Source organism: Cupriavidus sp. HMR-1 (assembly GCF_000319775.1).
GTDB classification, from domain to species: Bacteria; Pseudomonadota; Gammaproteobacteria; order Burkholderiales; family Burkholderiaceae; genus Cupriavidus; species Cupriavidus metallidurans.
The window spans coordinates 114,895-157,699 of sequence record NZ_ANKP01000021.1 but is presented as its reverse complement, the minus strand read 5'-3'; the positions used below and the strand labels follow the sequence as shown (position 1 = coordinate 157,699).

At 64.6% G+C, this 42,805-nt stretch carries 39 protein-coding genes (1 of these 39 cut by a window edge); 13 read left to right on the top strand and 26 right to left on the bottom strand.

The annotated features are described in order from the left end of the window. Window positions 1-798 (top strand): HlyD family secretion protein (locus D769_RS01425; protein WP_008641347.1); only part of this gene is annotated, 798 nt, incomplete at its 5' end. A 62-nt stretch (window positions 799-860) separates the two neighbouring features. On the opposite strand, the gene D769_RS01420 is transcribed toward D769_RS01425, so the two are convergent. Further along, on the bottom strand, window positions 861-1,499 hold the full coding sequence (locus D769_RS01420) for a TetR/AcrR family transcriptional regulator (protein ID WP_008641344.1): 639 nt from the start codon (window positions 1,497-1,499) through the stop codon (window positions 861-863). A gap of 159 nt (window positions 1,500-1,658) precedes the next feature. On the opposite strand from D769_RS01420, the gene D769_RS01415 reads away from it, so the two are divergent. From D769_RS01415 to D769_RS01385, 7 genes are all read left to right on the top strand, one after another. Beyond that, a complete protein-coding gene (locus D769_RS01415) occupies window positions 1,659-3,137 on the top strand; it encodes a coniferyl aldehyde dehydrogenase (protein ID WP_008641341.1) in 1,479 nt (492 codons plus the stop codon). 25 nt (window positions 3,138-3,162) lie between these two features. Next, window positions 3,163-4,767 (top strand): GMC family oxidoreductase N-terminal domain-containing protein, encoded by a 1,605-nt coding sequence (locus tag D769_RS01410; protein WP_008641333.1) that lies wholly within the window; start codon window positions 3,163-3,165, stop codon window positions 4,765-4,767. Between the two features lie 72 nt (window positions 4,768-4,839). Beyond that, window positions 4,840-6,828: an alkyl sulfatase dimerization domain-containing protein gene (locus D769_RS01405; protein ID WP_008641332.1), complete on the top strand. Its 1,989-nt coding sequence runs from the start codon at window positions 4,840-4,842 to the stop codon at window positions 6,826-6,828. A 464-nt stretch (window positions 6,829-7,292) separates the two neighbouring features. Beyond that, entirely contained in the window at window positions 7,293-9,017 is a 1,725-nt protein-coding gene (locus D769_RS01400; RefSeq protein WP_234706911.1) for an arylsulfatase, read from the top strand. 155 nt (window positions 9,018-9,172) lie between these two features. Next, complete coding sequence (locus tag D769_RS01395; RefSeq protein ID WP_008641330.1) at window positions 9,173-10,081, top strand: LysR substrate-binding domain-containing protein; 909 nt, start codon at window positions 9,173-9,175, stop codon at window positions 10,079-10,081. Window positions 10,082-10,234: 153 nt separating this feature from the next. Next, entirely contained in the window at window positions 10,235-11,539 is a 1,305-nt protein-coding gene (locus D769_RS01390; RefSeq protein ID WP_008641329.1) for an MFS transporter, read from the top strand. A 53-nt stretch (window positions 11,540-11,592) separates the two neighbouring features. Further along, window positions 11,593-12,771: a M20 aminoacylase family protein gene (locus tag D769_RS01385; protein WP_051705282.1), complete on the top strand. Its 1,179-nt coding sequence runs from the start codon at window positions 11,593-11,595 to the stop codon at window positions 12,769-12,771. Here the strand turns inward: D769_RS01385 and D769_RS01380 are convergent. The 4 genes from D769_RS01380 to D769_RS01365 are packed head-to-tail and all read right to left on the bottom strand — an operon-like array spanning window position 12,764 to window position 17,501. After that, window positions 12,764-13,639 (bottom strand): YkgJ family cysteine cluster protein, encoded by an 876-nt coding sequence (locus D769_RS01380; protein WP_008641327.1) that lies wholly within the window; start codon window positions 13,637-13,639, stop codon window positions 12,764-12,766. The two genes, D769_RS01385 and D769_RS01380, sit on opposite strands and share 8 nt — an antisense overlap. Then, a complete protein-coding gene (locus tag D769_RS01375) occupies window positions 13,633-14,448 on the bottom strand; it encodes a MetQ/NlpA family ABC transporter substrate-binding protein (RefSeq protein ID WP_008641326.1) in 816 nt (271 codons plus the stop codon). The genes D769_RS01380 and D769_RS01375 overlap by 7 nt, the downstream gene beginning before the upstream one ends. Then, window positions 14,441-15,499 (bottom strand): formylglycine-generating enzyme family protein, encoded by a 1,059-nt coding sequence (locus tag D769_RS01370; protein WP_008641325.1) that lies wholly within the window; start codon window positions 15,497-15,499, stop codon window positions 14,441-14,443. The genes D769_RS01375 and D769_RS01370 overlap by 8 nt, the downstream gene beginning before the upstream one ends. 19 nt (window positions 15,500-15,518) lie before the next feature. Continuing rightward, on the bottom strand, window positions 15,519-17,501 hold the full coding sequence (locus D769_RS01365; protein WP_008641324.1) for an arylsulfatase: 1,983 nt from the start codon (window positions 17,499-17,501) through the stop codon (window positions 15,519-15,521). Window positions 17,502-17,876: 375 nt separating this feature from the next. Between D769_RS01365 and D769_RS01360 the strand changes: the two genes are divergently transcribed. Next, the gene (locus D769_RS01360; RefSeq protein ID WP_008641323.1) at window positions 17,877-18,788 is read left to right on the top strand and encodes a LysR substrate-binding domain-containing protein; all 912 of its coding nucleotides are present in this window, start codon (window positions 17,877-17,879) and stop codon (window positions 18,786-18,788) included. Between the two features lie 46 nt (window positions 18,789-18,834). On the opposite strand, the gene D769_RS01355 is transcribed toward D769_RS01360, so the two are convergent. From D769_RS01355 to D769_RS01300, 12 genes are all read right to left on the bottom strand, one after another. Next, complete coding sequence (locus D769_RS01355; protein ID WP_040010814.1) at window positions 18,835-19,725, bottom strand: NAD(P)-dependent oxidoreductase; 891 nt, start codon at window positions 19,723-19,725, stop codon at window positions 18,835-18,837. Further along, window positions 19,722-21,152 (bottom strand): NAD-dependent succinate-semialdehyde dehydrogenase, encoded by a 1,431-nt coding sequence (locus tag D769_RS01350; protein ID WP_008641321.1) that lies wholly within the window; start codon window positions 21,150-21,152, stop codon window positions 19,722-19,724. The genes D769_RS01355 and D769_RS01350 overlap by 4 nt, the downstream gene beginning before the upstream one ends. Window position 21,153: 1 nt before the next feature. Beyond that, window positions 21,154-22,143, bottom strand: coding sequence for a tripartite tricarboxylate transporter substrate binding protein (locus D769_RS01345; RefSeq protein ID WP_008641320.1), 990 nt, complete (start codon window positions 22,141-22,143; stop codon window positions 21,154-21,156). A 30-nt stretch (window positions 22,144-22,173) separates the two neighbouring features. Next, window positions 22,174-22,965, bottom strand: coding sequence for an N-acyl homoserine lactonase family protein (locus D769_RS01340; RefSeq protein ID WP_008641319.1), 792 nt, complete (start codon window positions 22,963-22,965; stop codon window positions 22,174-22,176). Continuing rightward, on the bottom strand, window positions 22,962-23,906 hold the full coding sequence (locus D769_RS01335) for a branched-chain amino acid ABC transporter permease (RefSeq protein WP_234706910.1): 945 nt from the start codon (window positions 23,904-23,906) through the stop codon (window positions 22,962-22,964). Before D769_RS01335 ends, D769_RS01340 begins: the two co-directional genes overlap by 4 nt. 3 nt (window positions 23,907-23,909) lie before the next feature. Beyond that, entirely contained in the window at window positions 23,910-24,791 is an 882-nt protein-coding gene (locus tag D769_RS01330) for a branched-chain amino acid ABC transporter permease (RefSeq protein ID WP_008641317.1), read from the bottom strand. A gap of 2 nt (window positions 24,792-24,793) precedes the next feature. Further along, a complete protein-coding gene (locus D769_RS01325) occupies window positions 24,794-25,501 on the bottom strand; it encodes an ABC transporter ATP-binding protein (RefSeq protein WP_035881066.1) in 708 nt (235 codons plus the stop codon). Between the two features lie 49 nt (window positions 25,502-25,550). After that, window positions 25,551-26,309 (bottom strand): ABC transporter ATP-binding protein, encoded by a 759-nt coding sequence (locus D769_RS01320; protein WP_008641315.1) that lies wholly within the window; start codon window positions 26,307-26,309, stop codon window positions 25,551-25,553. A gap of 38 nt (window positions 26,310-26,347) precedes the next feature. After that, on the bottom strand, window positions 26,348-27,577 hold the full coding sequence (locus D769_RS01315) for an ABC transporter substrate-binding protein (protein WP_008641314.1): 1,230 nt from the start codon (window positions 27,575-27,577) through the stop codon (window positions 26,348-26,350). Window positions 27,578-27,743: 166 nt separating this feature from the next. Further along, window positions 27,744-28,634 (bottom strand): NAD(P)-dependent oxidoreductase, encoded by an 891-nt coding sequence (locus D769_RS01310; protein ID WP_008641313.1) that lies wholly within the window; start codon window positions 28,632-28,634, stop codon window positions 27,744-27,746. 10 nt (window positions 28,635-28,644) lie between these two features. Continuing rightward, the gene (locus D769_RS01305) at window positions 28,645-29,493 is read right to left on the bottom strand and encodes an alpha/beta hydrolase (RefSeq protein ID WP_008641312.1); all 849 of its coding nucleotides are present in this window, start codon (window positions 29,491-29,493) and stop codon (window positions 28,645-28,647) included. After that, window positions 29,483-29,851: a hypothetical protein gene (locus tag D769_RS01300; protein WP_008641311.1), complete on the bottom strand. Its 369-nt coding sequence runs from the start codon at window positions 29,849-29,851 to the stop codon at window positions 29,483-29,485. The genes D769_RS01305 and D769_RS01300 overlap by 11 nt, the downstream gene beginning before the upstream one ends. Before the next feature lie 349 nt (window positions 29,852-30,200). Here D769_RS01300 and D769_RS01295 point away from each other — a divergent pair, with 349 nt between their 5' ends. The 3 genes from D769_RS01295 (at window position 30,201) to D769_RS01285 (ending at window position 32,460) form a co-directional block, all read left to right on the top strand. Beyond that, window positions 30,201-31,355: an acyl-CoA dehydrogenase gene (locus D769_RS01295; RefSeq protein WP_008641310.1), complete on the top strand. Its 1,155-nt coding sequence runs from the start codon at window positions 30,201-30,203 to the stop codon at window positions 31,353-31,355. A gap of 495 nt (window positions 31,356-31,850) precedes the next feature. Next, window positions 31,851-32,102 (top strand): hypothetical protein, encoded by a 252-nt coding sequence (locus D769_RS01290; protein ID WP_035880870.1) that lies wholly within the window; start codon window positions 31,851-31,853, stop codon window positions 32,100-32,102. Window positions 32,103-32,205: 103 nt separating this feature from the next. Then, window positions 32,206-32,460 (top strand): hypothetical protein, encoded by a 255-nt coding sequence (locus D769_RS01285; RefSeq protein WP_008641308.1) that lies wholly within the window; start codon window positions 32,206-32,208, stop codon window positions 32,458-32,460. A 63-nt stretch (window positions 32,461-32,523) separates the two neighbouring features. Here the strand turns inward: D769_RS01285 and D769_RS01280 are convergent, their stop codons facing one another. Then, on the bottom strand, window positions 32,524-32,898 hold the full coding sequence (locus D769_RS01280) for a hypothetical protein (RefSeq protein WP_008641307.1): 375 nt from the start codon (window positions 32,896-32,898) through the stop codon (window positions 32,524-32,526). Between the two features lie 101 nt (window positions 32,899-32,999). Beyond that, window positions 33,000-33,287 (bottom strand): hypothetical protein, encoded by a 288-nt coding sequence (locus D769_RS01275; protein ID WP_008641306.1) that lies wholly within the window; start codon window positions 33,285-33,287, stop codon window positions 33,000-33,002. A gap of 295 nt (window positions 33,288-33,582) precedes the next feature. Here D769_RS01275 and D769_RS01270 point away from each other — a divergent pair, with 295 nt between their 5' ends. Beyond that, window positions 33,583-34,482 (top strand): lysophospholipid acyltransferase family protein, encoded by a 900-nt coding sequence (locus D769_RS01270; RefSeq protein WP_008641305.1) that lies wholly within the window; start codon window positions 33,583-33,585, stop codon window positions 34,480-34,482. Between the two features lie 75 nt (window positions 34,483-34,557). Here the strand turns inward: D769_RS01270 and D769_RS01265 are convergent, their stop codons facing one another. The 7 genes from D769_RS01265 to D769_RS01235 form a co-directional block, all read right to left on the bottom strand. Beyond that, window positions 34,558-35,373, bottom strand: a complete 816-nt coding sequence (locus D769_RS01265; RefSeq protein WP_008641304.1) for a crotonase/enoyl-CoA hydratase family protein — start codon at window positions 35,371-35,373, stop codon at window positions 34,558-34,560. 165 nt (window positions 35,374-35,538) lie between these two features. Then, window positions 35,539-36,717: an acetyl-CoA C-acetyltransferase gene (locus D769_RS01260; protein WP_008641303.1), complete on the bottom strand. Its 1,179-nt coding sequence runs from the start codon at window positions 36,715-36,717 to the stop codon at window positions 35,539-35,541. Between the two features lie 76 nt (window positions 36,718-36,793). After that, on the bottom strand, window positions 36,794-37,576 hold the full coding sequence (locus D769_RS01255; protein ID WP_008641302.1) for an SDR family NAD(P)-dependent oxidoreductase: 783 nt from the start codon (window positions 37,574-37,576) through the stop codon (window positions 36,794-36,796). Between the two features lie 82 nt (window positions 37,577-37,658). Then, window positions 37,659-38,630: a nitronate monooxygenase family protein gene (locus D769_RS01250; protein ID WP_008641294.1), complete on the bottom strand. Its 972-nt coding sequence runs from the start codon at window positions 38,628-38,630 to the stop codon at window positions 37,659-37,661. A 77-nt stretch (window positions 38,631-38,707) separates the two neighbouring features. Beyond that, on the bottom strand, window positions 38,708-39,820 hold the full coding sequence (locus D769_RS01245; RefSeq protein WP_008641292.1) for a CaiB/BaiF CoA-transferase family protein: 1,113 nt from the start codon (window positions 39,818-39,820) through the stop codon (window positions 38,708-38,710). A 147-nt stretch (window positions 39,821-39,967) separates the two neighbouring features. Continuing rightward, complete coding sequence (locus tag D769_RS01240; protein ID WP_241227828.1) at window positions 39,968-42,643, bottom strand: LuxR C-terminal-related transcriptional regulator; 2,676 nt, start codon at window positions 42,641-42,643, stop codon at window positions 39,968-39,970. Between the two features lie 133 nt (window positions 42,644-42,776). Next, window positions 42,777-42,805 carry the final stretch of an acyl-CoA dehydrogenase family protein gene (locus D769_RS01235; protein WP_008641289.1) on the bottom strand. It continues 1,135 nt past the right edge of the window, so 29 of the gene's 1,164 nt are visible here — the last part of the coding sequence; its start codon lies off the right edge, out of view; its stop codon occupies window positions 42,777-42,779.

Below are 42,805 nucleotides of genomic sequence, written 5' to 3'. Positions count from 1 at the left end.
TGGCCGACCGGCGTGCGGGCGCCGGCGCTCGCCCACAGCACGCGCCAATGGACCGCATACGCGCCGGCGCCAGCGCAACTGGTATCCACGACGCCCCCGGGCCACGTGCGCGCCGGCAGTGCCCTGATCCAATTGCGTCAGCCGGAACTCGTGAGCGAGGCAATGGCGGCGCAGGCCAGCATCAATGGCAACGATGCGCGGCTGACGGGCCTGCTCGAATTGCGCCGCGGTATCGAGCAACAAGCCGCCACGCTCGAAGAACTGCAGCAGAGTCTGGCGCGCGCACGCGCTGTCCACGCGGAAGAACGCCGACTGCTGCTTGCGGCGCCGTTCGATGGCGCATGGGTGGACGTACCGGATGACATTCGCGCCGATACCTGGGTGGGCTCCAAACAGGTACTTGGCCGGCTGATCGACCCGGCGCACTGGATGGTGGATGCCTTCGTCGACGAAAGCGATGTGCAGTATCTGCGCACCGGAGCCCGCGCCTGCTTTTTCCCCGATGCGCGCCCGGCTCGCCATTGCGGCGTGATACGGGCCATCGCGCCGTCACGCAGCGCGCAGATCCCGGCGGCGCAACTCACCACGCCCCACGGCGGGCCAATCGCCGCCGTCGACAAGCAAGGCGCGCTGATTCCGGACGCCGCACTCTATCTCGTCCAGATCGACCTGGCCGCGCCGCCGCCATCACTGGTCGAGCTGCGCGGCAACGTCCATCTGGCCGGCGAGCCTCGCAGCCGACTGGCGGACTGGATGCGCAACATCTACAGCGTCGTGATTCGGGAGAGTGGGTTCTAGGCGCCGGGGACCGGGCCGATGTCGAGGGTCGCGAAGGTGGCGAGCACGGCGCGACGTCCCGTTCAACGCCGCGACGGTTTCTCCGCCGAGATCCAGTTCAGGAACAGGTCGCGTGCCGGGTGCAGGTAGTCGCCAATCGGCTGCGTGCGACCGTTGGCGTACCAGTGACAGTACGCGCCGTGGAAGATGGCCACCAGCAGGCGGGCGATGTCGGGAGAAAGCGGGCGCTCCGGCGTGCCCAACGCCTCCACCAGCACGCGGACATGGCCGTTCCACCCTTCGCGGATATGTTCGCGCACGGACTGCGGGGTGTTGGCGGAGAACAGCAGCGCCATCACCACCCCCTTGGTTTCCGGGTTGCGCGTGAAATAGTCGGCCACCCGGTCAAAGATCTCGTCCACGCGCTCGGCCAGCGGCCTTCCCTCCAGATCGTCGGGACGCAGCGCAAGCTCGATTTCCTGGAACAGACTGATCGCCGCCTCGGCAAGCAGCATTTCCTTGCTGCCGAAATGCCAAAGCAGGCTGCTCTTGGCCACGCCGACCTGGGCGGATATCTGGTCGAGCGTCACTTCGCTATAGCCATGCTCGGAAATCAATGACTTCGTGAGCGCAATGACGCGATTGCGGGTCTCGAGGCCCCGGCGGTACTTCGTTGTCCCATTCGGAATGGCGACAACGTCGCCCGTCTCGTTTGCACTCATCGACTTCACCCATTCAGCTTGCCGCAAATTGTAGCAGCGGCGTCATATCGGTCCTCCGGACTTGCCCTAGGTTTCCCCTTCCTGGCTTGACACCGATCTGCCCCAACTCCGACACTTAAAATTGTACTGACTGTTCAGTTTAATTTTAATGGATTTCTAGTGCCCGATACTACACAAACAGCAAGAGAATCCACGCGTGACGGGATCGAGCGTCTGTTCCAGGCCCAGCGGTCGGCCTTTGCCGCCGCGCCCTACCCGGCGCTGGCCGACAGAAAGCAGGGCCTGCGGCGCTTGCGCGATGCGGTTCGCAAGCACGCCGGCAGCCTGGCGCACGCGGCGGACCGGGACTTCGGCGGACGCGCCCATGCCGAGACGATGATGGTCGACGTGCTGCCGTCCGTGCTGCACATCAACCACCTGCTTGGCGGGCTAGGCCGGTGGATGCGACCGTCGCGCAGAAGTGTCGAACTGCTGTTCCTCGGGAACAGCGCCAAGGTGGTGTATCAGCCCAAGGGCGTGGTTGGCATCGTGGTGCCCTGGAACTTCCCCGTCTATCTGGCGCTCGGGCCGCTGGCCACCGCGCTGGCGGCAGGCAACCGATGCCTGATCAAGACCTCGGAGTTCGCGCCCCGGACCTCTGCCGCGCTACGCGCCTTGCTTGCCGAGGCATTCACCGAGGACGAAGTCGCCATCGTCGAGGGCGACGCCGACGTGGCACGCCAGTTCACCGGCCTGCCGTTCGATCATCTGGTGTTCACGGGCTCGCCCGAGGTCGGCCGCCACGTGATGCGTGCCGCCGCCGAACACCTGACGCCTGTCACGCTCGAACTCGGTGGCAAGTCGCCTGCCATCGTGTCATCCAGCGCGAACCTGGCAACCGCGGCACGGCGCATCGCCCACGGCAAGACAGTCAACGCCGGTCAGATCTGTGTGGCGCCGGACTACGCCCTGGTGCCAGAGGCACTCGCCGGCCGTTTTGCCACGGAAGTGCTGAACGCATCCGCGGCGCTGTTCCCCACGGATCGCGACGACTACGCAAGCATCATTCATGACCGCGCCCGCCAGCGCATGAACGATCTGCTCGACGACGCGCGTGCCCACGGCGCGCAGGTCATGCGCGCGGCCATGCCCGAGGATGGACGCCGCCTGCCGCTTCACGTGGTACTCGCCGTAACGCCCCGGATGCGCATCGCACGCGAGGAAATCTTCGGCCCGATTCTGCCGGTCTTCACCTATCGCGATTTCGAGGACGTCGTGACGCATGTACGCGCCGGCACGCGACCGCTCGCCATGTACTACTTCGGCGACGACAAGGCCGAATCCACCACGCTGCTGCAACGCACGCACGCGGGCGGCGTCACGCTGAACGACTGGGGCTGGCACGTGCTGAATCACGATCTGCCGTTCGGTGGCACCGGCACGTCCGGCATGGGCAACTATCACGGCGCCGAGGGCTTCCGCGAGCTATCGCACGCCAAGGCCGTGTTCTCCGAGCGGAAGTGGTTCCCGATCGAATTGTTTCATCCGCCCTACGGCACGTTCATCCAGCGCCTGACGCTGCGGATGTTCCTGGGCCGGCCCTCTGCAGCGCCTCCCGTGCAAACCGAAGCCTCGCCAGTGACGGCATCCCAAGACTAATTCCCAAGCTCCCAAGAACAACATCATGGATTTCGACTACGTCATCATTGGCGCGGGTTCGGCTGGCTGCGTGCTGGCCAACCGTCTGAGCGCCGACCCTTCCGTGCGCGTCTGCCTGGTCGAAGCCGGCCCCGTCGATCGCTCTCCGCTGATCCATACGCCGGCTGGCATCATCGGCATCCTGCCGACCCGACACGTCAACTGGGCATTCGAGACAGTTCCGCAGCCAGGACTGAAGGGCCGTCTCGGCTACCAGCCGCGCGGCAAGACGCTTGGCGGCAGCAGCGCCATCAACGCGATGATCTACATCCGCGGCCACCGCACCGATTACGACGACTGGGCGGCGCTGGGCAATCCCGGCTGGTCCTACGACGATGTGCTGCCCTGGTTCCGGCGCTCCGAGGATTACTTCGGCGGCGCCGACACCTATCACGGCGCCGGCGGCGAGCTGACCGTGAGCGCGCTCGACGCCCATCCGGCCACGCACGCGTTCATCGAAGCCGGCCGCAAGAGTGGGCACGCCGTCAATGCGGATTTCAACGGCGCGGAGCAGGAAGGCGTTGGCCACTATCACGTGACCATTCGCAATGGCCGGCGCTGCAGCGCATCGGTGGCGTTTCTGCATCCCCTGCGCGACAAGCGCACGAATCTCACCGTGCTGACGGGCGGCCATGCCACCCGGCTGATCCTGCGCGGCAACACGGCGGAAGGCGTCACGGTCCGCGTGAAAGGCCGTGATGTGGAACTGCGCGCGCGCCGCGAGACCATCGTGGCGGCCGGCGCGTTCGGCACGCCCCAACTGCTCCAGCTTTCAGGCATCGGCGACGAAGCAGACCTGCGTCCCCACGGCATCGCCGTCCAGCACGCGCTGCCCGGCGTCGGCAAGGGGCTGATCGACCATCCTGACTACATCCTGCCCTTCAAGAGCCCCGACAAGTCGCTGATGGGCATGTCGCTGCACGGCGTGGCGGCCATGACGAAAGCGTTCTTCGAGTACCGCAAGTCGCACACGGGTCTGCTGGCCAGCAACTTCGGCGAGGCCGGCGCGTTCCTGCGCACCGATCCGACGCTGTCGCGGCCCGACGTGCAATTGCACTGGGTCACCGGCATCGTGGACAACCACAACCGCACACGCCACGCGGGCCACGGCATGAGCTGCCACGTCTGCGTGCTGCGTCCGAAGAGCCGCGGCACGGTCGGCCTGAACTCGGCCAATCCGCTGGAGCCGCCGCGTATTGACCCGAACTTCCTCAGCAACGACGACGACGTGACGACGCTGCTCAAGGGCTACAAGCTCTCGCGCGAGATCATGCATGCGCAGCCGCTGGCCCGCTACGCCGGGCGCGAGCTGTACGTGAAGGGTGTGAGCAGCGACGACCAGCTCGTCGACCTGCTGCGCCGCCGCACCGACACCATCTACCACCCGGTGGGCACCTGCCGCATGGGTAGCGACGACATGGCCGTGGTCGACCAGCGCCTGCGCGTACGCGGCATGGAACGACTGCGCGTGGTCGACGCGTCGATCATGCCGACGCTGATCGGCGGCAACACGAATGCCCCCTCGATCATGATCGGCGAGAAGGGTGCCGCGATGATCGCGGAAGACTGGCAGGGCCGCGCGGCCGCCTGACTGCGCTTCGCAACGCCGCATCACAAAGCCAAATAGCAAACCCGCAAAACAAGAGCCCGAGAAGGAGACTCCATGCAACGCAAGACCGCCGTGATTCATGCGGCCATTTCCCTGCTGGTGGGCAGCCTGTTCCCGATGACCGCCATGGCCGCGCCCATCGAGACCACGGCAACCAACGACGCAACGGCCGCCACGCGCGATGCCAATGCGGACGTACTGAAGCGCCTGCCTTTCGCCAACCGGCAGGACTTCGAGGATGCCCAACGCGGCTGGGTCGGATCGCTCGACAGTGGCGAGATCCGCAGTGCCGATGGTCGCGTGGTCTGGAACCTCGACGCCTATGCCTTCCTGCGTGACGACGCCTCGCCCGCCTCGGTCAATCCGAGCCTCTGGCGCCAGGCGCAGCTCAACCTGAAGCACGGCCTGTTCAAGGTCACCGACCGCATCTATCAGGTGCGTGGCTTCGACCTCTCGAACATGACCATCGTCGAGGGCGACAGCGGCCTTATCGTGATCGATCCGCTTCTGACCGCCGAAACCGCCCGCGCGGCAATCGACGTCTACTACAAGTACCGCCCGAAGAAGCCCATCGTCGCGGTGATCTACTCGCACAGCCACGTGGACCACTTCGGCGGCGTGAAGGGCGTGGTCAGCCAAGACGACGTCAAGGCGGGCAAGGTGAAGATCTACGCGCCCGAAGGCTTCATGGAAGAAGCCATCAGCGAGAACATCTTCGCCGGCAATGCCATGAGCCGCCGCGCGCAGTACATGTACGGCGCCCTGCTGCCGAAGGGCCCGCAGGGGCAGGTGGACGCTGGCCTCGGCAAGACCGTTTCGCTCGGCACGATCACGCTGATCCCGCCCACCGACCTGATCGGCAAGACCGGCGAAACCCGGACGATCGACGGCGTGCGGATCGAATTCCAAATGGCTCCCGGCTCCGAGGCGCCAGCCGAGATGCTGATGTACTTCCCGCAGTGGCGGGCACTGTGCGCAGCGGAGGACGCCACGCATAACCTGCACAACCTCTACACCATCCGCGGCGCGCAGGTGCGCGACGCCAACCAGTGGTGGCGCGCGCTTGACGAAACCATCGACCGCTACGGCAACCGCACCGACGTCATCTTCGCGCAGCACCACTGGCCAAAGTGGGGCCAGCAGAACATTACCGGCTTCCTCTCGCGGCAGCGCGACGCCTACAAGTTCATCCACGACCAGACACTGCGCCTGGCCAACCAGGGCTACACGATGACCGAGGTAGGCGAGCGCGTGAAGCTGCCGCCGTCTCTGGCCAGCCAGTGGGACCTGCGCGACTACTACGGCACGGTGAATCACAACGCCAAGGCCGTCTACCAGCGGTACCTCGGCTGGTACAGCGGTGACCCGGCCGACCTGCACCCGCTGCCACCGGAGGAATCCGCGCAACGCTACGTGCAGTACATGGGCGGCGCCGACAAGATCCTCGCGCAGGCCAGCAAGTCGTACGCCCAGGGCGATTACCGCTGGGTGGCGCAGGTGGTCAAGCATGTGGTCTACGCCGATCCGTCAAACCAGGCGGCCCGCAAGCTCGAGGCCGATGCGCTTGAACAGCTCGGCTACCAGACCGAGGCCGCGAGCTGGCGCAGTGCCTATCTGGTGGGCGCCTACGAGTTGCGCAATGGGGTGCCCAAGCTGCAGGGCACCCAGACTGCCAGCCCGGACATGATCGGGGCCATGACCGACACGATGTTCCTGGACTTCCTGGCCGTGCGTCTCAATGGCGAGCGTGCCGCCGGCCACGACCTGAAATTCAACTGGGTGCAACCAGATACTGGCAAGCGCTATGCGCTGTCGGTGGAAAACGGTGTCTTCCTTTACAAGCCGGAACGCCAGTTCGACGACGCCGGTGCCACGTTGACGATGCCGCGCAGCGCGCTGATCGGCTCGCTGCTCGGCCAGACCACGCTGCCCGCGGAACTCTCGGCCGGGCGCGCCAAGGTGGACGGCGATCCGGCCGTGCTGAAGTCATGGATGGGGATGCTGGACAAGTTCGACCCGCAGTTCAATATCGTGACGCCTTGATGCCGTCTGGCACCGTCATCCGCTGAACCGCCAAACCGGCACCCGGCCCTCTTCCAGGAGCCGGGTGGTGGTCCCCGCGTCCGGCACCCGCGCAGGTCGATTAGCCCCTGCCGCCATCACGGCGCGTGCAGAACCACCATCCAGTCAATTTGGCAAATTGCGCTATTTATCTTTGACTGAATCAAATACTGCATTGAAGGGGACTGGCGCGCGGACTGTTTGCGCTCTCGCGTTTTCCCGCAGGCAGAACCCGTGCGACGGCTATCCCCGGGGGGAAATCGACCTGCCATACCGCCCGCTTCGGACATCCCTGTCTGCGAAATCAGTATCCGAGCGTTTCATAAACAATTCACTTCACACCTTCAATAAACTGAATTCCGTTGATCTCACTCAGCAGCGATACTTCACGAGACTTATGCGCCATTGCAATTTGCACCGGAGGCACTTTCATGAGGCGATCTGAAATGAGAAAGACAAGAATCGGGGGACTGGCAACGCTTGCCATTGCCGCTGCCGTACTAACATTGGCGGGTTGCGGCAAGCAGGAAGAGCCCAAGACACCGGCAGCGCAAGCACCGGCCGCGCAATCTTCCGCCGAAGCGCCCGCTGCGCCGCCGGCCGCCCGCGAGAATCCCCCTGTCGCCGCGAATGCGCCGGAGTCGGCAGCTTCCGCGCCGGCACTGCCGCCGGTGGCCAATTCCGGCAAGAAGCCGAACATCCTGGTGATCTTCGGTGACGACATTGGCCAGACCAACATCAGCGCCTACAGCCATGGCGTGGTTGGCTACCGCACCCCGAACATCGATCGCATCGCCCGCGAGGGCATGATGATGACCGACTACTACGGCGAGAACAGCTGTACCGCTGGCCGTTCTACCTTCATCACTGGTGAAGTCGGCTTGCGTACCGGCCTGCTGAAGGTTGGCATCCCCGGCGCGACCGTGGGCCTGCAGGCGCAGAACGCGACCATTGCCGAAGCGCTGAAGCCGCTTGGCTATGCCACCGGCCAGTTCGGCAAGAACCACCTCGGCGATCGCAACGAATACCTGCCGACCGCGCACGGCTTCGACGAGTTCTACGGCAACCTGTATCACCTGAACGCCGAAGAGGAACCGGAGCGTCCGTACTATCCGAAGAACGATGCGGCCTTCGTGAAGGCGAATTCCCCGCGTGGCGTGATCCACTCGTTCTCCGACGGCAAGGTGGAAGACACCGGCCCGCTGACGCGCAAGCGCATGGAGACCATCGACGACGAGACCACGGCAGCAGCCATCGGCTTCATGGAGAAGCAGGTCAAGGCGGACAAGCCGTTCTTCGTGTGGATGAACACCACCCGCATGCACTTGTTCACCCATGTACGCGAGTCGATGCGCGGCCAAAGTGGTATGCCGGGCAACGAGTACGCGGACGGCATGCTCGAACATGACGCCGACGTGGGCAAGCTGCTCAAGACGCTCGACGACCTGAAGATCGCCGACAACACCATCGTGGTCTACACGACGGACAACGGCCCGAACCAGTTCAGCTGGCCGGATGCGGCAACCACGCCGTTCCGCAGCGAGAAGGACACCAACTGGGAAGGCGCGTTCCGCGTGCCGGCGCTGGTGAAGTGGCCAGGCCGCATCAAACCGGGCACGGTCTCCACAACGATGATGTCCGGCCTTGACTGGTTCCCCACGCTGCTTGCGGCCGCGGGCGATACCGACATCAAGGAACGACTGCTCAAGGGCACCAGCCTTGGTGGCAAATCGTTCAAGGTGCACCTGGACGGCTATAACTTCCTGCCGTACCTGACCGGGCAGACCAATACCGGCCCGCGCCAGGACTTCTACTACTTCAACGATGACGGGCAACTGGTCGCCTATCGCTACAACGACTGGAAAATCGTCTTCTGTGAGCAGCGGCAGCCCGGCGGCTTCCAGGTGTGGTCCAACCCGTTCACCTGCTTGCGCGCGCCCAAGGCGTTCAACCTGCGCATGGACCCATACGAGCGCGCCGATACGGTATCCGATCAGTACTATGACTGGGCCACGAAGAACGCCTACCTGATGCAGTACGGCGTCTATCGCGTGATTCCGTTCCTTCAGACGTTCAAGGACTATCCGCCGAGCCAGCGTCCCGCGAGCTTCAGTATCGACCAGGCGGTCGAGCAACTGATGAAGACGCTGGACAAGACGCCAGCCAAGTAACACGGGATAGCGTCTGACACCACCGGCCGGCTTCCGCCTCGCGGAACGCCGGCCGGTGGCATTCTGGGCAGGCAGAAAACACGCAGGAAGTCTCGTCGCGCCTAGAATGGCGGCTTTCCGCAAGCGGATTGCGGGTCGTTCCGGGGAGACCCCTCATGAAGCTCCATCAATTGCGCGCGTTGGCCGCCGTCTCCGAGACGGGCAGCATGCAGGAGGCATCCCGCCTGCTCCACGTCACCCAGCCAGCGCTGAGCAAGGCCATCAAGGAACTGGAAGCCAGCGTGGGCGCCGCGCTGTTCGTGCGCACGAACAAGGGTGTGCAACTCACACCATACGGGCAACGACTGGTCGGCCATGCCCGCCTGATCAGCGAGAACGTCAGACGCGCGCGCCAGGATCTCGAGGACATGAAAGGCACGGTGGTCAGCGAGATCACCGTCGCCGTCACGCCGGTCACCGCCCTGCTGCGCCCGGCGGGCGCCTGCATCACGGCATTCCGGCGCGATTTCCCGAGCGCGCAGTTACGCGTGCAGGAAATGCGGCCGGCGCAAATGCTTGAGCACCTGCGCGAAGGCACCATCGACTTCGCGCTGACGTCCCAGTCCCTGGCCAACGCGCATGGCCTCGACTGCGCCCAGGCTTGCCACGTGCCGACGTTGATTGCCGGCCGCAAGGATCATCCGTTGCGCAACACGCGCTCGCTCGGCGCCTTGCTGGAGGCGGAGTGGCTCGTACTCGATCCGCTCTCAGATACCGGCACGCCGTTTCATCAGCTCTTTGCCATCAACGGCATGACGCTGCCGTCGCGCGTTGTCGAATGCACGTCGATGACCCTGGCGCTGGAGATGTGCCGGCAGAGCGACCTGCTGGTGCTGCTCTCCGAGGAATCCCGCCGCAGTCGCTATCTCGTCGAAACCATGGACTTCATCGACGTCGACGAGACCATGCCGGACCGCACCATCGCGCTGGTATCGCGTGACCGCCACACCCTCACCTGGGCGGCGGCGCGGCTGCACGATGCCCTGCTGGACGCCTTGCGCCAGGAGTTTCCCACGGCGGACTAACGCCACCCCGTGATTACCAACGCTCATACCCATGAAAAAAAGCTGCGTGCGCCATGGGCGCCAGGCCCCTAAGATCGTCCGGTCGAACAGAAACCCATAAGAACACGGGCAGCCATTCAGCGACTGCCCGGACGGACCACCACGAGGAGCCTCATGAACGAAGCCACCGTTTCGCTGGGCAGCGATGCCGCAGCCAGCGTTGTCGCGCCCGCTTCACGCACGCAGGGCCGCCGCGCCGTCATTGCGGCCGCCATCGGCAATGGACTGGAGATCTACGACTTCACGGTCTACAGCTTCTTCGCGGCCACCATCGGCCGGCTGTTCTTTCCCGCCAGCAGTCCACTCGCCTCGTTGCTGCTTTCCTTTGCGACGTTCGGCGCCGGATTCGTAATGCGCCCGCTCGGCGCCGTGCTCATCGGCAACATGGCCGACCGGCGGGGCCGCAAGGCCGCACTGACGCTGACGATCGGCCTGATGACCGCCGGCACGGCGCTACTGGCCTTCACGCCGGCCTACGCCAGCATCGGCGTGACCGCCACTGCGCTGGTGGTGGTGGGCCGTCTGCTGCAGGGCCTGTCCGCCGGCGGCGAGGTTGGCGCCGCGTCGGCGCTGCTGATGGAGTCGACTGGCAAGCACCGGCGCTGCTTCGCGGTGAGCTGGCAAGGCGCGAGCCAGGGTGCTGCGGCATTGCTGGGCGCGCTGACCGGCGCTGCGGTCTCGGCGCTGCTGAGCCCCGAAGCGCTCCAGTCATGGGGCTGGCGCGTGCCCTTCATGCTCGGCCTGCTGATCGCCCCGGTCGGCATCTACATCCGCCGGCATCTGGAAGAGACCCAGACCGAGAACACCGCCCACGCCGGCCTCATGACGGTGGTGCGCGAGCATCGCCGCACGCTGATTCTCGGCGTGCTGCTGATGACGAGCAGCACGTCGTCGATGTACATCATGGTGTTCTACATGCCGACCTATCTGGTCAACACCGTGCACATGCCGCCCGTCACCGCGTTCCTGGGCGCCTGCGTGGCAGGTCTGACGATGCTGGTCATGTCACCGCTGTTCGGCTTGCTCGCGGACCGCTTGCCGCGCCGCAAGCCGCTGCTGATCGCCAACAGCATTGTCGCCATCAGCGTGATGGTGCCCAACTTCGCGCTGCTGTCTTCTGGCCCGGGGCTGCCGTTGACGCTGGCCTGCATCGCGTTGTCGGTCACGTTGAGTTCCGTAGGCGGCGGCGCGGGATCGGCGCTGATGATGGAATCGCTGCCACGCCATCACCGCGCCACCGGTATGTCGATCATGTACAGCGTGGGCGTGACCGTTTTTGGCGGCTTCGCGCCGCTGGTGGTCACGTGGCTGATTGCCACCACGGGTAGCCGCATGGCGCCGGTCGGATACATGCTGTGCGCGTCGCTGATCAGCTTTACTGCGCTTCTGCTGTTCCCCAGCCATCCGGGCCGCGATTGAGCACCGCCTCGAAGATGCCCACGATTGCCCCACAACGCTCAGCCCCATTCATCATGACGACCACACCCATTCCCGCCGCCATCTCGTCCGCAGCCAGCCGCTTTGCCGAGCTGCGCCATCGTATCCACGCGCACCCGGAGCTCGGGGCCGACGTGCCGCGCACCGCCGCCATGGTGGCCGGTCTGCTGCGCGAGTGGGGCTACGACGTTCATGCCGGGATTGGCGGCCACGGCATCGTGGCCCAGCTCAAGGTTGGCAACGGCCCGCGCCGCATCGGCATCCGGGCCGACATGGATGCGCTCCCGCTGCAGGAACGCACCGGCTTGCCCTATGCCAGCGAAGTACCCGGCCGTATGCACGCCTGCGGGCATGACGGGCACACGGCCACGCTGCTGGCCGCTGCCGAGTATCTCGCGGCCACGCGCAACTTCGATGGCACGCTGAACCTGATCTTCCAGCCGGACGAGGAAGGCATGACCGGCGCCCTGTCGATGATGGAGGATGGTCTCTTCGAGCGCTTTCCGTGCGACGCGATCTACGCATTCCACAATGCGCCGGGCCTGCCGGTCGGCATGGCCGTGGTCCAGCCTGGCGCGCAGGGCGGATCGTCGGACCGCGTGACCGTGACCTTCCGCGGCAAGGGCGGGCATGGCGCGATTCCGAATCGTGCTGCCGACCCCACGCTGGCGTTGGCGCACACCGTGGTGGCCCTGCAAGGCATCATCGCGCGCAACGTGGCGCCGGTGGATGCGGGCGTGATCAGCGTGGGCCAGATCGCGGCGGGCACGACCTACAACATCATCCCGGAGACCGCCACGCTCAAGCTAAGTGTGCGTGCCACGTTGCCCGAGGTCCGCAAGCTGCTGGAGGAACGCATCCGTGCCGTGGTCACGCATCAGGCCGCGTCGGCCGGCGTCGAAGCCGAGATCGACTACCAGCATCTGGTGCCGGCCATCCGGAACACGCCGGCAGAAGCGGCGATCGCGCGCGAAGCCGTGGCCAGCGTGCTCGGTAATGACAAGGTCATCCAGGTCCCGCCCTCGACGCAGATGGGCAGCGAGGACTTTGCCTGGATGCTCGAGAAGGTACCCGGCTGCTACTTCGTGCTTGGCAACGGCACGGGCGAGTGGGTAGGTTGCTCGGTACACAACGACGGCTACGACTTCAACGATGCCCTAATTCCCCTCGGCGCCGCCTGCTGGGTGGCATTGGCAGAGGGCTATCTCAAGTAGCCGTCGTCACGGCCTGCCCGTCTCGCAACCTGGCCGCGAGACTCAGCAACGCTGCCTCGAAGCCGCGCAACATCGCGGTGACGGGGCGGTCGGCAGGCTGTTTCCGTGCGATGGCGGCCGCGACGTGGCGGCGAATCAGCGCGGCCTGCGCGTCGATGAACGCCAGGCAGCGTAAACGATCAGGCTCGGAACTCGCCGCGATCACGGCTAACACCGGTGCCAACGCCAGCGTGCGATATCCCTCCACGGGCAATGCGGCGATACCGCCGGGCGCGGCCAGCAGTTCCGGCAACAGGAGCCGGAACACTGCGTTGCCCCACTCCGTCTTCTCCGCGGCTTCGGCGGCGCGCCGTTGCGCCAGCGCTTCCGCGTAAACCGGTGACGTGATGCGCCCATGCCGCACCAGTTCCTGATAGCCATCGCGCATGCCTTCCGATATACAGTCCGCGCCGATATAGGCCACACCGTTTCTCCGGCTGGCCAGCACGGCCGCCTGCAGCGCATCGGGTGTCCATGCATCGAGCGGCACCACGGCACACGTGGTCGGACGCGTGGCGTGGATGGTGCAGAGGTTGTCATCGCCAAGTGCTGGACAGGAGGCCAGCGATGGATAGTCGACACCCTGAATCGCCAGCATGAGACTGTCACCGCCGGGCAAGACATGCCCAAGCATGGCCGCCAGATCACGGGCGTCCGGGTGCGACGGGCGCACCCGCCGCAACGACAGGCAGCCGATAAAACGGTCCTGATGACGGAATAACTCGGCCATCGTCAAGAGCGGCGACGAGTTGCAGCATTTGCCGCACGCGCTGCAATGGAATGAAAACGTCCGTTCGTGCGTCACGGCGATATCGGCCAGCTTCACCACGGACGACGCACCGAATCGTTGAAGCGCGCCAGGATGAACGTCTTGACGGGCTCGGAATGCAGGCCGCGCACAGTCGGCGCCAACCACGGCGCATCGCGATCACGCGCGCGGATGGCGAGCACATTGGCAAAGGGCACACGCGCGTCCTCCATGCCGAGCGCGTCGCGCGCGGGCGCGAGACCGGCTGCCGATGCCGTGGCAAACGGAAGCGCCACAAGCGCGGCGTTGTCGAGCGCGGCGGCAAGCTTCGCCTCCGCAACGGCACGCCAGCGCAGCCCGCGCCGGTTCTCCACGATATCGGTAGTGCGCGGGCTCAGTCCCGCATCGGACGATATCCGGATCAGGCCGTAGCCTTGCAACAGAAGCAGGGCACGCCCCTGCGCGGACGGCTCGACAGGTAACGCGACAACGGATCGCGGCGGCAATCCGCGCAGATCGGATAGCGTGCGCGAGTACAGCCCCATCGGATAGGTGACGGTATGGGCCACGGGCAGCAGGCCGCTGCCGGCCCGAGCCAGCGACGGCCCATCCTGTGCGATGTTTGCTTCGATCCGGCCCGCGGTCACCGCCGCATTGGCCTGCGCCACACTGGCAAAACGCACGGTCTCCAGCCGCACGCCTTCGCGCAACGCCACATCGCTGGCCGCGCCAACCAACTCGCTGTCTGGTTCCGCGACCACGCCGATACGCACCGTGTAGCGCGGCTGGACAGAACCGGATGCCGCCGTGGCAGATCCTGGCGATGGCAATCCCATCGCCAGCAGAGCCGTCAGTACGCCGCGCCGGTGGATGTGAATCTTCTCAGCCATCGCGCAGCACCGTCCGGAAGCCGATATGCGACGTCGGCAGGTCGCTTTCGGCAGACTCCCGCGCCGAAGCACGGTAGCGCACGCAAAAGTCCGGCGCGCACAGGAACGATCCGCCCTTGATCACACTGGCCGCCGCCGGCTTGCGCGGCCGTGACGCTGCCGCCACCACTGCCGTATCGCCATTGGCGTGCGACTGGCGCGGGCCAGTGTAGGCGTCGCCAGTCCACTCCCAGGCGTTGGCGATCATGTCGAACAAGCCGAGCGCATTGGCCGTGTAGCACCCCACCGGCGCGAGCCCCGCAAACCCATCGCGCGAGGTATTGAGCACCGGAAACACGCCCTGCCAGTAGTTGGCGGTGGGCGTTCCATCGGCCGTTTGCGGTGCCGTCTCCAGTCCGGCATCGCTACGTCCCGCCTTGGCCGCGAACTCCCATTCGTCCTCCGTGGGCAGGTCATGGCCGAGCCAGTTCGCATAGGCCCTGGCGTCGGCCTGCGTGACGAGCGTCACCGGCTGGTTGTCACGTCGGTGATCGTAGCCATGCGGATTGGCAGCGTCCGGCCCTTCCGGATGCCGCCAGTTGGCGCCCGTCACCATCGTCCACCACGCGTAGGGCCGTTGACCCAGTTCTGCGTCGGTCGGCTTGTGGAAGACCACCGCCGCGCCCTGGCGCTCGGCATCGGTGACGTAGCCAGTGGCCTGCACGAACGCCGCGAACTGGGCCACCGTCACCTCGGTACGGTCGATCCAGAAACTGCCGACGCGCGCTTTTCCTGCTGGCCGCTCGTCCGGATAGCCAAGCGTGGTGCCGGGCACGAACTCACCACCCGTCACCCGGGCCATGCCAGCCGTCCGCGACTTGCCCCAGCCGGCTGGCAAACCCGAGTAGGCGGCGCATCGCTGCACCGTGCCGAGCGTGGCGCCGCCAAGTATGGCGCCCCCCGGCACCGCATGCACGCCCAGCGACGCGATAGCACCTACCGCGAATGCCAGCCCAGCTACCGCCAGCGGCGCTCGCCAGCGTCCCCTGTTTCGCAACACGTTCACGACCATGTCCACGGGTTCCGCGATGTCAGTAGATCATGCCCGGTACCTTGGGCAGCACCGCGCCCACGCGCGCGGCGTAGTCGTTCCACTTGGACTTCAGGTCGCCCAGCACATCCGGGCGCTGCGCTGCGAGGTTGTTCGTCTCGCCGCGATCGGCGCGAATGTCGTAGAGCGTCCATTCGCCGTCTGCCGGGCCGAACGGTGGCTCGATCCATACGGCCTTCCAGTTGTCGCTATAGACATAGGTGCGACCGTACAGCTCCTCGGAAAACGTGGTGCGCGACGGGCCGGTTGCCTTGCCCTGCAGCGTCGGCAGCAACGACAGGCCGGTGATCGGATAGACATTGCGGCCGTCGTACACGACCTTGCCCGCATTGCGGTCGATCCCCTTGCTGTCGTAGAGCGGCGTGGCCGGATTGGTCGGCGCGCTGACACCGGCGAGGTCCAGGAACGTCGGCGCCAGGTCCACCACATGGGTGAAGCCCGTCACCCTGCTCTGCGGCTGCGCGGGTGCCTTGCCCGCCAGCTTGACGATGGTCGGCACGGAATGTCCGCCCTCTGACGGGAACGACTTCCACAGCTTGAATGGCGTGGCACTGACTTCCGCCCAGCGCTGGCCGTAGTCGATCGTGGCCGTGCCCTTGTAGGCCGGCGTGCCGAGCGTGGGGAACACGGCCGGGTCGGCGTTCTTCGTGTCGTAGTCCTGGTCGTACTTGCCGCTGAACTCGTAGTAGCTGGCTTCGGGGCCATTGTCGGACTGGAACACGATGACGGTGTTCTCGTACTCGCCGATGTCCTTGAGGTGCTGCACCAGCCGGCCAACGTTGTCGTCCAGGTTCTCGACCATGGCCGCGAAGATTTCCATGTAGCGGGCCTGCGCCTTCTTCTGGTCAGCGGTCAGGCTGTCCCACTTCTTGTTCGCGTTCATCACGCGGGTATCCACACCGCCTTGCGCAACGCTGCGCGTGGCGCTGACGTACGACGCCTGAGGCGTGCCCCAGTTCGCCGTGGCCGGCGTGACGGCGACTGTTTCATCACGACCCGGATTTGGCGTGAAGTCGGCCGGGATCAGGCCGAGCGCTTTTTGCCGGGTCAGCCGCGCGGCGCGTATCGGCTCGTAGCCCGCGTCATAGACACCCTTGTAGCGGTCGATATAGCCTGCCGGCGCCTGCAGCGGCGAGTGTGGCGCCTGGTAGGTCAGGTAGGCGAAGAACGGTTTGCCATCGGCGTTCTTGCCCGTGCTCGAGTCGATGTACTTGATGATCGTCGAGGTATAGAAATCCGACGAGAAGAAGTTGGTTGTGTTGGGCGTGACGTAGTGATCGTCCTCCACGTAGGCGGTCGCGCCGTTACGGCCGAAGTGATCCCCTCCGCCGCCGAGCAGCGCGTAGCTCTTTTCGAAACCCCACGAGACCGGCGTCTGCCCCGGTGCCGATGTGCCAACCGCCGCGCCCTGGTTCGTCGCGTTGGGCAAGCCACTGCCAAGGTGCCACTTGCCGGCCATGTAGGTGTGATAGCCACCGTCCTTCAACAGTTGCGCGATCGAGAGCGCGCGATCGTTCAGGTAGCCCTCGTAGCCGGGAATGGGCTTGCCGTTCTCGTCCACGTAATTGGGGTCGCTGTTCGCCATCGTGCCCTGCCCGACCAGATGATGGTCCGTGCCGGAGATAATCATTGAACGCGTCACCGCGCACACGGCGGCGGTGTGGTGATTGGTCAGGATGCGGCCATCGCGCACCAGCGCGTCAATGTTGGGCGTGCGGATCTCGCTGCCGAACGCGCCCAGGTCCGAGTACCCGAGGTCATCGGCCATGATGAACAGAATATTGGGCTTCTTCGCCACGACCTGCGGTGGGGTGGTGACCGGCGTGCCACTGTCCACGGCCAGCGTGCCGCTATCGGTGCCATCGCTCCCGCAACCTGCCGCCAGCGCCACCGCGCCCAGGCAAAGGGTGGCCAGCGCGCGTCGCACCGGTTGTGGGAAGGCAGCCGCTTCCGTTCTTTTCATATGCGTCTCTCGCTTCAACGTCGGGGTTGAGAAAGAGAGCCATGCTATGAATCACACCGGCTTCACAGAACGAATGGTTTCGCATATGCATTGTCGAAGCGCGCCAATACACGGCCGGAAGCGGGCCCGACGGCCGTATCAGCGGGGCTTGATAGCGTTTATGCGTGATCGTGGATCCGGTGTGGCGAAGGGGTGGCCATCGTTGGCTGACGCGTCGATTCCCCGCTTGACCACCATGCTAAGATCTCCCCGTTCAGCCTCCACGGCTCGTCCCGCAGGACCGATCACAGCGCCCCTGAAACGTCCAGACGCACCTACAGCCGGACCATGCGTCGTCCGGCAAGCACACGAGAGACTGGGAAGACCAGCGACGTGATGAAGATTCCTCCGCTCAACCCATTGAAGGTCTTCGAGGTCGTGGCCAGGGCCAAGAACCTCACGACCGCCGCCAACGAACTCCGGGTCAGTCAATCGGCAGTGAGCCGTCAGATCGCTGTGCTGGAGGAATACCTGGGCGTCCAGCTCTTCACCCGCGAACGCATCGGCGTAAAGCTGACCGAGGTTGGTGAAGCCTACGCGCGGCGCATCGGCCCGGCGTTCGAGCAAATCTCGGAGGCCACCAAGTTCGTCACCCAGAAGTACTCCGACAACGTCATTCGCCTGCGCACCTACACCACGCTGACAGCGCGATGGCTGATTCCCAGGTTGCCGCATTTCAAGCTGCAGTACCCCGACGTCGAAGTGCTGATTACCAACAGCAACGCGCCGCTCGATTTCGGCACCGAGCAATGCGACCTGGCGATCGTTCTCGGTGATGGCAACTGGCCAGACGCCGAGGCAACGCTGCTGCTCGAGGATGTCATCGAACCCGTCTGCTCGCCCGCGTTCCTGGAATCCTTCCATGGCAACACGGAGCAGTTGCTGGAATCGCTGCAAAGCAAGCGTCTGCTGGTTTCCAAGTACCGCAAGGATGACTGGCCGACGTGGCTCGCGCACGTCGGCATGGGTCACGTGTTCGACAAGGCCGAGAAGATGGTCTTCAGCAGTTCCATCCTCACGTGGCAGGCGGCCACGGACAACCTTGGCATCGCGATCGGCCAGCAGCACATGCTGGACCCCGACCTCAAGGCTGGACGGCTGATCTGCCCGTTTGCAAAGCCGCTGCGTACCGGGCGGGGCCACTATATCGTGACACCGTCGGTGCAGCGCTACTCGGGCAAGATCGAGGCCTTCAAGGAATGGCTGGTGCATGAGGCCCGGGAAAACAGGCCCATGGCACCAGGCTGATGCTTTATGGCGCCAAGGCCGGCTGATTCGGCCCCTTGTCGGCCCCTTACCCGCGCCGAATCATTCGATACACGACCGGGTAGTAGTTCTGGGCATAGCCATTGGCGGTAGCCTGATCCAGCAACGCGGCAGTCGCTTCGGCCACAGCGGGCCGGATCTCCGATGCATGAGCGAGGCTGAGCGCTAGGCGCATGTCCTTCAGCGCATAGGCCGCCGGGAACATCTTCTCCGGAAACTCGTCACGGGCGAGGTATTTTTCGCCGGTCAGCCGCAACGCGAAAGAATCGGCCGAGCCAAGCTTCAGCACGTTGGCCAGCATGGTCTTGTCCACCTGTGCCGCTTCGGCGATGGCCATGGCTTCGGCCAGCGCATTAACCGTGGAGAGGAGGACCATGTTGTTCATGATCTTCACGACCTGCCCAGCGCCAATCTCGCCACACCGTATGACGTCCGAGCCCATGCATCGCAGCCAGGGCAAGACCGCATCGAACAGGTCATCGGGGCCACCAACGGTGATCAGCAGCGTGCCATTGTTGGCCGCTTCGCGGCTGCGTGCCACCGGTGCGTCGAGAAATCGCACGCCGTGGCCAGCCAGCCGCTCCGCAAGCGCCCGCGTGCGCGCGACGTCGCTGGTGCTCATGTCCACGACGGTACGCACCGAGCCCCCCGCCACGATCAGCGGCTCCGGGCCAAAGCAGACGTCCTCCACCTGATCAATCGACGGCAGCGAAAGGAATACCGTGTCGGCAACCTGGCGCAGCCGCGCAATGTCCGAGGCCACCGCCCCAATCGCCGCGAGCCGCGCGACGTTATCCGCGTTGATGTCCGCCACATGCACGGAAGCGCCGGACTTCTGCACCAGATTCCGGCACATGCCCTCGCCCATCACACCAACGCCTACGAACCCCAAGACCGGAGACACAGTAGTCGTACTCACGATGCCACCCCCTGTCGAACACACTTGATGCGGAGAAACTCCTGGATGCCTTCGATACCGCCTTCGGAACCAAGGCCGCTGTCCTTGTGTCCGCCGAATGGCGTCTCCGGCAACGAGGCCTGCCACTCGTTGATACAGACCACGCCGCTGTCGATCTCCTGCGACAGCCGATGGGCACGCTGCAGGCTGTTGGTATAGGCGTAAGCGGCAAGTCCGAACGGCAACCGGTTGGCCTCAGCAATGGCGTCGTCCAGTTGATCGAAGGAACTGACCATCGCGATCGGGCCGAATGGCTCGATCGTCGCCGCGTCGCTATCGACGGACGGCTGGAGAATGACCGTTGGCTTGTAGAAAAAGCCCTCCGTCCCGGCACGTTCGCCCCCCGTGGCGACGACCAGACCACGTCCACGCGCATCCTGCACCATTCGATCAATCGCCTCGAGTCGGCGCGCGTTCTTCAGCGGCCCCATCTGCGTGGCGCTATCGAACGGGTCGCCCACCTTCAGCGCCTCTGCCGCCCGGACGAACTTCTCGCAGAACGTCTGGAAGATCGGCGCCTGGATCAGGAAGCGTGTGGGCGAGGTGCAGACCTGACCGCTGTTCCGGTACTTGGTGGCGACGGCCATGCGGACTACGCGATCGACGTCGACGTCATCGCAGACCACCACGGGTGCATGCCCGCCAAGTTCGAGCGTCGCGCGTTTCATGGTCTCGGCAGCCTTGGCGCCGACGACTTTGCCCACCGATGTCGCGCCGGTGAACGTTACCATCGCGATGCGGGGCGACCTGCACAGGATATCGGCGACCTCGCCCGGATCGCCAAACACCATGTTCACCACCCCGTCGGGAATGCCGGCGTCCTGCACCACGCGAGCGATCAGCAGCGCAACCCCGGCGGTTTCCTCGGATGGCTTGATGACGATAGTGCAGCCAGCCGCCAACGCGCCGCTGATCTTGCGCGAAGGGGTGATCGCTGGCGCGTTCCAGCCGGCAAACGCGGCCACGGGGCCCATCGGTTCCCAAACGACTGTTTGCGTGATGCCCTCCGAACGCGCCGGAATCGTGCGCCCATAGATGCGGCGCGCCTCCTCGCTGGCCCATTCGAACATCTCCGCGGCCGTCACCACTTCCTTCTGGGCTTCACCATACGGCTTGCCGAGTTCCCGGGCGATCTGCTCGGCGATGGTATTGCCGCGCTCACGCATCAGCGTGGCCGCGCGGCGCAACAACGCGGAACGCTCCATGGCCGAGGTCTTGCGCCATGTCCGGAACGCCTCGGTGGCGGCCGCAACGGCCTCTTCCACGTCGGCCCTGGAGGCATACGCGTAATCGCCCAGCGACTGCCCGTTGGCGGGATTGATGACCGAATAGCGCGTTTGCGCCGTGCCTTCGCGGAATTCTCCGGCGATGAATTGGGAGTATTTCATGTCAGTCTATCTTGATGTTGGAAGCCTTGATGACCGATGCCCAACGCTCGGTCTGCGACTTGATGTGGTTCGTGAACTGCTGCGGTGTGCCCGTCATCGGGTACTGCTCCAGACTGGCCAGACGCTCGACAACATCCTTGCGGGCCATGATCTCGACAACTGCGGCATTGAGCTTGGTGACAATCGGTTGCGGCAGTCCTGCCGGTGCCATCAGGCCATTCCACGGCTCCGCGGCAAATCCCTTGAAGCGGTCACCGAGCGTCGGCACGCCCTCGCCGCCCAGGCCGGAGCGCGCGCTGGCGGAGGCAAGAATGCGGAGCTTCCCTGCCTTCACCTGCGGCAGTGCGACGGCACCGGCAAGAAAAGCAAAGTCGATGCGCCCGGCCACCAGGTCCGTCACCGCTGCCGAATCGCCTTTGTAAGGCACATGCACCGCATTGATCCCTGCATCGCGCTTGAACCACTCGCCTGCCAGATGATTGACTGCCCCGCTGCCAGCCGAGGCGTAGCTCAGCTGGGCCGACGGCTTGCGGCCCTGTGCAAGCAATTCATCCAGTGACTTCATCGGCGATGCGGCTGGCACGACCAGGAAGTAGGGATAGCTGGCGACGAGACTGATCGGCGTGAAATCGTGGATCGAGTCATAAGGCGTCTTCTGCAGCAGAGGAATGATCGACAGCGTGCTGCTGCTGCCGAACATCAGCGTATAGCCGTCTGGCGCAGCCCGCTTGACCAGCGTGGCGGCCACCCCGCCCGATGCGCCGGCACGGTTGTCCACCAGGAAGCTCTGCTTGAATTTCTCGGTCAACCGCTCCGCGAGGATGCGGGCGACGACGTCGGTAGGACCGCCGGCGCTGAAGCCCACGACAATGGTGACCGGCTTCGACGGCCAGTCATCCGCTGCGGTGGCCGGCGCGGTCCAGCCGGTGGCGATCATGACGCCGAGCGCCATGACTCCGGAAAGTAGTGTGCGTTTGTTCTGCAAAATCACGTGCGGTCTCCTCATGTATGAAATTGGGGGTCAGGCAATACGGAAGGCAAAGCCTTCGTCGCCTTCTCCAACTGCTGCGGCTGGGTAGCGGATGCAGACCTGCGGGTCATGGCCTGGGACGATGTGCTGCTCGCTGTCAGCCAGCGCCAGGATTCGCTCGTAGCCCGTGAGCATGTCTTCCAGACTGTAGATGGCGGGGAACGGATTCCTTCTGGCCAGGTTCTCGTAGTAATGCAAGGCATCCGACGCGAGCACGACCCAGCCTTTGGCGGTACGCACCCGTACTACCTGCAGCCCATCGGTATGTCCGCCTATCCGATGCATCTCGATGCCATCACGCAGCGCATGAAAGCCGTCCACAAGTCGTACGTTGCCGCGATAGAGACGGCGGATCAGGATGGCGATGTCGTCGGTCGAGAAGAAGTGGTTCTGCTTCGGATCGCACATGCAGTCGCCCGTGGCATAACGCACTTCGCGGTCCTGCACCCAGATATTGGCCGCCGGGAACTGGTCGATGTTGCCCGCGTGGTCATAGTGCAGATGGCTGACGACAACATCGCCGATGATCTCTGGTGGGTAGCCAAGACGGCGGATGGCCTCCATCGGTGTCAGGAGATATTGCCGATTCCTGGCGAGTGCGGAGGTGGCGCTGAAACCCGTATCCACCAGCACCGTTGCGTCGTGCCCCACCACCAGCCAGACAAAGAAGTCGAGCGCCATCGGCGCAGCGGGATCGCCATCGACCGGATGAAGGAAGTTGCTCTGACGCGCGCGATCGGCGGTGGCGTACTTCAGCGCGAACACCTGGTATGTCGTGCTCATGCGAACCGCCTTGCCAGCCGTTGCACCAGCGTCTGAAGCTGCAGAACGACGCCACCGCGGAATGCCAACACGCAAACCACGAAGATGACACCCATGATCACGGGCACGAGCGCATCCAGCTCACCCGCCAGCGCGTGCTGCACCAGCACCATGATGGTGGCGCCGAACACCGGCCCGATAATGGAGCCGATACCGCCGAGGATCATCATGATGACGCCGTCGGTGGACAGGTGCCACGACACATCCGGCAAACTGGCCAGGCCGAAGATAACGGTCTTCAGGCTGCCCGCGACGGCGGCAACCCCGGCCGACAGCGTGAACGCAAGCACCTTGTAGCGGTTCACGTTGTAGCCGAGGGAGACGACGCGTTGCTCGTTGTCCTTGATCGCCCTGAGCACCTCACCGTAGGGCGACTCGATGACGCGGTACACGCCCCACCATACCAGCACCACCACGGCCAGCACGTAGTAGTACAGGACATGGTTATCGGCCAGATCGACGACACCGAGGAACGCACCGCGCGGCACGCCCTGATAGCCGTCCTCATTGTTGCTGAACGGCGCCGCCACGAGAATGAAATACACCAGCTGGGACAGCGCGAGCGTGATCATCGAGAAGTAGATCCCCTTGCGGCGGATGGCGAGCGAGCCCGACAGGAATGCCACCCCCATCACCAGCAGCACGGACGCGATCAGCGCGATCTCGGGCGTGAGGCTCCATTCCTTCATCATGTAGCCGGTGGCGTAAGCCGCGATGCCGAAGAATGCCGCGTGTCCGAAGGACAGCAGCCCGGCATAGCCGAACAGCAGATTCAGCGAACATGCGAACAACGCCATACAGGCCAGCTGGGCCAGCAGCACCGGGTACAGCCACGCTGGCAGCACGATGGCGAGCGCCAGCACCATCATGACGATCCACTTCTCACTCGAACTCGCTTTCACCGCTCACTCCTTCCCAAACAGACCCGAAGGCCGCAGGATCAGAACCAGAATCATCACGATGAAGATGACCACTGCCGACGCCTCCGGCCAGTACGCCCTTGTGACGCCTTCCACCAGACCCAGCAGCAGGCCCGTCAGGATCGACCCGAGGATCGAACCCATGCCACCGATGACGACAACCGCGAAGACGACGATGATCAGGCTGCTGCCCATGATCGGGCTCACCTGGTAGATGGGTGCTGCAAGCACGCCGGCAAATCCGGCCAGCGCGACGCCAAGGCCATAGGTCAGCGTCACCAGCACCGACACATTGATGCCGAAGGTACGGGCGATGGCGGGGTTCTCCGTCGCAGCCCGCAGGTAAGACCCCAGCCGGGTCCTCTCGATCAGCGCCCAGGTTGACAGGCAAACCGCCAGCGATATGACGATCACCCACACGCGGTACTTCGGCAAGCGCATGAAGCCCATGTCAAACGTGCCGGCGAACTGGGGCGGCGCAGAAAACGCCATGCCGGCAGCGCCGAACCAGTAGCGCGCCAACCCTTCGATGATGTAGGCAAGCCCCAGCGTGAGCAGGATGCCGAACACGTGATCGATCCTGTAAAGCCTGCGCAGCATCGTACGTTCGAGTGCGCAACCGACCGCGCCGATCAGCAATGGGACAATGATCAGCGAGTACCAGTAGCTCACGCCGAGCTTGTCCAGCAGCAGCCATGCCAGCAGCGCACCCAGCATGTAAATCGCGCCGTGCACGAAGTTCACGATGTTGAGCATGCCGAAGATCACGGCAAGCCCGAGACTGAGCACGGCGTAGAAGCAACCGTTGACCAGCCCCACGACAATCTGCCCCATCAGGACAGGAAACGGCAATCCGAAGATCTCCACGGTCAGACCCCTAGCAACTCTTTGAGTGTTTCCTGCCGCGAAGCGATCTCCTCCGCCGGAATATGCGCGACGACTTCGCCATGCTCGATCACATAGAGCCGGTCCGCGAGATCCGAGGCAAACTCGAAGTCCTGCTCGACCAGCACGATGGTGTAGCCACGCGTCTTCAGTGTCTCGATCACCTCGCCAAGCTTCTCCACGATGACCGGTGCGAGGCCCTCCGAGATCTCGTCGAGGAACAGGATGTCGGCGCCCGTGCGAAGGATGCGCGCCATGGCCAGCATCTGCTGCTCGCCACCGGAAAGGCGCGTACCCTGACTCTTGCGTCGCTCCGCCAGGTTCGGGAAGAGCGCATAGATCTCGTCAAGTGACATGCCACCGGGTTTCAGAACCGGCGGCAGCATCAGGTTCTCCTCACAGCTCAACGACGAGTAGATGGCCCGCTCTTCCGGGCAGTAGCCGACACCGAGGCGGGCAATCTGGTGGGTCTGCAGGGGCATGACATCCCGCCCCTGGATCCTGACTTCGCCTGCGCGACGGGACGTGAGGCCAAGAATGGCGCGCAAGGTGGAAGTACGCCCCGCGCCATTGCGGCCCAGCAGTGACACGCATTCGCCCTTGTGGACTTCGATGTCGATGCCGTGCAGCACATGGGATTCGCCATACCATGCCTGGAGACCTTTCGCCTCCAGCGCTAGGGTGTTCGTCAATGGACACTCCTGTTGATTCTTGTTGGGCGCGTGCACATCGGCCTGCATATCAGCGCCGCTTCTTGCGCCCCATGTACGCTTCGATGACGTGCTCATTCGCGGATACTTCGGCATAGGTGCCGCTGGCCAGCTCCTTGCCACGTGCCAGCACCGTGATGCGGTCGCTGATGCCGGCCACTACTTTCATGTTGTGCTCGACCATGACAACGGTGCGTCCCGTCGCGAATGACTTGACCAGTCGCATGATGTGTTCGACGTCCTCATGCCCCATGCCCTGCGTCGGCTCGTCCAGCAGGATGACGCGCGGGTCCAGTGCGATCGTGGTCGCCAGCTCCAGCGCGCGCTTCTGCCCATAGGCGATCTCGACGGCCAGCCGGTCCGCCAAAGCGTCCAGGCGAACCATCCGCAGGATCTCCATGGCACGGCCGTTGTACCGGTCGAGAGACCGGCGGGCACGCCAGAAGTTAGGGTTACCGCCGTCGCGCTTCTGCAGCGCGATGCGTACGTTCTGCAGCACGGTGAGATGACCAAACACCGCCGAGATCTGGAAGGACCGCACCATGCCAAGATTGGCGATCTGTGCGGAGGACTTGCCCGTGATCTCCTTGCCATCCAGGAAAACCTGCCCGCGTGACGGCGTGATGAAACTGGTCAGCAGGTTGAAGAAGGTCGTCTTCCCAGCGCCATTGGGGCCGATGATCGCGTGGATGTCTCCCCTGCGAACTGACAGGGAAACGTCGTCGACGGCCGTGAACCCGTTGAAGTCCCTGCCCAACGCGCGGGCTTCGAGAATGATGTCGTTCTGCATGTCGGAGCTGATGCCGGTAACCCCGGCATCCGAGAGAGTCACTTTCTGACCAGCGGGCACTTGCTTTCGGAGAGCGGCTGGAACGCCTTGTCACCAGGCACGGTTTCGAGCACGGTGTAGTAGTCCCACGGCGCCTTGGACTCCTGCGGCTTCTTCACCTGGACGAGATACATGTCGTGCACCATCTTGCCGTCCTCACGCACCTTGCCGTTCTTTGCGAAGGCGTCCTGGATTGGCATGGTCTTGAGCTGCTTCATCACATCGCTGACGTCATCCGACTTCGCTTTCTCGATCGCGCGGAGATAGTTCAGGGTCGCCGAGTATTGCCCGGCCTGCAGCGCAGTCGGCATACGCTTGGTTTTCTCGAAGAACTTGCGTGCGAACTTGCGTGACGCCTCGTCGAGATCCCAGTAGAACGACTCCGCAAACATCATTCCACCCGCATCCTTGAGGCCGATGCTGTTGACGTCCACGATGCTCATCAGCATGGCGACCGCCTGCTGGCCACCTTCCACGAGACCGAACTCCCTGCCTTGCTTGATCGCGTTCTGGAGGTCGAGGCCCGCGGTAGCGATGGCCACAGCGTTCGCCTTGCTGGCTTGCGCCTTCAGGATGTAGGAAGAGAAATCGCTACCGGGAAACGGGTAACGCGACGAGCCCAGCACCTTGCCACCGGCAGCCTCGATGAACTGCTTGCCATCGTTCTCCAGGGAATGGCCGAACGCATAGTCCGCAGTCAGGTAGTACCAGTTCTTCGCCCCCTTGCGGACGATGGACTGGGTGCCCACCTTGGCCAGCGCGTATGTGTCGTAGACCCACTGCAGGTTGGTCGGCGTGCAGTCTTCACTGGAGATGCGGACCGCGCCGGCACCGGTCACGATCGACATGCGGTGCTTCGTCTCGGCGATCTTCATCGCAGCAAGCGCCACCGCGCTATTGCCAAGCTCGGTGACGACATCCACCTTGTCACGATCGAACCACTCGCGTACCCGCGCCGAACCGACATCGGCCTTGTTCTGGTGATCGGCGCTCACCATCTGCACCGGATATCCGAGCACCTTGCCACCGAACTCCTCGATCGCGATCTCGGTTGCGACGATGGAGCCACGGCCCACGTTATCCATGAACGGGCCATTGACGTCGGTGAGCACGCCGATCTTGACCACGCCATCGGAAATACGCGCACCGGCGCCTTGCGCGCCAGCTTGCAAGGAAATGGCGGCAAGCGCGGCGGCGAGCCCCACCTTTGCGTATGGGAACCGTTTCATGGAGTCTCCTCTTTTCTTCTGGTTGGCTGTTTGGTGGCTGTCCTGGTGGACGTAGAAGCTGTTTCACAATGAAGCGAAGCGGTTCTGGCTAGGCGTGGGGCCGCAGACAGTACAAGTAGTACGGCAAGGCCCCACAACGACGCCAGAATCGTTCTGAAACGGCTTCTTAGAGCCGGATCGGGTCAATGCCGTTGGACTCGGCCCAGTAGTCAGTCATGCAGGAGGTGTCCTGGCCGTCCTTGCCCGCATGGCGCGCAAGCTGGAACATGCTGCGTGCGAGGTTGCCCATCGGCAGCGAGATCCCGGCGGACTGGGCGGCCTGGCAGGCCAGCGTCAAGTCCTTGAAACCGAGCGCGATGTCGAATCCCGGTGTCAGATCGTTGCCCAGCACCTTGACCGGCCACTTCTCCTTGAGCTGACCGTTCGACGCCGTCGTGCCCGTCAGCACGTCAAACGTCTTGCGCGTTTCCAGGCCCAGCGCGTTGGCCAGCACCAGCGCTTCCGAGTTGAGCTGGCAGTAGCAAAGCACCATGAGGTTGTTGATCAGCTTCATGCGCGTGCCCGCACCTGGCGCACCGCAGTGCAGGACCGTGGTGCCCATCTTGAGCAGTACCGGCTCAAGTTCGGCCAGGTCGGCCTGCTCGGCCCCGAGCATGAACAGGGACTCTCCGCGGTCGGCATGCGCTGCCAGGCGGCCAACCGGTGCATCGGCAAAGCGCACGCCCTTCTCGTTCGCGGCACGGCGCAGGTCATCGACCGTATCGGTGTCGATGGTGCTCAGTTCGACCAGAAAGGCGCCTTTGCGCAGCCCCGCGAGCACACCGGCTTCACCAAGGATCACCTCGCGCGCCTGCTTGGGGCCGGGCAGCATCGTGAACACGATGTCGACGGCGGCCGCCAATGCCCGCGCATCGGTCGCCCGTGTCGCCCCCTGCGCGACCAGTTTTTCCATGGGTGCCGGCTGGATGTCCAGCACTGTCAGGTCCGCGCCATTGCGCAGCAAATGAGAGGCCAAGGCAAAGCCCATGCGGCCAAGCCCGATGAATCCGACTTTCACGTTGTGTTCCTCAAAGAGATTGAATGCGTTGCAACACGGGAAGCAGATGGCTCATGAAGGCCTGCGGCGCTTCGCTCATCGGGAAGTGGCCGAGCCCCGGCATGATCGCCAGCTCGGCGCCGGGAATCAGACGTGCCAATTCCTGGCTGTCTTCGGGTGTGCAGGAGTAGTCGTACTCGCCGGTGAGCAGAAACAGGGGACACTTCGCGGTGTCGATCTTCTGGACTTTCCCGCGCAGATCGCCCTCCCCCTTGTAGAAGTACAGGTCGCCCTTGAAGATGCCCGGGCCGCCTTGCATGTAGTGCCACAGGGTTTCCCAGCGGTCACGGCTGTCCGCGCCCGGGCCGATCAGTCCCGAAACGATGCCGGCGCATACCTCCCCACCGTGCACATCGGGCCGATGCAACCAGTCCTGCTCGTAGTAGGGGTCGACGTGCGCGCCGGACTGCAGTCCGATCAGCGCCTTGAAACGTTCGGGGCACGCCAGCGCCAGATGCAACACCACGCGCCCGCCGATGGAACAGCCCATGACGATCGGCTGATGGATTTCCATCGCATCCATGAACGCCACGATGGTCTCGACGTACAGCTCGCTTGTCAGACGATATTCATGAGTCTCCCATCCGGCCGGTGGCGACGACTTGCCGTGGTACGGCAGGTCAAAGCAGATCACCTGATGGTGCTCGGTCAATGCCGGCGAATTGAGCAACTCGCGGTACTGGCGCGTGTCGCTGCCCGCGGTATGAAGGCAGAGCAGAGGCTGCCCCGAGCCCGCGGTCTCGTAGTAGACGCGGCACATGCGGCCGGCGATTTCAAGATTGATGTAGCCGCCGACGACGGCTTCCCGCTTAGCGCGCATGGAGCTGACTCCCGAGTTGACTGATCAGGTCCTTGAAATAGAGAAGGTTGCTCATGAAGATGGCCTGATCGCCTTCGATCCTGAGCGTCTTGAACCTGACCATGGCCATGAGGTCATGGAAGCGCGGCTGCGGTGTTGGCGCCCAGAACCGGTTCCAGTCGTCGTCGCCGGCCACGAGCGCGAAGGTCCAACGCGGCATGACATGCGGGCCCGGCCTGATCTGTGTCACGCGGCCATCGCGAATCGTGACGACGTAATCGGTCTCGCCCCTTCTGAGCAGAAAGCTCACGTTGACGTACCGCCCCCTGTACGCCAGCCAGTCGCTGGCACTCATGGTTGTCTGATGGGTATCGTTCATTGGTTTTGTCTCCTGCCCCGGATTCTCCACAGACCGAAAAGAAGGAACAACCGACAATTTGTCCGGAAGGGATGACCTTTGCTCATGTCTGCGATGCACAAAGTGCAGGACCGACAGGCGCGGCAGCGATCCCGCACGATGGAGCCCGCGCATCACACGACGGCCGTCAATCGGATTGAATTCGTCGGATGACGGCATGGTGCGTCATGCACGCCGCGCGGAGACCTTCCCGGATGTGGGGCTGGTATGAGTATTTGTTCGGGCTGCTGACGAAAGTCGAAGTTCTCAGGCTTCGGGGCCGCGGGCACCATTCCGACGTCACACATCCCGAACAGACGCAGGAACACACATGGATTTCAAGCTCAGCGAGGAACATCAGGCTTTCGCGGACTCGGTTGCCCGTTTTGCGCAGGACAAACTCAAGGATGGCGCGCTGGCCCGGGCGCATTCGCCCCACTACCCGTGGGACACGGCGGCGCTGCTCGCCGAGCAGGGGCTGCTGGGCATCGCCTTCTCCGAAGACGATGGCGGCCAGGGCGGCACGCTGATGCACGCGGTGCTGGCGATCGAGCAAATCGCGCTGGTTTGCCCCAGGAGCGCCGACATCGTCCAGGCTGGCAACTTCGGCCCGATCCGGACGTTCGTGGAATACGCATCGCCCGAACAGAAGGCGCGATACCTGCCGGATCTTCTGGCTGGCCGCAAGGTGGTCTCGCTGGGCATGAGTGAACCCGATGCCGGGTCCGCCGTAACCGAGTTGAAAACCAGCGCGCGCCTCGACGGCGACAGCTACGTCATCAACGGCAGCAAGGTTTTCTCCACGCACAGCCCCGACGCCGAGCTGTTCCTGATCTATGTTCGCTTCGGCCCGGGCGTCGGTGGCATCGGCTCCGTGCTGGTCGAGCGCGGCACGCCCGGCTTCCAGGTCGGCGAGCCATCATCGTTCATGAACGGCGAGCAGTGGTCGCAACTCTACTTCGATGATTGCCGTATCCCGGTGGAAAACGTGCTGCTCGGACCGGGCGGGTTCAAGAAGCAGATTTCGGGGTTCAACGTTGAGCGTCTGGGCAACTCGTCACGCGCGCTGGCGCTGGGACGCCACGCGTTCAACGTGGCCCGGGAACATGCGATGACCCGCAAGCAGTTCGGCCGAGAGCTCTGCGAATTCCAGGGTATTCAATGGAAGTTCGCGGATATGGCCATGAAGCTGGAGCAGGCGCAGATGATGCTGTACCGCGCCGCACTCGAAGGCGAGCACGGACTGCCGAGCGCGCAGAGCACGGCCATGGCCAAGCTGGCCTGCAACATGGCTGGCTGGGAGGTCTCTAACGAAGCGCTGCAGGTGATGGGCGGCATGGGCTTCAGCCAGGAATCTCTCGTGGAGTACTGCGTGCGGCGGACGCGCGGCTGGATGATCGCCGGCGGCTCCATCGAAATCCTGAAGAACCGCATCGCGGAAGGCGTCTTCGGCAGGACGTTCTCGCAGCGCCCGACCAACGGCTGACACTCGGCGCTTGGCAAGCGGGGCCGGGGTGAATCCCGGCCTCCGTCATCCCCCTTCGTGCGTGCGCTCTCCGCCACGCACGTGATCCGTGGCACGCGCAACTGGCGCGCCCACCGGCAGTCGACCACCATTGGTGGTATCATCGGCGCTCCCTGCCATACGCCGGCATCGCCCGGCGTCAAGGCTGCGGCCGCAAGACATCACATTCATAGAAGAACACGAGCGGCCTGTCGGGCGTACACCCGATTCATTCTGGGTGACAGACATCGCCCGCAAACTACCTGACCGGCGGCACGTCCGCTCCGCGACTGTCGCGCCTGTACTGGCGCCTCAGTCCGCGTAAGCACGGTCTACCTCACGCCAGTTTTCCGCCTGCGCCTATGCGCGAAGCGGCACTGATTTATCCAATGGCTGTCGACAGCCGGCAAGCGCGCGCACATGTGAAGTGGCGACAGAAGAAGCTTGCCGGGCCGAGCGCCACTGAACAGGACCAATTTGAGTACGAGCACCACCCCATTTACCGTTTCCGTGTACCCGATCCAGCAAGAGCCGGGCGTATGGTTTGCCAACTACATGATCTCGGAGTACAGGAACGGCGCCGAGCGTGTCGTCGCCAACGTCTCCATGCGGCACGCCACGCATTGCTCGGAAGCCAAGGCCAAGCAGGCCGCCCGACAGGCGGGCAAGAGCGCCGCAGCCCGGCTGCAACGTTCCGCGCAACGACGCGCGCCATCGGGTCAGGCGTGACGCAAGGCCCACTCCGGGCACCCTCTCAACGGCGCGATGCCTGCCTTACGCAGGTGCCCGTGCTGCCCACCATCCAATCCGCATACAGGAGAGCAAGCAAGACATGCCAAACAACGAAGAATGGGAAGAACTCCACCTGACCCCGGCCGGATGGATTGCCGGCAGTTACCGGCACACGCCGTGGCAGCCGGTTGCCGTGACGCCACCGGATGCTGCCGTATTGACGGTACGCCGCCACGTGACCGCTACCTATGGCGGCCCATCGCGCGCCATCGAGGATCGCACGCCGCAAACGCAGGACATGGCACTGATCGAGTCATTGCTGACGCGTTACGGCAGCCCGGAATTCGGCATCTAAGCCAGCTGCGCCACAGGCGGTGGGACAATCCGCCGCCTGCGAATCACACACTCAAACTCACACTCAGCCCAGCGGACGATGCCGTAGCCCGCCCGTGGGCGCGCCCGCCCCAACGGGCCTGAGTTCGCCGTCCCAAGGCTCGGCGTCCAGATCCAGCGCGGTGTCGCCTTCCTTGGTTTTCTCGTAGAGGTGGTCCCGGACGGCCTGCCCGATCGCCAGGCGGCATAGTGCCTCCGAGTTCGCTGCAATCTCGCCCTGAAGCGATCCCGCTCCGGTCACCACACCGAACGAACGCCTGCCATCACCGACAAAGCTGGTGAATCTGACGCCCGTGGGCTGGGCCGCATCCGCAAAGCTAACGGCCACGTGATAGGCAATTCCCTTGCCCTGGCCGGGTAACGTGCACAGAAAACTGGATGGCGCGGCGGTGTTCGTCATGCCTGAGATGTCCTCATGAGCTACGTTATCGTTCGTCTGAATACGACGGGAAGCTAGGACTATACCCGGGTCAGTTGACAATGCCAGTGACAGTGAGGCAGTTACAGGGTAACAACGGACTGACCGGTCACTTCTCCGTTGATGATTTCCTCGGCATAGCGCAGCACGGCGCGCCGGGCGGCACCTACGTTGTCCCAGGGCGTTGTGTCCAGGTGAAACGTGCGGGCCTGCGTGCTATCGGGATGTGCGCCCTCGCGGCAGATCACCACCGCCGCGTTGAAGGACCGGTCCGGCCTGGGCTCCCCCCAGGCACGCGCCCCGTCGGTATGTCTGTAGACTAGAGGGTAAATGTCATACCCTTTGTAAGTGGCAGTCGGGTAAGCATCCATAGCGTACTCCTAAGCTTTTGCGGTATCTATTGCTCACTCTACTCTTCTTGCGAGGCCAGGCGTGACCTAATTTCAGCCTGCGCGGCATTTCGAAGCTGCTGACTTGACTTGCGTCGGCCAGGTCCGATCGAGTCGCCCCCTGGGGATCCCTCCGTACGTATTCACGGAGGGCGGCTCCTAACAATCCGGACAAGTATCTGCCCGAGTCTTCGTGTAGAAGAAATTTGTCCCGCGACACCCAATACTCAACCCCCGAGGAGTGACCATGCACCGAGATCAACCTCCGCCGCGGAGGGTGCTGTCCACTCTCATCCGGCTGATTGCCGCCGTGCCGCTACCGATTGCGCACGCTACAGGCCGCGCTCTGGGGCGGCTTGTCTATGCCCTCCCGGGACGGTACCGACAGCACGTTCAGCAGAATGCCGCCCAGGCTGGCTTTTCCGACCCGGCGTTTGCCCGGCAGGCCGCAGGCGAGACCGGCGCCATGATGATCGAACTGGCACGCGTGTGGTATCGCGGCCCAGCCTGTCGCGATCAGGTGATTTGCGATGACTGGACAGTGATCGAGCAGACCCTGGCGGAAGGTCGCGGACTCATCATGCTGACACCGCACCTTGGATGCTTTGAACTGGCAGCCCGTTATGCCGCGGAGCGCATCGCGCTGACAGTCATGTTCCGGCCACACCGCAAGCCGATATTGCGGGACCTGCTTGAATCGGTACGTGCCACCTCGAGTCTGAAGACAGTCCCCGCGACTTCCCAAGGCGTGCGCGCCTTCGTGCGCGCGCTGCGCCAGGGTGAAGCGGTCGGGCTATTGCCCGATCAGGCACCCAAGGGTGAAGGCGTCTGGGTACCGTTCTTTGGCCGCAAGGCCTATACGATAACGCTGCCAGGAAAGCTCGCAGCGCAAACAGGAGCGCCGCTGATCGTTGCCGCAGGCGAGCGCCTGCCCGGTGGGCGTGGCTGGCGCATGCACGTGAAGCGCCTGTCGGGACCATTGCCGCAGACCGCCGAGGCGCAGGCAGCATGGATCAACGCCGAATTGGAAGAGATGATCAGGCGCTTTCCGCTGCAGTACCTGTGGGGGTACAACCGCTTCAAGGTCCCGTCCGGCGCTCCGGCACCCGATTCAGCCGTTGTCCCGGAACACGACGCCTCCGTTATCCAGGGTCCGCCAGCACCTCTCGCCCCTTGATCCTGATGTATCGGGAGAGCGTCCGCGTTCGGCCTGCCACAGCGGTAGCGCGCCCCCGAGACAAGACTCAAGCCATCACGGCAGGAATCGCGGCGCCCGCTTCTCCATATTGGCGCGTACCGCCTCCGTCTGGTTGGGCGCGCCGATCAGCGCATCCTGCTCGACAGACTCGGCCTGGAGAATCGCCAGCGCGTCGCCATCCTCGGTGACGCGCATCAGGCGTTTGCCCGCACGAATCGCGTCCGGGCTCTTCATGGCGATCTCGCGTGCGACGGCCATTGCCGCGGCCCTTGGATCTTCACACACGCGCGTGGCCAGCCCCAGTTCCACGGCCTCGGTACCGCTGATGATGCGTCCTGTGTAGATCAGTTCGTTCAGCACATCTGGCCGCACGAGCCCGCGCGTCAGCAACATGCCGCCCATGTCCGGCACCAGGCCCCACTTGATCTCCATGATCGAAAGCTTGGCATCGGCCGTCACATAGCGCAGGTCCGCGCCCAGCGCCACCTGGAGCCCACCGCCAAAGGCAGCGCCATGCACCGCGGCGATCACCGGCACGGGCAGTTCGCGCCAGACCGTGCAGGCGTATTGCGGGTGATTCGACATGCCATGCGTGCGCGGCGTCAGCCGGCCACGCTTGAGCGAGGGGTCGGTCCCTTCGCCCAGACTAGCCATGCGGCCCATGTCCAGTCCCGCGCAGAACGCCTTGCCTTCACCGGAAATCACGACAGCGCGCAGACCCGGCATCTCGGCCAGTTGCCGGCCCGTGTCGACCAATGCGTCGAACATCGCCTGGTCCAGCGCGTTCATCTTGTCGGGACGATTCAGGCGGACTTCGGCCACGCCTTCCTCGATGGTTACAACGATACGTTGGGAGTTGTCAGCAGTCATTCCAAGGGCTTCTCATTGATACAGCATGTTGCAGCGGTCGCATCCCGGATTTCGGTGACTGGCTTCCAGGGCGCGCCGGACATGGCACCGCGGACCAAAAAAATCCCGTCGGACACGCTCCACGCGTGCACTCCGACGGGGCTTTGGAAAACGTGTGCCGCGCGGTCAGAGCCTTTCGACGATCGTGACGTTGGCCATGCCACCGCCCTCGCACATGGTCTGCAAGCCATAGCGCTTGCCGCGCTGATGCAGCGCATGGACCAGCGTCGTCATCAGCTTGGTTCCCGAGCCACCCAGCGGATGGCCCAGTGCGATCGCGCCGCCGTTGACGTTCAGGCGCTCCGCGTCGGCGCCCAGCGCCTGCAGCCAGGCCAGGGGGACCGGCGCGAACGCCTCGTTGACCTCGTAGAGATCGATATCGTCGATCCGCATGCCGGCCCGCTTCAGCGCGCGCTCGGTAGCGGGCAGCGGGGCCTCCAGCATGACCACCGGATCATGTCCGAGCACGCTCATATGGTGGATGCGTGCCAGCGGCTTGACGCCCAGCATCTTCAACCCGCGTTCGTTGACAACCATGACGCCGCTCGCGCCGTCGCAGATCTGGCTGGCAGTGGCCGCCGTGACGCTACCGCCTTCGGCGATCAGCTTTACCGAGGCGATGCCATCCAGCGTCGCGTCGAAACGAATGCCTTCGTCGATAGTGTGCAGCTCGCCGAGATCGCTGCCGTCATTCATGCGCGCGGCCAGCGGCAGGATCTCCTGCTCGAAGCGCCCTGCCTTCGTGGCCGCCGCGGCGAGCTGGTGGCTGCGCAGCGCATAGGCGTCGAGCGCGGCCTTGTCGAGCTTGTACTTCTTCGCGATCATCTCCGCGCCGGTGAACTGGCTGAACTCCACGCCCGGATAGCGCGCCTGCATTTGCGGGCTGACATAGTGGCCCAGGCCGTTCTTTCGCGGCAGCGTGCTCGGGGTGCCCATCGGCACGCGGGACATGCTTTCCACGCCGGCGGCGATCACCACGTCCATGGTGCCCGACATCACGGCCTGCGCCGCGAAATGCAGCGCCTGCTGCGAAGATCCGCACTGGCGGTCGACCGAGGTAGCCGGCACCGATTCCGGCAGCTTCGAAGCCAAGACCGCGCCACGCGCGATGTTCGAGGACTGCTCGCCCGCCTGGCCGACGCAGCCCATGATGACGTCCTCCACCATGCTCGGGTCGGCCCCGCTGCGCTCGACAAGCGCGTTGAGCACCTGCCCCGCGAGGTCCGCGGGATGCCAGCCGGACAGGCGGCCATTGCGACGGCCGCCGGCGGTGCGGACGGCGGAAACGATATAGGCTTCGGACATGGTGTCTCCAGTGATGAGATGACAGGCTGGCGCCCGATCTACCGTCGGGCCGCCTCCCTGAAAGCAGGAATGCCGGTTAGCGCGCCGCCATGCGAATCGCGCCGTCCAGACGCACGGATTCGCCGTTGAAGTAGCGGTTGACGATCATGGTCTCGGCCAGTTGCGCATATTCGTCCGGATCGCCGAGCCGCTTCGGGAACGGCACCGACGCGGCCAGCGCGGACTTCACGTTGTCGGGCAGGCCCTGCATCAACGGCGTGTTGAACAGGCCAGGCATGATCGTGTTCACGCGGATGCCTTCGCTCATCAGGTCGCGTGCGATCGGCAGCGTCATGCCAGTGATCGCCGCCTTGGACGCACTGTAGGCCGCCTGGCCCATCTGCCCGTCCTCCGCCGCCACCGACGCCGTATTGATGATGGTGCCGCGTTCGCCGTCATCGAGCGGGTCCAGCGTCAGCATTCCGGCGGCGGACTTGGCAATGCAACTGAAGGTGCCCACCAGGTTGATCTGGATGATCCGGTTGAAGTTGGCCACAGGGAAGTGGCGGATTTCTCCCGTCGATTTGTCCCGGCCCGCCGTCTTGGCGGAGAAACCGGTGCCGGCACAGTTCACGAGCACGCGCTCCTGTCCATGTGCCGCGCGCGCCTTGGCAAATGCGGCGTCGACCTGCTCCTCGTTGGTCACGTCGACCTTGCAGAACACGCCACCAAGCTCGCGCGCCAGCGCTTCCCCCAGCTCCGCATTCAGATCGAACAGCGCCACCTTGACGCCGGCGCCGGCCAGGCGTCGCGCGGTGGCGGCACCCAGGCCGGAAGCGCCACCGGTGATGACCGCGGCAATGCTGGAATCGAGTTTCATTGCATATCCTTGCGTGAATGGAAGACTGCCGTCGCATCTGGCCAGCCGGCGACACATGCCACCGGCATCGGCCATGCGGGGTTCAGACGAAATACTTGCGCGTCGCTTCGATGCGGTTCTGACAATCGCTGACCATGCGCGAGATCAGTTCCGCGCAGGTCGGAATATCGTCGATCAGGCCAATGCACTGGCCGGCGCTGACCACGCCGTTGTCGACCTCGCCCGATTGCAGCGCCGCGCGGCCACGGGTACCGGTCACCAACGGACGGATGTCGTCGAACACGCAACCGCCGGGGCGCCGTTCCATGGACACCACTTCCTCGGCGATGGCGTTGCGGAAGACGCGCGCCGTGTTCTTCAGCGTGCGGAAGATCAGAGCGGTGTCACGCTCGGAGCCATTGACCAGCGCCTGCTTGATGTTGTCGTGAATCGGCGCTTCCTTCGTCACGCAGAATCGCGTGCCCATGTTCACGCCCTCGGCGCCCAGCGCCAGCGCGGCGGCCATGCCACGTCCGTCCGCGATGCCGCCGGATGCGATCACCGGAATCTCCAGCGCCCGCGCGGCGGCGGGGATCAGCACCAGCCCGCCCACGTCATCTTCGCCGGGATGGCCGGCGCATTCGAGGCCGTCGATCGAAACAATGTCCACGCCATTGCGTTCGGCGGAGAGCGCATGTCGCACGGTAGTGCACTTGTGCACGATGGTCACGCCTGCCGCCTTGAAACGGGCGATGAAGTCCTTCGGGCTGTTACCTGCGGTCTCCACGATGCGCACGCCGCCATCGATGATCGCGTCCACGTACTCGGCATACGGCGGCGGATTGATCGACGGCAGGATGGTCAGGTTCACGCCGAAGGGTCGATCGGTCATCTCGCGTGTGCGGGCGATTTCGTTGCGCAGGGCATCCGGCGTGGGTTGCGTCAGCGCGGTCAGGATGCCGAGGCCACCGGCATTGGACACGGCCGATGCCAGTTCGGCCAGACCCACCCACTGCATGCCGCCCTGGATGATCGGATAGTCGATGCCAAGCAAACGCGTGACGCGGGTTCGCATGGGATTGCTCACGATAGTGACTCCTTGAATCAAGTTAGGACTGGTGTTGCCTCCACCAGTCTGCAAAAGCGTATTGCTCAGCCTGCGCTTGCCCGCTGCAGCGCGCCCCAATGCGCTAGCGCGGCATCGAGGGCAACCCTTCGTTCGGATTGCGGCGCGGCCGCAGGGGTGCGCGAGAAACGCGGCGCCGCAGCAGGCTGAACCACACCCTGCAGCGTGACGAAGGCCTCGCGTTCGCGGTTGTGCGGGTGCTCGGGTGCCTCGTCCCAATCCAGCACCGGTGCGAAGCACGCATCGGAACCCTCCAGGACCGCGCACCACTCTGCGCGCGTCCGGGTACGGAAGATGTCCGCCAGCCGCAGCTTGAGCAGCGGCCAGCGCGCGGTTTCCATCTGGCCGTCGAACAGCGGGTCCTCAATGCCGCAACGCTCGCGCAGCGCGGCGTAGAACTGCGGCTCGATCGCACCGACCGCAACATACTTGCCATCGGCGCAGGCATACGTGTCGTAGAACGGCGCGCCGCCATCGAGCAGATTCTCGCCGCGTTGATTGTTCCAGCGGCCGCCGGCCTTCATGCCGTACTGCATGGCGGAAAGCAGCGCCGATCCATCCGTCATCGCGGCATCGATCACCTGGCCATGTCCGGACTGGCGCGCCTCGTACAGCGCAGCCATCAGGCCGAACGCGAGCATCATGCCGCCACCGCCGAAATCGCCAACCAGGTTCAATGGCGGCACCGGCGCTTCGCCGGCCCGGCCAATCGCGTGCAGCGCGCCGCTGATGGCGATGTAGTTGATATCGTGGCCGGCGGCCTGCGCCAGGGGACCGTACTGGCCCCAGCCGGTCATGCGGCCGTAGACAACCCGGGGATTGCGCGCGAGGCAGACATCCGGCCCCAGTCCGAGCCGTTCCATGACGCCAGGCCGGAAGCCTTCCACCACAACATCCGCGCGGGCGATCAGTTCCAGCGCGGCATCTCTTCCAGAAGCCTCACGCAGGTCCAGCGGTATCGTGCGCCGGCCCCGTGCCAGCACATCCGCAGGATTCACCTTTGCCTCGACGCCCGGCGCCGTGGGGCGCGTGATCCGGAGCACATCGGCACCGTGATCCGCCAGCAACATGCAGCAGAACGGCGCGGGCCCCAGCCCGGCGAACTCGACAACCTTCAAACCTTCCAGCGAACCTGCCATACCTGCCCCTATCGCGCCAGTGGCGCTCACATCACGGTCAACGCCGCTATGGTGCGTCAAACAGGGGGGGCAACGAATCGTCGGAAGCGACGAAATCCATGCGCGAGCGTTGCCTGGCGGAACGCTCCGGAGCGTCCCGCCGCGGATTCAGGCAATCACACCGAGTCGGCGCGCGATAGCAACGGCCTGCGTGCGGCTGTGGGCGCAGATCTTGTTGTTGATGTTGCGCAGATGCGTGCGCACGGTGCTGTCGGAGACGAACAGTTTCTCCGCGATGGCGCTGTTGGAATAGCCCTCGGCAAGCAGCTGTAGCACGCGGATTTCCTTCGGCGTCAGCGGATCCAGCAGTTGCGGCCGGTCTCCCGCGATTGGCTCCGGAGACTCCTCGATCGGCCCACATGCCTGCACCAGCCGCAGCACGAATTCGGCCAGAACGGGATCGCGCTGGGCGCCGCCGCTCGACTCCAGAGTCCGAGAGAACTGCGCCAGCAGCGGCCCGACGCGATTGCCGCCTTCGTCGAGCAGCAATCGCGCGAAGCCTTCCGCGCAGGCGGCCTTCAGCATCGGTGCCAATATCGCCTGCGCCGCCGCAGGTTCGCCGGCGCGCTGATACGCCAGCGCGCACAGCAACCGGAGCTTCATGGCCCGTCGATGACGCCCATCGTGGTCGGCAAACTCGGCGGCTGCCCGCAGGCGGGCCACCGCGGCCTGCGCGTCGCCGGCCAGCGCCTCCCAGCGCAGCTGCGCGAGTTCGAGGTAATCCAGGTCATTGGCGATCAGGTGCAGACGGCTCACACGTTCCCACAGGGCCGGGTCGTCGGCACGCGCCAGTTCGTCCTTCGCGGCCCGGGTATGCCCCTGCATCAGCAGGATGCGGGCACGTTCGAGCTTGGCGCCAGCCGCCACGCGCGCCTGGCGTCTGACGTGGCCCAGATACTCGAGCTGCGTCAGCGTCTCGAACGCCTCGTCCACATCGCCTCTGGCAAATGCGATGCGCGACAGCATGACGTGCCCGAGCGTGACGTGATCACCCAGCAGCACATCGCGCGCGAGCGGCACATAGACCCGCAGCAGGTGCGCGGCCTGGGCCAGATCGTTCGCTTCATAGACCGTGGCCGCATACATCACGCCGGCCCAGGCATTACCGCCCGTGTAACCGTAGTGTTGGGTGCTACCGCTGCCAACAGCGATCCGCAGACGCGCCGTGGCCTCGCGCAGGCGCCCGCCCTGCAGGTCGAAGATGGCCTCGACGGTTTCGGAATACATCAGGTTGAAGGCGCTGCTGTCGGCGCCCTGCGTGCGGCGCGCGGTTTCCAGCAGACGGCGCGATTCGGCATGCTGCCCCGACACGGCGAACACGTTCGCCATCGCATTGGCAAGCACCATGTCCGCGAAGGCCACGCCGGTAGGCCAGTGCGTCAGGCATTCGCGCCCGACTTCCAGCGCGCGTTCGAGCTGGTCCATCATCGACAGCAGCGTCGGGCGCAGCGCGAGAACATGCGGACGCACCGCCGGATCGGCGGAGTGCCGCAACCCGCTGCGTTCCAGCAGGTCCATCGCCTCCAGGGGGCCGCGCGTGAAGGTCAGCGCCCAGATCCGGATGGCCTGCAACGGCAGGTGATCGCGCAGGACGTCCTCGGGCAGCGCGTCGAACCAGCGTGTGAGCAGCCGCATACGCCCCTGCCCGAGCAGCGCCGGCGCGTGCGCGATCAGCAGCGTCACGGCATACGCGTAATCGCCGCCTTCGATCGCATGGTCGATGGCGGGCACGGGACGATCCTGTGACTGGAACCATCCGGCGGCGGCATGGTGCAGGCTCGGCACCTCGGCAGGCGTTTCGCGTTGCAATTGCGCCTTCAGAAATTCGGCGATCAGGCTGTGGTAGCGCCACGCCCGGTCTTCACTCTCGATCGGCGCGATCAAACTGGAAGCCTCGAGTTGCCGCAGGATCGCCTCGCAATCCACATCGGGCAGCAACACGTGACACAGTTGCGGGTTCAGATAGCGCAGGATGCTGGTCCGCAGCAGAAACTGGCGCACCGGCTCGGGCTGCCGGGCGACCACGTCTTCGGCCAGATAATCGGCCACCGAGCGGCTGGTGCCCGAGAAACGGTCGATGAACTCGGTATGCGCTTCACTGCGTTCCAGAGAAGCCGATGCGAGCGACAACGCGGCCGCCCAGCCCTCCGTCTTGCGATACAGGCGCTGCAGATCATCTGCCGCAAGCGGCATCGGCCGCACGGTGCGGAAGAACTGCTCGGTTTCCTCGATCGAGAAACGCAGCGCCGTGGCGTCGATCTCCAGCAACTGGCCTCGGGCGCGCAGGCGGCCCAGCCTCACATCGGGCGTGCTGCGCGAGCCGATGATGAGCTGCCCGTTGTGCGGCAGATGGTCGATGATCTCGCGCACCCAAGCGATCACCCCGGGCTCTTGAAGCACTTCGAAATCGTCGAGGAAGAATGCGAACGGCTCCGGATAGCCCGCCAGGCAGTCCATGCTCTGCAGCGCGGCTTCGCCGGTGGTGCGTGGCGCGGGTCGGCCGATATCCGCGATGGCGTCGTCCCCGACGATGGCCGCCAGAGCCGCCTCGAAGCCGGACAGAAAGCGTACGGGGTCGTTGTCGGCGTTATCGAGCGTGAGCCATGCGGTTGCCACCGAGGCCGCCTCCAGGCGCGCGCGGTACTGCAGCATGGCGGTCGTCTTGCCGAACCCCGCAGGCGCCCGGACGATCACGAGCCTGGCCGACGACGCGGCGCGCAGCATGTCGCCAACGCCTTGCCGGATCACCTGGGATGCGGGGGCAACTGGCGGCCTGAGCTTCATGCTCGGCACATGCCGTGTCATGCTCGGCGGCGAAGTCATCTGCTGGAAGAGTGGGCTGGACGCGAACTGGGCAGTTTAGCAAAGCGTCCCCCCTATGTCGCCGCCTGATCCATCTCTGGCCCATCCGCGGGCTTTAGTCCATCTTCTCCGTCAGACCCAGCG

Bases quoted from the DNA above. Each gene is read 5' to 3' on its own strand.
- D769_RS01315 (WP_008641314.1), bottom strand. From the start codon at position 27,577: ATGAAACGGTTCCCATACGCAAAGGTGGGGCTCGCCGCCGCGCTTGCC.
- D769_RS01275 (WP_008641306.1), bottom strand. From the start codon at position 33,287: ATGGATGCTTACCCGACTGCCACTTACAAAGGGTATGACATTTACCCT.
- D769_RS01260 (WP_008641303.1), bottom strand. From the start codon at position 36,717: ATGTCCGAAGCCTATATCGTTTCCGCCGTCCGCACCGCCGGCGGCCGT.
- D769_RS01385 (WP_051705282.1), top strand. From the start codon at position 11,593: ATGACGACCACACCCATTCCCGCCGCCATCTCGTCCGCAGCCAGCCGC.
- D769_RS01285 (WP_008641308.1), top strand. From the start codon at position 32,206: ATGCCAAACAACGAAGAATGGGAAGAACTCCACCTGACCCCGGCCGGA.
- D769_RS01360 (WP_008641323.1), top strand. From the start codon at position 17,877: ATGAAGATTCCTCCGCTCAACCCATTGAAGGTCTTCGAGGTCGTGGCC.
- D769_RS01245 (WP_008641292.1), bottom strand. From the start codon at position 39,820: ATGGCAGGTTCGCTGGAAGGTTTGAAGGTTGTCGAGTTCGCCGGGCTG.
- D769_RS01400 (WP_234706911.1), top strand. From the start codon at position 7,293: ATGAGAAAGACAAGAATCGGGGGACTGGCAACGCTTGCCATTGCCGCT.
- D769_RS01395 (WP_008641330.1), top strand. From the start codon at position 9,173: ATGAAGCTCCATCAATTGCGCGCGTTGGCCGCCGTCTCCGAGACGGGC.
- D769_RS01320 (WP_008641315.1), bottom strand. From the start codon at position 26,309: ATGCAGAACGACATCATTCTCGAAGCCCGCGCGTTGGGCAGGGACTTC.
- D769_RS01255 (WP_008641302.1), bottom strand. From the start codon at position 37,576: ATGAAACTCGATTCCAGCATTGCCGCGGTCATCACCGGTGGCGCTTCC.
- D769_RS01365 (WP_008641324.1), bottom strand. From the start codon at position 17,501: ATGAAAAGAACGGAAGCGGCTGCCTTCCCACAACCGGTGCGACGCGCG.
- D769_RS01265 (WP_008641304.1), bottom strand. From the start codon at position 35,373: ATGACTGCTGACAACTCCCAACGTATCGTTGTAACCATCGAGGAAGGC.
- D769_RS01370 (WP_008641325.1), bottom strand. From the start codon at position 15,499: ATGGTCGTGAACGTGTTGCGAAACAGGGGACGCTGGCGAGCGCCGCTG.
- D769_RS01300 (WP_008641311.1), bottom strand. From the start codon at position 29,851: ATGAACGATACCCATCAGACAACCATGAGTGCCAGCGACTGGCTGGCG.
- D769_RS01305 (WP_008641312.1), bottom strand. From the start codon at position 29,493: ATGCGCGCTAAGCGGGAAGCCGTCGTCGGCGGCTACATCAATCTTGAA.
- D769_RS01350 (WP_008641321.1), bottom strand. From the start codon at position 21,152: ATGAAATACTCCCAATTCATCGCCGGAGAATTCCGCGAAGGCACGGCG.
- D769_RS01375 (WP_008641326.1), bottom strand. From the start codon at position 14,448: ATGGCTGAGAAGATTCACATCCACCGGCGCGGCGTACTGACGGCTCTG.
- D769_RS01420 (WP_008641344.1), bottom strand. From the start codon at position 1,499: ATGAGTGCAAACGAGACGGGCGACGTTGTCGCCATTCCGAATGGGACA.
- D769_RS01390 (WP_008641329.1), top strand. From the start codon at position 10,235: ATGAACGAAGCCACCGTTTCGCTGGGCAGCGATGCCGCAGCCAGCGTT.
- D769_RS01410 (WP_008641333.1), top strand. From the start codon at position 3,163: ATGGATTTCGACTACGTCATCATTGGCGCGGGTTCGGCTGGCTGCGTG.
- D769_RS01240 (WP_241227828.1), bottom strand. From the start codon at position 42,643: ATGAAGCTCAGGCCGCCAGTTGCCCCCGCATCCCAGGTGATCCGGCAA.
- D769_RS01250 (WP_008641294.1), bottom strand. From the start codon at position 38,630: ATGCGAACCCGCGTCACGCGTTTGCTTGGCATCGACTATCCGATCATC.
- D769_RS01340 (WP_008641319.1), bottom strand. From the start codon at position 22,965: ATGAGCACGACATACCAGGTGTTCGCGCTGAAGTACGCCACCGCCGAT.
- D769_RS01295 (WP_008641310.1), top strand. From the start codon at position 30,201: ATGGATTTCAAGCTCAGCGAGGAACATCAGGCTTTCGCGGACTCGGTT.
- D769_RS01405 (WP_008641332.1), top strand. From the start codon at position 4,840: ATGCAACGCAAGACCGCCGTGATTCATGCGGCCATTTCCCTGCTGGTG.
- D769_RS01280 (WP_008641307.1), bottom strand. From the start codon at position 32,898: ATGACGAACACCGCCGCGCCATCCAGTTTTCTGTGCACGTTACCCGGC.